Origin of the sequence: Embleya sp. NPDC059213 (assembly GCF_042754445.1) — a bacterium.
Classification (GTDB): Bacteria; Actinomycetota; Actinomycetes; order Streptomycetales; family Streptomycetaceae; genus Embleya.
This window is the reverse complement of record NZ_JBHZAV010000015.1, coordinates 1-57,671: the sequence shown is the minus strand read 5'-3', so window position 1 is coordinate 57,671 and position 57,671 is coordinate 1. Positions and strand designations below refer to the sequence as shown.

At 72.3% G+C, this 57,671-nt stretch carries 45 protein-coding genes (1 of these 45 running past the window's edge); 30 read left to right on the top strand and 15 right to left on the bottom strand.

Annotated elements, in window-relative coordinates:
* Both ACFXMF_RS08850 and ACFXMF_RS08845 read right to left on the bottom strand, forming a co-directional pair.
* Positions 1-1,310, bottom strand: partial view of a hypothetical protein gene (locus tag ACFXMF_RS08850; RefSeq protein WP_360312818.1) — the 5' portion only. Its footprint begins 310 nt before the window's first position; 1,310 of the gene's 1,620 nt are visible here — the first part of the coding sequence; it begins with the start codon at positions 1,308-1,310; its stop codon lies beyond the left edge, outside the window.
* A 155-nt stretch (positions 1,311-1,465) separates the two neighbouring features.
* On the bottom strand, positions 1,466-2,011 hold the full coding sequence (locus tag ACFXMF_RS08845; RefSeq protein ID WP_360312820.1) for a hypothetical protein: 546 nt from the start codon (positions 2,009-2,011) through the stop codon (positions 1,466-1,468).
* Between the two features lie 288 nt (positions 2,012-2,299).
* Here ACFXMF_RS08845 and ACFXMF_RS08840 point away from each other — a divergent pair, with 288 nt between their 5' ends.
* Positions 2,300-2,893 (top strand): TIGR00730 family Rossman fold protein, encoded by a 594-nt coding sequence (locus ACFXMF_RS08840; RefSeq protein WP_360312822.1) that lies wholly within the window; start codon positions 2,300-2,302, stop codon positions 2,891-2,893.
* Positions 2,894-2,956: 63 nt separating this feature from the next.
* Here ACFXMF_RS08840 and ACFXMF_RS08835 read toward each other — a convergent pair whose 3' ends face one another.
* Positions 2,957-4,558, bottom strand: coding sequence for a hypothetical protein (locus ACFXMF_RS08835; RefSeq protein ID WP_360312824.1), 1,602 nt, complete (start codon positions 4,556-4,558; stop codon positions 2,957-2,959).
* Between the two features lie 82 nt (positions 4,559-4,640).
* Complete coding sequence (locus tag ACFXMF_RS08830; RefSeq protein ID WP_379992477.1) at positions 4,641-6,023, bottom strand: MFS transporter; 1,383 nt, start codon at positions 6,021-6,023, stop codon at positions 4,641-4,643.
* A 120-nt stretch (positions 6,024-6,143) separates the two neighbouring features.
* On the opposite strand from ACFXMF_RS08830, the gene ACFXMF_RS08825 reads away from it, so the two are divergent.
* The 7 genes from ACFXMF_RS08825 (at position 6,144) to ACFXMF_RS08795 (ending at position 14,323) form a co-directional block, all read left to right on the top strand.
* The gene (locus tag ACFXMF_RS08825; RefSeq protein WP_379992478.1) at positions 6,144-6,668 is read left to right on the top strand and encodes a winged helix-turn-helix transcriptional regulator; all 525 of its coding nucleotides are present in this window, start codon (positions 6,144-6,146) and stop codon (positions 6,666-6,668) included.
* Between the two features lie 127 nt (positions 6,669-6,795).
* The gene (locus tag ACFXMF_RS08820) at positions 6,796-8,301 is read left to right on the top strand and encodes a hypothetical protein (RefSeq protein WP_379992479.1); all 1,506 of its coding nucleotides are present in this window, start codon (positions 6,796-6,798) and stop codon (positions 8,299-8,301) included.
* A 270-nt stretch (positions 8,302-8,571) separates the two neighbouring features.
* Positions 8,572-9,252, top strand: a complete 681-nt coding sequence (locus tag ACFXMF_RS08815; RefSeq protein WP_380017778.1) for a ribonuclease HII — start codon at positions 8,572-8,574, stop codon at positions 9,250-9,252.
* Between the two features lie 78 nt (positions 9,253-9,330).
* Positions 9,331-10,233 (top strand): DUF2510 domain-containing protein, encoded by a 903-nt coding sequence (locus ACFXMF_RS08810; protein ID WP_360312832.1) that lies wholly within the window; start codon positions 9,331-9,333, stop codon positions 10,231-10,233.
* A gap of 163 nt (positions 10,234-10,396) precedes the next feature.
* Positions 10,397-13,033 carry a TerD family protein gene (locus tag ACFXMF_RS08805; protein WP_360312834.1) on the top strand — a complete coding sequence of 879 codons (2,637 nt, stop codon included), beginning with the start codon at positions 10,397-10,399 and terminating at the stop codon, positions 13,031-13,033.
* Positions 13,034-13,264: 231 nt separating this feature from the next.
* On the top strand, positions 13,265-13,858 hold the full coding sequence (locus ACFXMF_RS08800; RefSeq protein WP_360312836.1) for a hypothetical protein: 594 nt from the start codon (positions 13,265-13,267) through the stop codon (positions 13,856-13,858).
* Between the two features lie 96 nt (positions 13,859-13,954).
* Positions 13,955-14,323: a hypothetical protein gene (locus tag ACFXMF_RS08795; protein WP_360312838.1), complete on the top strand. Its 369-nt coding sequence runs from the start codon at positions 13,955-13,957 to the stop codon at positions 14,321-14,323.
* A 13-nt stretch (positions 14,324-14,336) separates the two neighbouring features.
* Here ACFXMF_RS08795 and ACFXMF_RS08790 read toward each other — a convergent pair whose 3' ends face one another.
* Positions 14,337-14,999: a hypothetical protein gene (locus ACFXMF_RS08790; RefSeq protein ID WP_360312840.1), complete on the bottom strand. Its 663-nt coding sequence runs from the start codon at positions 14,997-14,999 to the stop codon at positions 14,337-14,339.
* 200 nt (positions 15,000-15,199) lie between these two features.
* Positions 15,200-17,347 (bottom strand): RecQ family ATP-dependent DNA helicase, encoded by a 2,148-nt coding sequence (locus ACFXMF_RS08785; RefSeq protein WP_360312842.1) that lies wholly within the window; start codon positions 17,345-17,347, stop codon positions 15,200-15,202.
* Between the two features lie 251 nt (positions 17,348-17,598).
* Here ACFXMF_RS08785 and ACFXMF_RS08780 point away from each other — a divergent pair, with 251 nt between their 5' ends.
* The 3 genes from ACFXMF_RS08780 (at position 17,599) to ACFXMF_RS08770 (ending at position 21,612) form a co-directional block, all read left to right on the top strand.
* Positions 17,599-18,693, top strand: a complete 1,095-nt coding sequence (locus tag ACFXMF_RS08780) for a DUF4192 domain-containing protein (RefSeq protein ID WP_360312844.1) — start codon at positions 17,599-17,601, stop codon at positions 18,691-18,693.
* A 154-nt stretch (positions 18,694-18,847) separates the two neighbouring features.
* Positions 18,848-20,788, top strand: a complete 1,941-nt coding sequence (locus ACFXMF_RS08775; protein ID WP_380017776.1) for a glycogen debranching N-terminal domain-containing protein — start codon at positions 18,848-18,850, stop codon at positions 20,786-20,788.
* Between the two features lie 116 nt (positions 20,789-20,904).
* The gene (locus ACFXMF_RS08770) at positions 20,905-21,612 is read left to right on the top strand and encodes an NUDIX domain-containing protein (RefSeq protein WP_360312847.1); all 708 of its coding nucleotides are present in this window, start codon (positions 20,905-20,907) and stop codon (positions 21,610-21,612) included.
* 57 nt (positions 21,613-21,669) lie between these two features.
* On the opposite strand, the gene ACFXMF_RS08765 is transcribed toward ACFXMF_RS08770, so the two are convergent.
* On the bottom strand, positions 21,670-22,122 hold the full coding sequence (locus tag ACFXMF_RS08765; protein ID WP_360312849.1) for a hypothetical protein: 453 nt from the start codon (positions 22,120-22,122) through the stop codon (positions 21,670-21,672).
* Between the two features lie 189 nt (positions 22,123-22,311).
* Between ACFXMF_RS08765 and ACFXMF_RS08760 the strand changes: the two genes are divergently transcribed.
* The 6 genes from ACFXMF_RS08760 (at position 22,312) to ACFXMF_RS08735 (ending at position 30,308) form a co-directional block, all read left to right on the top strand.
* Complete coding sequence (locus ACFXMF_RS08760; protein ID WP_380017777.1) at positions 22,312-23,787, top strand: ATP-binding cassette domain-containing protein; 1,476 nt, start codon at positions 22,312-22,314, stop codon at positions 23,785-23,787.
* Entirely contained in the window at positions 23,784-24,542 is a 759-nt protein-coding gene (locus tag ACFXMF_RS08755; RefSeq protein ID WP_379992854.1) for an ABC transporter permease, read from the top strand. Before ACFXMF_RS08760 ends, ACFXMF_RS08755 begins: the two co-directional genes overlap by 4 nt.
* 152 nt (positions 24,543-24,694) lie before the next feature.
* The gene (locus ACFXMF_RS08750) at positions 24,695-25,549 is read left to right on the top strand and encodes a FadR/GntR family transcriptional regulator (protein WP_360312855.1); all 855 of its coding nucleotides are present in this window, start codon (positions 24,695-24,697) and stop codon (positions 25,547-25,549) included.
* 226 nt (positions 25,550-25,775) lie between these two features.
* Entirely contained in the window at positions 25,776-27,413 is a 1,638-nt protein-coding gene (locus tag ACFXMF_RS08745; protein WP_379992615.1) for a SpoIIE family protein phosphatase, read from the top strand.
* Between the two features lie 255 nt (positions 27,414-27,668).
* Positions 27,669-29,276 (top strand): RNA polymerase sigma factor, encoded by a 1,608-nt coding sequence (locus tag ACFXMF_RS08740; protein WP_360312859.1) that lies wholly within the window; start codon positions 27,669-27,671, stop codon positions 29,274-29,276.
* A 237-nt stretch (positions 29,277-29,513) separates the two neighbouring features.
* Entirely contained in the window at positions 29,514-30,308 is a 795-nt protein-coding gene (locus ACFXMF_RS08735) for a serine protease (RefSeq protein WP_360312861.1), read from the top strand.
* A 133-nt stretch (positions 30,309-30,441) separates the two neighbouring features.
* Here ACFXMF_RS08735 and ACFXMF_RS08730 read toward each other — a convergent pair whose 3' ends face one another.
* Positions 30,442-30,672, bottom strand: coding sequence for a hypothetical protein (locus ACFXMF_RS08730; protein ID WP_020555816.1), 231 nt, complete (start codon positions 30,670-30,672; stop codon positions 30,442-30,444).
* A gap of 385 nt (positions 30,673-31,057) precedes the next feature.
* Between ACFXMF_RS08730 and ACFXMF_RS08725 the strand changes: the two genes are divergently transcribed.
* The 3 genes from ACFXMF_RS08725 (at position 31,058) to ACFXMF_RS08715 (ending at position 35,547) form a co-directional block, all read left to right on the top strand.
* A complete protein-coding gene (locus ACFXMF_RS08725) occupies positions 31,058-33,178 on the top strand; it encodes a DNA topoisomerase IV subunit B (protein ID WP_360312863.1) in 2,121 nt (706 codons plus the stop codon).
* Positions 33,179-33,556: 378 nt separating this feature from the next.
* Complete coding sequence (locus ACFXMF_RS08720) at positions 33,557-33,937, top strand: DUF485 domain-containing protein (protein ID WP_360312865.1); 381 nt, start codon at positions 33,557-33,559, stop codon at positions 33,935-33,937.
* Complete coding sequence (locus ACFXMF_RS08715) at positions 33,934-35,547, top strand: cation acetate symporter (RefSeq protein ID WP_379992685.1); 1,614 nt, start codon at positions 33,934-33,936, stop codon at positions 35,545-35,547. The genes ACFXMF_RS08720 and ACFXMF_RS08715 overlap by 4 nt, the downstream gene beginning before the upstream one ends.
* Here the strand turns inward: ACFXMF_RS08715 and ACFXMF_RS08710 are convergent.
* The gene (locus ACFXMF_RS08710) at positions 35,541-36,530 is read right to left on the bottom strand and encodes a sucrase ferredoxin (RefSeq protein ID WP_360312869.1); all 990 of its coding nucleotides are present in this window, start codon (positions 36,528-36,530) and stop codon (positions 35,541-35,543) included. The two genes, ACFXMF_RS08715 and ACFXMF_RS08710, sit on opposite strands and share 7 nt — an antisense overlap.
* A 114-nt stretch (positions 36,531-36,644) precedes the next feature.
* Between ACFXMF_RS08710 and ACFXMF_RS08705 the strand changes: the two genes are divergently transcribed.
* Entirely contained in the window at positions 36,645-37,118 is a 474-nt protein-coding gene (locus tag ACFXMF_RS08705; RefSeq protein WP_360312871.1) for an HD domain-containing protein, read from the top strand.
* 87 nt (positions 37,119-37,205) lie between these two features.
* On the opposite strand, the gene ACFXMF_RS08700 is transcribed toward ACFXMF_RS08705, so the two are convergent.
* Positions 37,206-39,674 (bottom strand): DNA topoisomerase (ATP-hydrolyzing), encoded by a 2,469-nt coding sequence (locus ACFXMF_RS08700; RefSeq protein ID WP_360312873.1) that lies wholly within the window; start codon positions 39,672-39,674, stop codon positions 37,206-37,208.
* Positions 39,675-39,925: 251 nt separating this feature from the next.
* Here ACFXMF_RS08700 and ACFXMF_RS08695 point away from each other — a divergent pair, with 251 nt between their 5' ends.
* From ACFXMF_RS08695 to ACFXMF_RS08680, 4 genes are all read left to right on the top strand, one after another.
* Complete coding sequence (locus ACFXMF_RS08695) at positions 39,926-40,171, top strand: DUF2630 family protein (protein ID WP_360312875.1); 246 nt, start codon at positions 39,926-39,928, stop codon at positions 40,169-40,171.
* Between the two features lie 131 nt (positions 40,172-40,302).
* Positions 40,303-41,622 carry a pitrilysin family protein gene (locus tag ACFXMF_RS08690; protein ID WP_360312877.1) on the top strand — a complete coding sequence of 440 codons (1,320 nt, stop codon included), beginning with the start codon at positions 40,303-40,305 and terminating at the stop codon, positions 41,620-41,622.
* Positions 41,619-42,983, top strand: coding sequence for a pitrilysin family protein (locus ACFXMF_RS08685; RefSeq protein ID WP_360312879.1), 1,365 nt, complete (start codon positions 41,619-41,621; stop codon positions 42,981-42,983). The genes ACFXMF_RS08690 and ACFXMF_RS08685 overlap by 4 nt, the downstream gene beginning before the upstream one ends.
* 78 nt (positions 42,984-43,061) lie before the next feature.
* Positions 43,062-45,524 carry an HAD-IC family P-type ATPase gene (locus ACFXMF_RS08680; protein WP_360312881.1) on the top strand — a complete coding sequence of 821 codons (2,463 nt, stop codon included), beginning with the start codon at positions 43,062-43,064 and terminating at the stop codon, positions 45,522-45,524.
* Positions 45,525-45,645: 121 nt separating this feature from the next.
* Here the strand turns inward: ACFXMF_RS08680 and ACFXMF_RS08675 are convergent, their stop codons facing one another.
* The gene (locus tag ACFXMF_RS08675) at positions 45,646-46,056 is read right to left on the bottom strand and encodes a hypothetical protein (RefSeq protein WP_360312883.1); all 411 of its coding nucleotides are present in this window, start codon (positions 46,054-46,056) and stop codon (positions 45,646-45,648) included.
* A 173-nt stretch (positions 46,057-46,229) separates the two neighbouring features.
* On the opposite strand from ACFXMF_RS08675, the gene ACFXMF_RS08670 reads away from it, so the two are divergent.
* The gene (locus tag ACFXMF_RS08670; RefSeq protein WP_360312885.1) at positions 46,230-46,925 is read left to right on the top strand and encodes a hypothetical protein; all 696 of its coding nucleotides are present in this window, start codon (positions 46,230-46,232) and stop codon (positions 46,923-46,925) included.
* Between the two features lie 46 nt (positions 46,926-46,971).
* Here ACFXMF_RS08670 and ACFXMF_RS08665 read toward each other — a convergent pair whose 3' ends face one another.
* The 3 genes from ACFXMF_RS08665 to ACFXMF_RS08655 form a co-directional block, all read right to left on the bottom strand.
* On the bottom strand, positions 46,972-48,711 hold the full coding sequence (locus ACFXMF_RS08665; RefSeq protein WP_360312887.1) for an AMP-binding protein: 1,740 nt from the start codon (positions 48,709-48,711) through the stop codon (positions 46,972-46,974).
* A gap of 198 nt (positions 48,712-48,909) precedes the next feature.
* Positions 48,910-49,920: a pseudouridine-5'-phosphate glycosidase gene (locus tag ACFXMF_RS08660; protein WP_360312889.1), complete on the bottom strand. Its 1,011-nt coding sequence runs from the start codon at positions 49,918-49,920 to the stop codon at positions 48,910-48,912.
* A gap of 30 nt (positions 49,921-49,950) precedes the next feature.
* The gene (locus tag ACFXMF_RS08655) at positions 49,951-50,289 is read right to left on the bottom strand and encodes a VOC family protein (RefSeq protein WP_360312891.1); all 339 of its coding nucleotides are present in this window, start codon (positions 50,287-50,289) and stop codon (positions 49,951-49,953) included.
* Positions 50,290-50,412: 123 nt separating this feature from the next.
* Between ACFXMF_RS08655 and ACFXMF_RS08650 the strand changes: the two genes are divergently transcribed.
* The 3 genes from ACFXMF_RS08650 to ACFXMF_RS08640 all read left to right on the top strand — a co-directional run bounded on the left by ACFXMF_RS08650 (position 50,413) and on the right by ACFXMF_RS08640 (position 55,480).
* Positions 50,413-53,145 carry a GNAT family N-acetyltransferase gene (locus ACFXMF_RS08650; protein WP_379990481.1) on the top strand — a complete coding sequence of 911 codons (2,733 nt, stop codon included), beginning with the start codon at positions 50,413-50,415 and terminating at the stop codon, positions 53,143-53,145.
* Positions 53,146-53,729: 584 nt separating this feature from the next.
* On the top strand, positions 53,730-54,317 hold the full coding sequence (locus ACFXMF_RS08645; RefSeq protein ID WP_161365428.1) for a DUF5998 family protein: 588 nt from the start codon (positions 53,730-53,732) through the stop codon (positions 54,315-54,317).
* Positions 54,314-55,480: a nucleotide pyrophosphatase/phosphodiesterase family protein gene (locus ACFXMF_RS08640; RefSeq protein ID WP_360312895.1), complete on the top strand. Its 1,167-nt coding sequence runs from the start codon at positions 54,314-54,316 to the stop codon at positions 55,478-55,480. The genes ACFXMF_RS08645 and ACFXMF_RS08640 overlap by 4 nt, the downstream gene beginning before the upstream one ends.
* Before the next feature lie 406 nt (positions 55,481-55,886).
* On the opposite strand, the gene ACFXMF_RS08635 is transcribed toward ACFXMF_RS08640, so the two are convergent.
* Positions 55,887-56,666 (bottom strand): VOC family protein, encoded by a 780-nt coding sequence (locus ACFXMF_RS08635; RefSeq protein ID WP_360312897.1) that lies wholly within the window; start codon positions 56,664-56,666, stop codon positions 55,887-55,889.
* A 109-nt stretch (positions 56,667-56,775) separates the two neighbouring features.
* On the opposite strand from ACFXMF_RS08635, the gene ACFXMF_RS08630 reads away from it, so the two are divergent.
* Positions 56,776-57,618 carry a sulfurtransferase gene (locus ACFXMF_RS08630; RefSeq protein WP_379990480.1) on the top strand — a complete coding sequence of 281 codons (843 nt, stop codon included), beginning with the start codon at positions 56,776-56,778 and terminating at the stop codon, positions 57,616-57,618.
* The last annotated feature ends 53 nt before the right edge of the window (positions 57,619-57,671 follow it).

Genomic DNA, 57,671 nt, shown 5'->3' with positions numbered 1-57,671 from the left:
TCCGCCTCGCGCTTGGCGGAGGGGTCCAGCGGCACGTCGGGCAGCGCGATGAAGCGCACCCCGGTCTCGCGCACCCAGGCGTGGTACTGCCCCTCGTCCAAGGTGGGGCCGTAGAGCACCGCGTTGTGCGCGCGGTCGAGCTGGCGCTCCCAGCCGCGGGCGAGCGGCATGTGCTCGGCGACGTAGACCGTCTCCCAGTGGCCGCGGGTGAACGGGATCTCGATCCGACCCACTGGCAGGTTGGCCCGCTCCAGGAAGTCGAGCATGCCGGTGTAGTAGGCCGAGTTCTTGCCGGTGCTGTCCTGGTTGTTGAACGCGACCGCCTTGCCGGCCGAGGAGAACTGCCAGGCCAGCAGCGGGATGGCGAGCAGCACCACCAGCCGCCGGCGGCCCAGCGAGAGCAGCACCACGGCCATCAGCGGGCCGGCACACAACTCGCCGAGCCGGGCCACGTTGCCGCCCACCGCGCTGGGGATCAGGAACAACACGGTGGAGGAGAGCGCGTACAACCACAGGAAGCGGCGCGCGCTGACCTCGGTGCGCGGGACCAGGGCCAGGCCCACGCCCGCGAAGCCCAGGATCGCGGCGAACCGCCACAGCGGGAAGGAGAAGTCGCCGCCGCCGGGGAAGGCCAGCGACATGACCAGGCCGATCACGGCCGGGGCGAGGCTGAACCGGGTCGCCCAGACCCGCTCGGCGGGCACCCAGGCGAGCGCGATCATCAGCAGGAACGCGGCGGCCAGCGGGCTGGCCAGGCCGCAGAACCCGGCCGCGACCGCGGCCCACGCGCGATGCCCGGAGCGGGCCGCCAGGATCGCCATCAGCCCGGCCGCCACGCCGAGCACGAAGGGGGTGCGGCCGATCAGGTATTCGATGCTGACTATCACCGCGAACCAGCAACTGCCGACCCGGCGGGCCAGGTTGCCGCGACCCAGGCGCAGGCGGGAGAACGCCCACGCGGCGGCGACACAGGAGATCGCGGTGAGCAGGCGGGTGCCGATCCCGCCGGCCAGGACCGGGGTGATCACGCTGTAGCCGGGCAGCAGGTGGCCGCCGTACCACTGGTTGTTCCACAACACCGCGCCGTGGTCGCGCACCAGCCAGGCACGGAAGATCTGCGCGGGCCAGTCGGCGCCGTTGATGCCCAGCACGGTCAGCAAACCGACCAGGGCGAGGGTGATCAGGTACGGATGCTCCGCGACGGCGACCAGGACCCCGCGCAGGTGCCGTCGCCAGGTACGGCGGGCGGTGCCGCCCGCATCCGACTTTGGCTCCCCGAGGGGTATGCGGCCGTCCAGAACATGTGTCATGACGGCCTAGTTTTTCAGATCGGGGCCGACGTGGTGCAGGTGGGCACAGTGATGCGACACCGGATTGTCCGATGTATGGCGTGCCATGGCGCAATGTCCACCGTGGAATCACCGGTGCGGCGCGAAAAAATCCTTCGTTCGGATGAAACGGCGGTTCAGACCACGGGGCCGGATGGGGGCTCGGTCGGGTCATCCTCAGGGGGTGGCTCGGGCGGGTTGGGCAGCCCCGCACGGGCGCGCAGGTCGCGCGGGTCGCGCGGACCCTCGATCCGGCGGATCACCGAGAGCGCGGCGGTGTGGAACGCCTCCAGGAACGCCTGTGCGGTGGACGCCGGCCATTCGGCGCGCTGGACCGCGTGCATGTTGTGATCGGTGTCGCACCAGCACGCCACCTCGACGGTGGCGGTGACGCTGACGAACGGTCCGTCGAGCTGCCAGACGTCCAGCCCCAGTTCCAGCCAGTCGCCGTCGGCCTCGTAGAGCAGCAGCGCGGTGCCCAGGATGTGCGGGGACGGCTCGGGCTCGGGCTCGGGACTCAGCGGGTCGGGCTCGTTCCAGAACCAGCGCGCGGGATCGTCGAGAGAGCGGCGCAGATCGAGCGCTTGAGCGGCGGCGACCAGGCGTTCGCGGCCATGGTCGTCGAGATCGGGAAACAGCCGCTCGAACGGGATGTCCGAGGCAGGGCGCTCGGTGGCGGGCACGCGGGCATTCTGCCGTGGCGGGGGGTCTTCCCGTCAACGTCGGGTTGGGTGACCACCGTCGACGTTGGCCGAATTTGCCCTCGTATGCCGGGACTGTACCGCCGCCATATTGCGGGATAGGCGATTCATCGACTCGATGTGGCGGCGGTGCGATGCCCCGCCGTCGGCCGCACCGCGCCGGCCGCCGGCCCGGGGTCCGCGCCGGGTTCCGGGGGTGGGTTGGCAGACTTCGTACCGGACCGGTTCGACACGAACCACTTCGGTGGTCGGCAAGGCAGGGAGCCTGACATGCGGGTAGCGGTGTTCGCGGGATCGGCGTCGGGTGTCTCGCCCCGGTTCCGGGAGGCGGCGACCGAGTTGGGCCGCACCCTCGCGGAGGCCGGCGTCGGGATCGTCTACGGCGGCGGGCACGTGGGCCTGATGGGCGCCGTGGCCGACGCGTGTCTGGCCGGGGGCGGCGAGGTGATCGGGGTGATGCCGCGCTCGCTGGTGGACCGCGAGATCGCCCACCTGGGCCTGACCGAACTGCTGGTCACCGAGACGATGCACGAGCGCAAGGCGGCGATGGCCGACCAGGCGGACGCCTTCGTCGCGCTTCCGGGCGGCGCAGGCACCCTGGAGGAACTGTTCGAGGTGTGGACCTGGCAGCACCTGGCGATCCACACCAAGCCGGTCGCGGTCCTGGAGGTGGACGGCTTCTGGCAGCCGCTCCTGGACGCGCTGGACACGATGACCGCGAACGGCTTCCTCAAGCCGGGGCTGCGCTCGACCCTGCTGGTGGCCGGGGACGGCGCGGACCTGCTGGCCCAGGCGAAGGCATGGCGGCCGCCGGCGCCCAAGTGGGTGGGCGGGCTGGACCCGGCGGCGGCGCCGAAGCCGTGATCGGCGCGGGCCGGTCCGGGTGGACCGGCCCGCGGGAACGGGGCGCCGCCGCCGGGGGTCGCCCTACTTGTCGCCCTTGAACAGCTTCGCGTCGCGCGCGGACACCGTGACCAGTCCCGGCCGGTCGACGGTGATCTCGCTCCACTCGTCCTCGTTCGCCTTGATCACGATCTCGGGCCGGTCGGGGGTCACCCAGAAGGTCGGGTGGATCTTGACCACGAAGGTGCCCGCCGCCTGCGCGTAGAAGGAGAACTTGCTGGGCGTCAGCTCGACCAGCTCGCCCGGCCCGGCCACGATCGGGGTGGGATTCTCCACTTCCCAGATCTGCCAGTGCCCGTCCTTGTCCGCGTAGACCGGCTTGAGCCACGGAATGCCCTTGCGGATCAGGTCCGCCTCGGGCATCGCCGACTTGTCGATCGGGATGTCCGGCAGGGCGACGAAGCGCACCCCCGTGTCGTCGATCCAGTCCCGGTACTCGGCGACGGTCAGGTCCTTCTGGTAGAGCACCGCGTTGTAGTTGCGGTCGAGTTGCCGCTCCCAGCCGCGGGCCAGCGGCATCTTCTCGGCGACGAACACCGATTCCCAGTGGCCGCGCGTGAACGGGATCTCCACCCGGCCCAGCGGGTGGGTGTTGTTCTTCGCCAGGAAGTCGAGCATGCCCGCGTAGTACTGCGGCTTCTCGCCCGGCGAGTCCTTGATGTCGTGGGTGATGGCCAGCGCGGCGGACTGGAACTGCCAGACCAACAACGGCAGGGCCAGCAGCACCACGAGTCGGCGTCGGCCGATCGAGAGCAGGACGACCGCCATCAGCGGACCGGCGGTGAGTTCGCCGAGCCGGGCCAGGTTGCCGCCGAGCGAGGTCGGCACGAAGAAGAAGATCACCGCGGTGGCCGCGTACAGCCACAGGAAGCGCCGGGCGCTCTGCTGTTCCTTGGGCAGTATCAGCAGGCCGACGGCGGCGAAGGCCAGGATCGGCAGGAACCGCCACCACGGGAACGGGAACATGCCCTCGTTGGGGAAGGCGAGCGCGGCGACCAGGCCGAGTGCGGCCGGGGCGAAGCACAGTCGGGTCGGCCAGACCCGCTCCCTGGGCACCCAGGCGAGCGCGACCAGCATCAGGAACGCACCGGAGAGCGGGCTGGAGAGCCCGCACAGCAGGGCGGCGAAGCCGGCCCACAGCGGGTGCCGGCGGCGGGCGGCCAGTATCGCCAGCATGCCCGCGGCGACACCGAGGGCGAACGGGGTGCGGCCGATCAGGTAGTCGACGCTGCACATCACCGCGAACCAACAGCTGCCCACCCGCCGGGCGAACTCGTTCCCGCCGACCCGGAGCTTGTCCCAGGCCCACGCGGAGGTCACGCACGAGATCGCGGTCAGCGTGGCGGTGCCGATCTTGGAGGCGATGACCGGCGCGAGGATGCTGTAGCCCGGCAGCAGGTGTCCGCCGTACCACTGGTTGTTCCACAGGTAGGTGCCGTGGTCGCGGATCAGCCAGGTGCGGAAGTACTGGGCCGGCCAGTCGGGGCCGTTCACGCCGGTGACGATGATCAGGCCGATCAGGCCGACGGTGATCAGGTACGGCCGCTCGACTATCGCGTTCGCGAGTGCCCGAAAACGACGGCGGCCCGCCGGCGCTGCGGGTCGGTCCGTCGCTGGGATTTGCACATCGCTCGTCACATGACCCGAGTTTTCCAGACGCGGGGCTCGGCGTCGCCGGCGGGTGTCCGACATGAATGGTTTTGTGGGTTTATTCGCTTTGACGAAGGCCGAGCGTGACGAGTGCGCCGAGTACGGCGAGGCCGGCGGCGACCAGGATCGCCAGGTCGATGCCACCCGCGTCGACCAGCGCGACCACCAGTGCCGCGCCGATCGAGGCGCCCATGTAACGCGCGGTGCTGTTGGCGCCGGAGCCCATGCTCGCCCGGTCGACCGGCACGCTCTCCACCGCGAGCCGGGCGAGCGCGGTGTTGACCAGGCCCACGCCGAAGCCGCCGACGAGCAGGCCGGGCACGGCGCGGGTCCACGAGTCGGCGGGGGTGAGCCCGTACAGACCCACGAAGCCTACGGCGGCGACGAGCAGGCCCGCGGCGAAGCGGTGCCGGGCGTCGGGCAGCACGCGCACCCGGCCGATCACGAAGGAGGTGATCGCCGCCGCGGCCGACCACAGTCCGAGCAGGAGGGCGGCGCCCAGCGCGCTCAGCCCCAGCGTGCCCTGGAAGACGGTGCCCAGATAGGCCGCGACGGCGATCACCGCGACGCCCACGATCAGCGCGCCGAAGGTGGCGGCGGCGAACGCGGGGCGGGCGAACATGCGCGGGTCGAGCATCGGCGCCCGGCCGCGTAGCGCGGTCGCGGCGTAGCCGGCGAGCAGGAGCACCGCGACGACCATCAGCGCGTCGACCACGGGCCGCTGCCACCCCTGCCGGCCCTCGATCAGTGCGGCGGTCAGTGCGATCAACCCGGGGCCCAGGGTCAGCGTGCCCCACACGTCCGGCCGGCGCGGGTGCTCGGCGCGCGACTCGGGCATCCGGCGGGCGACCGCGGCCACCGCGAGCGCGGCGCCGGCGGAGAACCAGTACGGCGCGGAGCGGTGCGCGAGCGCCAGTCCGGCGCCGAGCAGGGGGCCCACGACCATGCCCGCGCCGATCGAGGAGCCGTACGCGGCCATCGCCCGGCCGCGGGCGGGGCCCTGGTGGTTGTGCGCGAGCAGGCCCAGCCCGGCGGACATGATCGCGGCTCCGGCGACGCCCTGGAGCGCCCGGCCGACCACGTAGAGCGGCAGCGAGGGGGCCAGTGCGGTCAGCGCCGAGGACACCGCCAGGCCCAGCGCGCCCGCGGTGAAGACCCGGCGGCGGCCGAAGTCGTCGGCGAGGCTGCCGGTGATCAACAGGGCCGCGGACAGGCCCAGGCCGATGGCGCTGAGGATCCAGGCCGGGCCGCCGGGACCCGCGTGCAATTCGCGCACGGTGTCCGGGACGATCGCGATCGGCATCGTGTAGGTCGCCAGGAGCAACAGCGTGCCCAGGGCCACCACGGGGACGGTCGCGCCCGGGGGACCGGTGCCGGTTCCGGTGCCGGAATCGACCGGCCCGGGGGCGGTGCGTGGGGCGAGGGACGTGGTGACGGACATGGCTGTGCTCCCCGGTTCTCGAGTCCTGGCGAGTCGGTTCGGTGAATGAACCGATGCTGCCCGGAGAACCTAACACCTGAAGGTTCGGTGAATGAACCGACCCGGGGTTAAAGTGCTCGTATGGCTTTGGGCAAGGACTACGGGCAGCAGGACTGTGCGCTCGCCCGCACCCTCGAACTCGTCGGCGAGCGCTGGACGCTGCTGATCGTGCGGGACGCGTTCTACGGCGTCCGGCGCTACAGCGACTTCCTCGCCCACCTGGACATTCCGCGCGCCGTGTTGTCGGGCCGGCTACAGACCCTGGTCGAGGCGGACGTGCTCGAAAAGCGTCGCTACCAGGAGTCGCCGCCTCGGGAGGAGTACGTGCTCACCGAACGCGGCGTCGATCTGTGGCCGATCATCCGCAGCATGGCCCGGTGGGGCGAGAAGCACGTGCAGAACGGGGTGGCCTGCCGGCTCTACCGACACCACGGCTGCGGCGGGACGGTGGACCCGACCGGACTGTGCGCGGTCTGCGCGAGGGTCGTCGGCCCCGCCGAGACCGAGGTGGCCCCGGGGCCCGGCGCGAACATGCTGCGGCGCCAGGACGCGGTCACCCTGGCGATGCGCCGACCGCATCGACTGCTGGAGCCGCTGCTGCCCTGACCGGGCCCTGCTCGGCGGCCCCTCCGGCGACGGCCCGGCGGCCCGGATCGCGCGGGATCCCGCAGCGGCCGAGAGACAGGCCCTAGGGTCGACCTCGAACGGGTGAGTCACTGTGCGAGGGGGATCCATGGGCGCTGGGACGGGGCTGCGAGCACTTGTCGGAGTGCTGCTCCTGGGCGTGTTGTACGTCGTGCTCGCGCTGCCGCTCCTGTTCGTGGCGTTCGTGACCGGCGCGATCGTCGACCAGGGACGATTCTTCACCTCGGGCGCCGCCGTGTTGTGGGCAATGGGCGTGGTCGCGCTGGTCGCGTTGTTGCTCGAACTGACCGGACCGCGCCGGCTGCCCGCCGGGCTCGCCGTGGACGCCCGGGCGCAGCCGGTGTTGTGGGAACTGGTCCGGGATGTGGCCGCCGATCTGCGGGTGCCGGTGCCCGACGGGATCGTGCTCACCGGCGGGGTCGGCTGCGAGTTGCGGGTGGTCCGCCGCCCCGGGACCTGGCTGCACCACCATCTGGTGCTGGGCGCCGCGCTGCCGCACGTGCTGACCGGTCGGCGGTTGCGGGTGGCGATCGCGCACGCGCTCGGCCACGGCCGCCGCCGTCGACCGCCGCTCGCGGACCGGATCAGCTGTCATGGCGTGGACGCGGTGGTCGGGCTGGCCGAGGCGCTGGCCGACCACGGCGGCGCGGGTCGGGCGGCGGCGGGCTACGCGGCGTTCTACCGGCGGGTGACCGCCCCCGTGGTCGACTTCGAGGAGCGCGCCGCCGATCGGGCCGCGGCTCGTGCCTACGGCACCGACGCGGTGGCGGACGCGCTGGGCGAGCTGGCGCGGGTGCGGGCGGACTGGGCCCGGTTCCGGGACGACGTGCTGACCCCGGGCATCGAGGCGGGCTGCGTGCCGAGCGATCCGATCGCCGGCTTCCTGGCCTTCCGGGAGTCGCGGGCCGCGTGGGGCGACGACGAGGCCGGGCCGGAGCAGGCGATCGCGGTCCGGGTCGAGCGGCTCCTGGACCGGCCCCTGGACGGGCGGGACAGCCCCGGTGGCGCCGACCTGGCCGGCGGTTCGCTGCTGGTCGAACCGCCCCGGCTGCTTGCCCACGTGCATCCGTACCTGCTGGCCACCGACGACGACGGACACCTGGACCGGCGCGGGTTCACGGGGCTGGACGGCCTGGTGAAGCTGCCCGAGGAGGCGTTCCTGGAGCACCTGGTCGGCTTCACCCGGGCCCGCCGGGCCGCGGCGCTGGGGATCTCCGCGCGGCGGGCGGGCGTGGAGTATCCGGTGACCCTGGGCGGGGTGCTGGCGCTGCTGGTCGAGGGTCGGGGCGCGGAACTGGTCGCCCGGCACGGCCCGGACACCACCGGGGCGTTGGCCGCCCTGCTGGGTGGGGCGTGGGTGGAGTCCGGGCGCGGCCGGTTGCGGCCGACCTGGGCCGGCGGTGGGACGGTCACCGACCATCTCGGCGTCGAACCGGACCTGATCGCCTGGGCCGACGCCGCGTTGGCCGGCGCGCCCGGCGCCCGGGCGCTGCGCGAGCGGTTGACCGAGGCGGGCGTGTCCACCCACTTCGAGCCCAGGCCGCCGGTGTCGATCGCCGACGGGGGACGGGAGACGGTGGTCGGACACCGCTGATCGGTGACCTACGGTGGTGGGGTGAAGCAGCCGAACACCGAGCAGGCGGGCGGTCCCGGGATCGAGCCCGAGCGAGCCGCCGCAGCGCCGACCACCGTCCGCAGGGCCGCGGCGGGCCGGACGGTCGCCCTGCCGGATTCCGGTGGCGCGAGCGCGGCGAAGAAGGCCGTCGCCGGGAGGGCCGTCGCGAAGAAGGCGGTTGCGAAGAAGGTCGCCGGCCGCAAGGTCGCCGCCGAGAAGGTCGTCGCGCCGCGCAGGCCCGCCGCTCGGATCGCCCCGCCCAGCTACGACGTCGAGCGCGAACTCATCGCCGGCGGCGCCCGGGTGGTAGCCGGAGTCGACGAGGTCGGACGCGGCGCCTGGGCCGGCCCCGTGCTGGTGGCGGCGGCGATCACCGACCTGTCGGTGCCGCCCACCGGGCTCACCGACTCCAAGCTGCTCACCGCGGCCCGCCGCGAGGAGGTCGCCGCCGCAGTCGCCCCGTGGGTGCGCGCCTACGCGTTCGGGTCGGCCTCGCCCGAGGAGATCGACACCCTCGGGATGACCGCCGCACTGCGCCTGTCCGCCGAACGCGCGCTGGGCGCACTGCCGGTGCGCCCCGACGCGATCGTGCTGGACGGCAAGCACGACTTCCTCGGCACACCGTGGACCGTGCGCTGCGTGATCAAGGGCGACCAGTCCTGCATCGGCGTGGCGGCGGCCTCGGTGTTGGCCAAGGTGCACCGCGACGCGCTGATGGCCGAGATCGGCGCGGCGTTCCCGGCGTACGGCTTCGCCGGGAACGCCGGCTACCCGGCCCCGGTGCATCGCGCGGCGCTGGCCGAGTACGGGCCCACGCCGCACCATCGCATGTCCTGGGCGTACTGGGACGACCTGCCCGCGTGGCGCCACCTCAAGCGACCCCGCGTCGAGCCGGTCACCGACGGGCAACTCGGCTTCGACCTGGGCTGATCGACGTCGGTTTCCGAACGGTCACGTTTGCCCGGGGGCGCTCGTGCGCCGCCCGCGGCCGGTTGTAGCGTCACGCGGGTGACTGCCTCGATTCCTCCCGGCTGGTACGAAGACCCCTCCGCGCCCGGTTCCGAGCGCTGGTGGGACGGCGCCCAGTGGACCGCGTCGACCCGGGCCCGCGGGCAGGGCGAGATCCCGCCGCCGCCGATGGGCGCGCCGCCGGGTGCGGGGCAACTCGGCTACCCCCAGGGCGGGTATCCCGGCGGCTATCAGCCGGTCGGCCCGCCGGGCGGCGCCCCCCGACCCGGTCGCGGCAAGGCGATCGGCCTGGGCGTGCTCGCGCTGGCCGTGGTCGGCGGCATCGTCGCCACCCTGATCGTCGTCCTGGGCGGGGACGGCGGCGGCGGGAAGTCGGTGGCCACCGAGGGCACGCTCACCGACCCGACCACCGGTCTGACCGTGCCCAGGTTCAAGGGCTGGGTCGTCCCCGACCCCGACTCGCCCGCCGAACAGGCGGTGGAGCGCCCGTGCCCGAGCACGTCCTCGACCCGCTCCACCGGCGGCGGGGCCGAGACCGTGCTCCAGGCGGAGCGCAAGTGCTACCGCGCCGGCCTGTCGTTGGAGACCGAGAAGGCCGACTCCTTCGACGAGTTGGTCGCCGGGCTCAAGAAGGACATCGCCGGCACCAAGGGCAAGGTCAAGGTCGACAGCACCGAGTTGGACAAGGCGATCACGGTGGACGGCCGCCGGGGCCACGTGTTGCGGGTCAAGGTCAAGGGCAAGCCCGAGGATCTGCGCATGGACTCGGACACCGCCTGGGCGCAGGTGGTGGCGATCGACGAGAAGAACGCCGACGGCGAATACCCGTGCGTGCTGGTCAAGCTGGAGATCTCCGCGTCGGCGCCGGACAAGTCGACCCTGGACACCGTGCTCAAGGGCATCAAGGTGGGCACCCCGCACCCCTCGGAGAGCACGTCTTGACCCTGCGTCATATCCGACGGGACATTGCCGACGGTACGGTACGCCCGATCGGTCGCGCCGTACCCCGCACCGGTCGCGAGCGCGTACCGTGGACGCGCGCCGCAGGTCGGGCTTGCCGGGATGCGACTGAAGGAGGCCGCATCGGGCACATCATCATTGGGGGGTGACTGTGCGCATCGGTGATCGCCTCGAATGCCCCGGCTACTCGGTGGTGGCCGTGGAGACGACGGGATTGTCCCCACATCGACATCGCATCATCGAGATCGCGGTGGCCCAATGCGATCTCGACGGACGAGTGACCGAGTTCTTCACGACCCTGATCGACCCGCAGGGTCCCGCCGGCGACTTCCAGGCCCACGGGCTGTTCGACGACGACGTGGTGAACGCTCCGACGTTCGCCGAGGTCGCGCCGTGGCTGGCTCACCTGTTCCGGCAACGGGTGGTGGTCGCGCACAACGCGCGCTTCGACATCGGCTTCGTCGAGCGCGAGTTCCAGCGTCGCGGTCGACCCACCGTGCCGCCGCTGACCACGCTGTGCACGATGCGCGAGGCGCCGCACCACCTGCCCGAGGCGCCGCGCTTCACCCTGCTCGCGTGCTGCGAGGCGGCCGAGGTGCCGGTGGACGGGGGGCACGGCGCGGCGGCCAAGGCGATGGGCACCGCACGGCTTTTGGAGCACTACCTGCGCCAGGGCGCGGGCGAGGCCCGGCACTGGCAACAGGCCCGGACGGTGGCGGCCTCGCTGAACTGGCCGCGTCGCAACGCCGAGGTGTCGCGGACGTTCACCCGCGACGACGCGCACACGGCCCGGCGGGCGCGCGAGGAGGCCGAGCAGGTGCGCCGCCGGGACGCGGTGTCGTACCTGGAGAAGGCGCGGGCGTACGGCCCGCCCACCGGCGTGGGCGAGGGCCCGGACAGCTACCTGGCGGTGCTCGACGCGGCCCTGGAGGACCGGGTGATCACCCCGCAGGAGGCCATCGATCTGGCCGAACTCGCGGTGTCCCTGGGCATTTCCGAGACACAGCGCAAGGACCTGGACCGGCTGTACGTGACCGCGCTGGCCGCTTCCATGGTCACGGCCGGGCCGGTCGACCGCGAGGAGCGGGCCGACCTGACCCGGGTCGCCGCGCAACTGGGCATCCCGCGCACCGCGTTGGACGAGATCGTCGGCATGGCCCGCTCCACGGTCGAGCAGGGGCACGGCGGGCCGCGGATCCTGGCCCGGGGGCGTCCGCTGGAATCGGGCCTGCACGTGCTCTTCCACGGCTATCTCGCGGTCACCCGAGGCGAGTTGGAGCGCCGGATGGCCCGCGCGGACCTGTCCGTGGCGTCCGGGATCCACGATCGGGTGGACGTGCTCGTGGTGGCCGACCCGGACGAATCCGCCGATCGCACCTACTGGGCCCGCCAGCGCGGCATCCGGGTGCTGATCGAACCGGTCTTCCTGGCGCTGCTCGCCGACCTGGAACGCGGGCGCAGCAGCGCGGCCGACGCGGCCTCCCAGGTGGCCGCCGCCTCGCTCGCCCACGCCGTGCCCGGGGCACCGCGCACCACGAGCGGCTTCCTGCTGCCCCGGCCGGGCGCCGTGGTGCCGGCCGCCGCCGGATCCTTCGCCCCGAGCCCCTACCGGCCCTACGACACGCCCGTGGACGGCGTCTCGGAGGTGTTGCCGACCGAGGCGTTCGAGTCGACCGAGGCGTTCGCTCCGACCGAATCCTTCGGTCCGGCCGAATCCTTCGCGCCGACCGAGGCGTTCGAGGTCACCGAGGCGCAGACCGCGCCGGCCACCCCGGTGTCCGGGTCCGCGTCCGCCACCACGCCGGCGCCGGTACCGGGCACCGGCGTCACGCTGCCGAGCATCCCGCCGCCGCCGACCGCCTCCGATCTGCCGGTGGCATCGGGTTCCTCGGCCGCCGAGGTGCTCCAGGCCACCGTCCCGGACGTGCTTCCGCCGCCGCCGGAGGTGCCGGCGACGCACGACACCCAGCCGACCACGCCACCGCCCGTACCGGGCCCGGAGACGCCGCCGCAGCCGATGCCGGCGGTCCCCGCGGGGACGCCGACGGCCGGCGGGTCCCAGGCGTCGGCCGCGGTCGTGCCGCCCCGCCCGACGGACGCGCCACCGCCGGCCGTGCCGCCCCGACCCGCCGAAGCGCCGCGGACGGACGTGTCACCGGTCGAGGTGCCACCGGCCGACGCCCCGCCGGTCGTCGTGCCGCCCCGACCGGCGGACGCGCCGCCGCGGGCGCTCACCCGCGGCCAGGCCGTCACGATCGAGGACCTGGGCCCGTTCGCGGGCACGGTGCGGATCGAGGCGGCGTGGTGGGCCCCGGGCCAGGCGGACGGCGACACGGTGGCCCTGGTCCTGGACGACGACCGCCGAGTGGGTGACGACGGCGACCTGGTGTTCTTCAACCAACCGGTACACGCCAGCGGCGCCGTCCGGTTGGCCGGCAAGTTGCAGACCGGTACCACCAACGACGTGGAACCGGGCTCGGATTCGGTCGAGATCGACGTCACCACGCTGCCTCCGGGCCGCAGTCGGGTCCTGGTCGCGCTCGCCCTGGACGCCACGAGTGGCACCACCTTCGCCCAGGTACCGGTGACCGTCGGTATCGTCGACCCTGTGACCTGCCGCCGACTCGCCGAATTCCGGTTGAGCGGAGGCGATGAGACCGTCATGATCCTGGCCGAGGTCTATCGGCGCGGCGACTCCTGGCGCCTGCGTTCGGTCGGTCAGGGCTATGCGGAGGGCCTGGCAGCTTTGGTGATCGAGCACGGGGTGGTGGTGGACGATTGATCCGGCCGAGCTGACGGGGCATCGTAGGATGCGCCGTCGTATGCCCGGGCCACACCCCAGGGGCACCCTGGGTGGGCACGCCCCGCGCGGCTTTGATAGGACTGCCACCATGCCGCGCGTGTTCTCCGGGGAACGGGACTCCACCGATCCCTCCCCGCGTCTCCTCACCGCCGGGCATCCCGGTACCGCCACGAACGAACCGAGCCTTCCCCAGACATGACTGTGAATCCGGTGACTGCCGAAAACACCGCGGACTCGACGTCCGCACCCGAAACCCCGTCCGTACCGCGCCCGTCCGGCGCGGTGCCCAAGCCCGGACCCCGACCGGGCCCGAAGCCGGGCCCGCCCAAGCCCGCAGTACCGCGTCAGGCGACCTCGGCCGGGGGTACCGCCCCGGCGAAGCCGGGCAAGCCCGGCAAGCCCGCTCCGGCCGCGTCGGCCGCGCCGCGGGTCACCCTGATCCCGGCGACCGAGGAGAACGTCTTCGACGCCGCGGACGACGCGGTGGACGCGCTCCTGGAGGCGGGCACCGAGCCCGGCTCGATCCTGGTGCTGACCACGGGTGGACCGCACCCGTGGCAGCAGCACGAGGAGACGTTCGGCGCCGCGCAGTACTGGCGTCAGTACGACGAGGGCAAGGACGTCTTCTACGCGTCGCTGCCCGCCTCGCGCCCGTTGCGCCGGGCCGCGGTCGTGGTCGTGGTCAACGGATTCGCCGAGCGGGACTCCGCCGCGCAGATCCTGACCGCGGCACTGACCGCCGGGGCGTCGGTGACGGTCTGCGGCGACATCGAGCTGGTGCGCGCGCTCACCGGTGTCGCATAGCACGTCGTAGCACGCAGGGGGCCCGCTCGTATCCGGTCCGATCGAACTCGGGCCCCCTGCCCCGCGAACCCCGAAGGTCGGCTACGGTTCGTTGCCATGTCGGAATCGCCGTCGATCGCACAGCTCCTTGACCGGTTCCTCAGCGACCAGGAGGACCGGCTGAAAATACAGCAGTACCGGGCCTGCAGCACCGTCATAGACATGTTGTCGGGCTATCTCAACCGGTACGCCTACATCACCCTGATCGGGGCCGAACGCCAGGAATGGGACCGGGCCTTCTCGGCCGGTGACGACCGGGCGTTCTGCAACGTGTTCGGGGTGCGCAAGTTGATCGCCGGGATCAAGCCGTTCCACGCGCAACATCTGCGTACGCGGTTGCAGAGCCCGGAGCTCGTTCAGGACCACGCGTTGACGGTCACGACCGATCTGGTCGATTGGCTCGCAGAGCGCGGTCTCACCGCCTGATCCAAAGCGTTCGTCAGGACGCGGAAGGTCGTACCAGGGGAGTGGGCCCCGTCTCCGGCAGGTAACGCACCTGCGGCAGTTCAGTCGCGGGTCGGGCCGGGGCGATGCCCGCTGCCCTGATCGGCCTGCTGCCGCCGGGACCGCCGCCGCGGCCCGGGCGCAGCGCCGGGGTGCGCCCGGAGCGGCCGTCGGCGATCAACTGCCAGCCGTCCTGGGAGACGACGGCGACCGCGCCGCAGCGCAGCCCGTGCAGCACGCACGCGTCGTGCAGCCCCCACATCCAGCGGCCGTCGTCCGCTTCCCACTCGCGCGTGCCCGCCCGGTGGATCACCAGCACCGTGGTGTGGGTCGGGGTGGTGCGCCGCAGGTCGTCCGGGACGATCAGGCGCAGGTTCGCCAGGATCAGGTTGCGGCATCGCCAGCCGTCGGTGCGGCCCTCGCCGAAGCCGAAGGAGGCGCTGGCCACCGGGCGTTCGGAACGATCCAGCACGCCGACCACGGCCGTGCGGGCGACCGGTTGGTGCAGGTCGTACAGCCGTTTGATCAGCGCGCGCGGGTCGCGCAGCAACGGAATCCCATGGGTGCGCCAGGATTCCGGGTCCAGCCAGCGGGAGGGACTGGCCGTGGGCGCGCCGTGGCGAGTCGGCGCGGTGGAGGCGGTGGTGGCGATGTGCACGGTCCTCCTTCCGTCCGAAGCGGACAGCGGCGCACGCTCCGACTACGGGCGGCTCGCGGCGGAGCGGCGCCGGATGGGCCCGCACGGGAATGTGAAGAGAACGCCTTGTCGATTCTTGCCTGACGCCTGCAAACTCGGCAACACGTAAGTGTGAGCGTTCGGTACGTCCGCGTGACGACGCGGGGGCGACCCGGCGTCGGTCACCCCTCCATCGTGAGCACCAGGGGCAACACTTCGCGGGCACCGGCCCGGCGCAGCAGGCGGGCCACCACGGTGAGCGTCCACCCGGTGTCGGTGCGGTCGTCGACGAGCAGGATCGGCGCGTCCAGGGCGGCGACCCGCTCGACCAGTGGGTCGGGCAGCACGAAGGCGTCGGCGATCGAGCGCAGCCGCTGTGCGCTGTTGCTGCGCGGCGCCGGACCGCCCGCGCCGGGTGTGTACTCGACGCGGCCCAGCCAGGGGAGTCGGCCGATCGAGGCCAGCCGCTCGCCGAGGCTGTCGATCAGCGCGCCGCGCGTGTGCGAGGCGATCGTCACCACGCCGCCGGGGCGGTTGGGCCAGCCCCAGTTGGCCAGGACCTGGACGACGGCGTCGAAGGCGGCGTCCGGGATCGGCCCGTCGGGCCTGCCGGGGGCCAGGATCGGCCGCAGCCGGTTGCCCCATCCGATGTCCGAGGAGCGGCCCAGCGCCCGGCCGACGGCGGCCTGTTCGCCTTCGGGGATGCGGCCCTTGAGCTCGACGCCGGCCACCGCCATGCCGGTGGGCCACATCCGGCGCGGCTCCACCTCCACCCCCGGCCGGCCCAACGCCGCGCGCGCCGCCTCGCGCGAGGCGGGATCCACCCGCGCGTCGTGGCGCGGGCCCGCGCACGCGTCGCAGCGCCCGCACGGGGCGGCCTCCGGGTCGTCCAGGCAGCGACGCAGGAACTGCATGCGGCAGGTGCCGTCGGCCTGGTAGTCGCGCATCGACTGTTGCTCGTGCTCGCGAGCCGCGGCCACCCGCGCGTAGCGCTCGGCGTCGTACTCCCAGGGGCGGCCGGTCGCGGTCCAGCCGCCGCGCACCCGCTTGACCGCGCCGTCCACGTCGAGCACCTTGAGCATCAGCTCCAGGCGGTTGCGGCGCAGGTCCACGAGCGGCTCCAGGGCCTGGGTGGACAGCGGGCGCCCGGCGCCCGCCAGCGCGGCCAGGGTGCGCTCGACCTGTTCGCGGGCGGGGAAGCCCAACGAGCCGAAGTAGCGCCAGATCGCCTCGTCCTCGCGCCCGGGCAGCAGCAGCACGTCGGCCCGGTCGACGGCCCGCCCGGCCCGGCCGATCTGTTGGTAGTAGGCGATCGGCGACTGCGGGGCGCCCAGGTGCACGACGAAGCCCAAGTCGCCCTTGTCGAAGCCCATGCCCAGCGCCGACGTGGCCACGAGCGCCTTGACCCGGTTGGCCAGCAGGTCGGCCTCGGCGACCCGGCGCTCGGCGTCCTCGGTGCGGCCCGAGTAGGACGCGACGGCGTGCCCGCGCGAGCGCAGGAACGCGGTGACCTCCTCGGCCGCGGCGACGGTCAGCGTGTAGACGATGCCCGAGCCCGGCAGCTCGGGCAGGTGGGTGTCCAGCCAGGCCAGCCGGTCGACCGCGTCGGGCAGCCGCAGTACGCCCAGCGACAGGCTCTCCCGGTCCAGGGTGCCGCGCAGCACCAGCGCGTCGCCGGCCGGGTCGAGCTGCTCGGCCACGTCGGCGCTCACCCGCGCGTTCGCGGTCGCGGTGGTGGCCAGGACCGGGACGCCGGCCGGCAGTTCCTCCAGGAGGGTGCGCAGCCGGCGGTAGTCGGGCCGGAAGTCGTGCCCCCAGTCGGACACGCAGTGCGCCTCGTCGACCACCAGCAGGCCGGTGGTGGCGGCCAGCTTGGGCAGCACGTTGTCCCGGAAGTCGGGGTTGTTCAGCCGCTCGGGGCTGACCAGGAGCACGTCCACGGAGCCCTCGGCCACCTCGGCCTGGACCGCGTCCCAGTCGTCGACGTTGGCCGAGTTGATGGTGCGGGCCCGGATCCCGGCGCGGGCGGCGGCGTCGACCTGGTTGCGCATCAGGGCCAGCAGCGGCGAGACGATCACGGTGGGCCCCGCCCCGCGCTCGCGCAGCAGTGCGGTGGCCACGAAGTAGACCGCGGACTTGCCCCAGCCGGTGCGCTGTACCACCAGGACCCGGCGACGGTCGGCGACCAGCGCCTCGACCGCGCGCCACTGGTCCTCGCGCAGCCGCGCGTCGCCCCCGGCCAGGTCCCGCAGCACGGCGTCGGCGCGGGTGCGCAGGTCCGTCGTGGGGGCGCGGTGGGCGGCGGGAGTGGTGGCGCGGTCCTCGGTCATGCCTCCCTTTGTAGTCGCCGCCGGCGACATTGCGAAAAGGAGGTCCGGGTGGTTTGTGGACAAACGTGTCGGCTTCGCGGGGTGCGCCGACGCGTCCGGGGTGGGGGGTCGCCCGCCTCGGGTGGGCGCCCGGCCGATCGACGCGGAGGTGATCGAACGAGTTGTCGAGGTACGCGTCAACAAGAGCCGAGTTGTGCACAGGTCGCCCCCGGGTGCCGGGCTCGGATCGCGAGCGGGCGCACGCTCGCCCCATGAACGACACCGATGGTTTCGACCGCACCCCGTTCGTGGCGATGTCCCCGCAGTCCGTGCTGCGGGTGCGCTCGCCCGCCGATCTGGTGGAGGCCGTGCCGTACCTGATCGGCGTGCGGCCCACCGACAGCGTGGTGCTGTTGGGCATCCTGCCGGGCGAGCGCAGCCGGGTCGGCCCGGTGTTGCGGCACGACCTGCCGCCGCCGGCCGATTTCGAGCCCGCCGCCCGGCACTTCGCCCGACTGCTGGTGCGCGCCGGCGCGCGCGGCGTGGCCGTGGCGATGTATCCCGACGGCGCCGAGGCCGCTGCGGGAGGGCCGGCGGTGGAGGTCGGGTCGGCGGCCGTCGAGCGGCTGCGGCCGTTGCACGCGGCGATCGCCCACGCGTGTGCGGCGCACACGATCGAGGTGCGCGAGGCGGTCTGCGTGAGTACCGAGCGCTGGTGGTCCTACGGCTGCGCCGACGACCGGTGTTGCCCGACCGAGGGCACCCTGCTGCGTACCGAACGCAGCTCGACCGTCGCCGCGACGGCGGTCTGGGCGGGCCTGCCGGAGCCGATGTCGTTGGCCGAGTTGGTGCGCCGCTTCCGGCCGCCGGAGTACGCGATGCGCGAACTGATGTTGCGGGCGTATGAAAGTGTGCGGGCCCGGCCGGAAGAGTTCGCGGCGCGGCGCACGCTGACCGCGCTGGCCGGTCACCGGGCCAGGTTCCGGGCCGGCGACACCACGATCGAACCGGCCGAGGCGGCGCGCCTGGTGCTCGGGTTGGGCGACGCCCGGGTGCGCGACGACGTGATGGCCTGGCACGACGAACAACCGGGCGGCGCCGACGACGTGGCCCTGCTCGCGCTGTGGACCGCGCTGGCCCGCCGAGCCTTCGCCCCCGCCTCCGCGCCACCGCTCACCCTCGCCGCGTGGGCGGCCTGGACGATCGGCGACGGCGTGTTGGCGCGGGTCGCGGTGACCCGGGCGTTGCGGGCCGACACCGGATACACGATGGCGCGACTGCTGCACTCGGCGATCAACAGCCCGCTGAGCGCGGCCGAGGTGCGCCGACGGATCTTCCGCGATGCCGTGACCAACCGGGCTCCGTGACCGTTGGGGGGCCGGGGGCCACACGGCGACGCACGGTCGACGGCGGGGCGGACCGCCGGCGGGATCGCCGCCGGCTCCGACGCGGGGCGGCGATTCGCCCGTGTCGGGTCCACGAGCAGCGGCCCACGAGAAGCGGGAGACGAGAGCGGTGACCGTGAGCACGATCCCACATCCCCTCGCGCACGAGGCGCTCGTCTGCGTGGACGCGCCCGGCATGGTGATCGGTGGGCTGGACGGGCAACTGCGTGGGCACGGCGTCCAGGGCGTCTACCACGACGGGCGGCGCACCCTCTCGCGCATCGTGCTGACCATCGGCGGTACCGAGCCCGAGCCGCTGTCCGGACACGTGGTCGCGGCCGACGCCGTGCGCTACCTCGCGATGCGCCGATTCGCCGCAGACGGCACCCCCGACCCCGGCCTGGTGATCGAGCGCACCCGGCACGCCGCCGGTCGGGAGCGCCTCGTACTGCGCAACACCGGCCGCCGGGCGCTGCGGCTGCCGATCGAACTCGCCCTGGGCGCCGACCTGATCCCGCTCGACGCGTTACGGGCCGGACACCGGCCGACCGAGTTGCGGGCCCGGGTCGCCGCGGCGGGTCTGGGCTGGAGCGCACCGGACGGTACGAGCGTGCGGGTGAGCGCCGAGCCCGCACCGAACACCGCGCTGGCCGCCACCGCGACGCTGCGCTGGGACGTCGACCTGGAGCCGGCCCGCTCGTGGTCGGTCGAACTGCGCGTGGTCGCCGAGCCGGTTTCCGGCCGACCCGGCCCGCGCGCCTTCTCCGGTCGGCCGCCCTGGACGCAGCCCCGGGTGCGCTGCGACGACGTGCGGGTCGCCGGCTGCCTCGACCAGGGACTGCGCGACCTGCGCGCACTGTTGGTGGTCCCCGATCCCGACCTGCCGACCGCGCCGCTGCCCGCGGCCGGCGCGCCGTGGCAACTGGCCCCCACCGGGCGCGACGCGTTGTGGACCGCCCGGATGTTGCTGCCGCTGGGCACCCGATTCGCGAGCGGTGTACTGCGGTTGCTCGCCGCCCGTCAGGGCGTGCGGGTGCGGCCGCGCGGCGAGGACCCCGGGCGGATCCCGCACACGCTGGGCCGGGCCGGCGAACCGGCCCGCTACGACTGCGCGGGCTCGACCGCGCTGTTCGTCACGCTGTTCGGCGAAGCCTGGCGCTGGGGGCTGCCCGCCGCCGAGGCCGGCCCGTTGTTGCCCGCGCTCGGCCGGGCGCTGGGACACCTGTCCCGAACGCTCGGCGAGCGGCCCGGCGACTTCGTCCGGCTCGGCCCCGAAGGGCCGGCGCCGTGCGAACTCCAGGCGCAGACCTACCAGGCCGCGCGGCACGGCGCGGCGTTGCTGGAGGCGCACGGTCTGCCGGGCGCGGACGCCCTGCGGGAGCGCGCCGAGCAACTCGGCGTCGCCTTCCGCCGGGCGTTTCGCGCCGAGGACGCCGCGGGGGAGTACTACGCGGCGGCGCTCGACCCGGCCGGTCGGCCGATCACCGTGGCCTCGTCCGCGATGGCGCACCTGCCCGGCAGCGGCATCCTGGACGACACCGGAAATCGGGCGGTGGCCCGCCGGTTGACCGCGCCCGACCTGGACTGCGGCTGGGGGCTGCGCGGCACCTCGACCCGGCTGCCCGGCTACCACCCGCTCGCCGCCCGAGGCGGCGTGGTGCGCGCCCACGACACCTGCGTGGCCGCCGCCGGACTCGCCGAAGCGGGCCATCTCGACGCCGCACAGCAGTTGTTCGCCGGGTTGTTACACGCCGCACCGTGGTTCCAGTACCGATTGCCGGAGATGCACGCGGGCGAACAACGCGCGCAAGGCCACGCCCCGGTGGCCCATCCGCTGGCCTGCCGCCCGTTCGCCCGCGCCGCCGGGGCGATCCTGCCGGTCCTGGTCGCGCTCGCCGGCATTCGGCCCGACGTGCCGGCCGGACGGGTCACCGTGCGCCCGCCCGGCCCGCTGGACATCGGCGAACTCGAACTGCGCGACCTGTGCGTGGCCGGCGAGCCGTTCACGGTCCGGGTCAACCGGGCCGGCCAGGCGATCGTGGAGGAGGCGGCGAAGGGCATCCAGCTCGCGATCTGAACCCGGCGCCCGGTGACGCGACGCCACCACCCGCGTGCACGGGGTATGCCCACCGATCGCAATCCGTTTTATCGTCAGCCAGACAGCTAGTGCCCTCCGGGCACTAGGATCGCCCCATGCCACGCTCCGAGACCTCGCTCTTTCCGCCCTTCGGAGTCACCGTGGATCTTGTCGTCCTCACGGTGCGCGAGCACGCTCTGAGCGCCTTGACCATCCGCCGGGGCGAACCGCCGTTCCAGGGCGCCTGGGCGTTGCCCGGCGGCTTCGTGCGCGAGGGGGAGGGCCTGGAGGCCGCCGCGGCGCGCGAACTCGCCGAGGAGACCGGCCTGGACCGGCTGCCGGTGCACCTGGAACAACTCGCCACCTTCGGCGACCCCGGCCGCGACCCCCGGATGCGGGTGGTCAGCGTGGCCTATCTGGTCCTGGCCCCGGACCTGCCCGCGCCGCGCCCCGGCGGCGACGCGGCCGGCGCGCGCTGGTCCTCGGTCGGCGAACTGCTCGGCGACAACAGCCGACTCGCCTTCGACCACGGACGCATCCTGGAGGACGGCGTCGAGCGCGCCCGCTCGAAGATCGAATACTCCTCGCTCGCCGCCGCGTTCTGCCCCGAGGAGTTCACCGTCGGCGAGCTGCGCCGGGTCTACGAGGCGGTGTGGGGCGTGGCCCTGGACCCGCGCAACTTCCACCGCAAGGTCACCGGCACGCCCGACTTCCTGGTGCCCACCGGCGGCACCACCACCCGACAGGGCGGCCGGCCGGCCCAGCTCTTTCGGCGCGGCTCGGCGGAGAAGCTCAACCCGCCGATGTTGCGCCCCGAACCCTGACCGACCCGGCTCGGGTGAAGCCGGCCCGCTTGCCGTGTCCCGCGTGCCCGCGACCCGTCAGCCCTGGCCACCCAGATCGAGCCCGCCCGCGTCGTAGGCGAGTTGCGCGTCCCGGCTGCGGTGGTGACCCATCAGCGTGAGCAGTTCCAGCACGCGTGGTCGCAGCGCCGGCCACCCGGCGATGCCCTGCGGTCCGTGCGCGATGCCCGCCAGGACGTCGTCCAGCAGCAGGCCGAGCCGGGCGTGTTCACCCCGCAGCCGACACACCGCGGGTTCGAACCTGGGATCCGCCCGGCGCACCTCGTCGTAGAGACCGTCGGGTCCCTCGGTGGCCACGACATGTTCGTACAGATCCGCCCGCAACTGCCGCAACCCCGCGCACAACGCGGCCAGCCGGCGCGGCCCCGGCGGCCCGGCGACCAGACCGTCACGGACGATCAACAACGCGTCGTCGAGGTCGCCCCGCCTGCGGCGCACGGCCTCCAGGACACCCGGATCGGGAAGAGACATGGCGACCTCCAGAGGCGGTACGCGGCGGTATTTCGATGATCCTCCAGGAACCGGCGGCCTGTCCAGGTTCGGCGGCCTTTTCCACAGCTCGCCGATACGACGTCAAATGCCGGGAAAATTATCTTTTCGCCGGTATGTTGCCAAAGATCCATAGATCTCCCGTATCCGGAGTGGCGAGGAGCGACGGCGATGATCCAGACACGCGGGCTGACCAAGAGATACGGCGGCATCGTGGCCGTCGACGACCTGTCCTTCGATGTGCTCCCCGGCAAGGTCACGGCTCTGCTCGGGCCCAACGGCGCGGGCAAGTCGACCGCCCTGCGGCTGATGCTCGACCTGGAGCGCGGCGGGGGCGAGACGCTGTACGACGGCCGACGCTACCGGCGGCTGCGCCGACCCGGTGCCGAGGTCGGTGCCTGTGTCGGCGCCACCGGCGCACATCCGGGGCGACGGGTGCGGGCGCACCTGCGGATGCTCGCGGCGGCCGGCGGAATCCCGAACCGCCGGGTGAACGAGGTGCTCGACCTGGTCGGGTTGACCCCGGTGGCGGGCGCCCGGGTCCGGGTGCTGTCCGCGGGCGCGTCGGGCCGACTCGGGCTGGCCGGCGCGCTGCTCGGTGATCCGGGCACGTTGGTGCTGGACGAACCCGCGACCGGCCTGGATCCGCAGGGCGTGCGCTGGCTGCGCGACTTCCTGCGCGCCTTCGCGGCCGACGGCCGTACGGTGCTGGTCGCCGGACACATCCTGGCCGAGACCGCGAATTGCGCGGATCGGGTCCTGGTGATCAGTCGGGGTCGCCTGGTCGCGGACGAATCGGCGCTCGACTTCCTGCGCCGCGGGGTGCGGGCCGGGGTATCGGTGCGCACTCCGCAGGTGGCCCGGCTGTCCGCGCTGTTGCGGGCCGAGGGCGTGCACGCCGCCCGCTCCGGCGGCACCACGCTCGTCGTGACCGGCGCCGACCGGGCCAGGGTCGGCGAGATCGCCTTCCGCGGCGGGATTCTGCTGCACGAGTTGGCCGAACGCGAGCCCGGAGTCGGCGACGCGTTCACCGATGTGATCACCGTGCGCCGCGAGCGCCCCCAGGTCGCGATGGACGAGGACGCCCTCGACGAGGGGTCGGCCGGGCTCGGGTCGACCAACCGGCCCACCGAGGAACTCGTCGGGTTCGGAGCCGAGTTCACGACCGAATTCGCCACCGGGTTCACGACCGAATCCTCGACCGGGCCCGACCCCGCGACGGCGCCGGCCACGGCGCCGGCCGGCGCGACGTCGGCGACCGTGCTCGGGACCGGGCACGATCGCGCCCCCGGGACCGACCCGCACGCCGAGTCCGAGCAACCCGCGGCCCGGCCGCGAGCGCAGACCCCGCAGCCGGTCGAACCGGGATCCGCGCCGGCGACCCGCGACACCGCCTCGATCGCCGCGCCCGAGCCGCACCGGATCGTCGAGACGCACGCCGATCCGGCCGCCGGCCGCGAGACGCCCCGCGCCGCGCACCCGGCTGCCGAGGCCGGCGCCGACACCACCGCCGCGCGGAACCCGAACCCGAACCCGAACCCGAACCCGAACGCGACGCCCGCCGCGCTGCCGCCGAGGCGCCGATTCGCCCGCACCTGGCGCTCCACCGAACGCACCCGGCAGACCGACGAGGTGAGAAGCGCATGAGCGCGATCGCATACGAATTCGTGCGGGCCCGCAGCCTGCGCACGACCTGGTGGGGCCTGCTGGGCCTGCTCGCGCTCGCCGCCGGCGCCGGCTGGGTGGCGGCCCGCCAGGCCGGCGCGGCCCCGATCGATTCCGCCGAGGTGGCCCACCTGGTCACCGCCGGCCCCGGCCGCACCCCCGCGCTGATCCCCGCGATCATGCTGCTGACCGCCCTCGCCTGTGCGCGCGAGCAACGCCGGGACGCGCTGCCCGCCCTGCTGCTCGCGTTGCCCCGGCGCGGGCGGGTCTACCTGGCCAAGCTGGTCGGCACCGCGTTCGCGGCCGTCCTGGTCGCCGTCCTGGCGGTGGCCGCGAGCGTGGGCACGGCCCGTGTCGTCTTCGGCCCGACCTTCCCCGACACCGCGGCGATCGAGGCCCCGGCGACCCGGATCCTGGCCGGCTTCGTCGCCTACGTGCTGCTCGCCGCCGTACTCGGCCTGGCGATCGGCACCCTGTCCCGAGGCGCGCCGCTGATCGCGATCGCCGCCGCGGCGCTGCCCGCCGGCGCCGAACGCCTGATCGCGGCGGCGATTTCGGCCGGTGTCCCGCCGGCGCACCGAGACCTGGTGCGTTACCTTCCGTTCCGCGCCGCCGATCGCATGCTCGTCGTCGGCGACGGCAAACTCGCGCCGGTGGTGGCCGGCTCCGTGTTGGCCGCGATCACGCTCGTGCTCACCGTGCTCGCCATGATCACCTTCGTCCGCCGCCGGGCCTGAGCCGGTTTTCGATCGACGTCACACTTTCGGACGATCGACCCGCAAGGTAGATCACCCTTTCGTGTGTTTTTCAGCCGAGAGCGGGTTTGCTGCTCAAGCCGGACCCGTTCGAGGCCGAGATGGAGAGCGTGAGTATCGCTGCCCATCAGACAATGACCCACGCCCCGGCGAGCGGATCGGCCGACGCGTTCCGCGCCGGCGAGCCGGGCGCCGCCGGCACCGACCCGATGTCCCGCCGGCCGTACGTGTGGGACGGACCCGACCTCGAACCGGCACGCGCCGTGCGCAAACCGGGCGTCGGCCGCGGCCGCGGCCTGCACGGCCAACTCGTCCAGCAGCTCGGCCAGATGATCGTCGCGGGCGAGGTGGGCGCCGAACGTCCGCTGGTGCCCGAGGAGATCGGCCAGCGCTTCGAGGTCTCCCGGACCGTGGTGCGCGAATCGCTCCGGGTCCTGGAGGCCAAGGGCCTGGTCAGCGCCCGGCCCAACGTCGGCACCCGGGTGCGCCCGGTGAGCGACTGGAACCTGCTCGACCCCGACGTGATCGAGTGGCGCGCGTGCGGCCCGCAGCGCGACTCGCAGCGTCGCGAACTCTTCGAACTGCGCTGGGGCATCGAGCCGTTGGCCGCACACATGGCCGCGTGCCGCAACCACCCGGAGATCGTCCGCCGGCTCGGCGACGTCGTGGAGATCATGCAGCGCGCCGTCGCCCAGCCCGACCCGCTGACCTTCAGCCGCGCCGACGCGGAGTTCCACGGTCTGCTGCTCCAGGTCGCGGGCAACCGCATGCTCGACCACCTCGCGAGCATCCTGGCCGCCGCGCTCCAGGTGTCGGGAGGCCACGTGGCCGGCTGCGAGCACCTCTCCGAGGCGTCCGTCGCGCTGCACGCGCGCCTGGTCGACGCGGTCGCCGCCGGCGACGGCGAGAGTGCCGAGGCCGCCATGCGTTCGCTGCTCGCCGTACACCCCGAGGTGGACCGCCAGTTCCCCGCCCCACGCGAGGGCTGACCCGCAGCCGAGGGACCGTGCCACGCGAGAGCGAGGACACGAACGCGTCGCCCCTTCGTCGACCCGCCGCCCGGGTCGACGAAGGGGCGCGGGTATGTCCGAGCCCGCCCGCTTATCCGACGTACGGAGAGTTCAAGCCAATCACTCCCGGTGAGAAGGTTCGCGTGCGTACTCTCGATACCTGACTCGCCGGCCCGGAGTTGCCAACAGGTGGGGTTGTGAGGCAATGAACGACGACAAGGTCGGATGCGAGCGGCTCGCCGGGATCGACGCGGCACTGCTGGCAACCTTGACCAGCCAGGGATCGACGGCATTCGCGTTCTACGATCGGCGCCTGCATTGTCGGCGGGTCAGCGGCGCACTCGCCCGACTGGCCGGCCGCTCGGCCGAGGACCTGCTCGACCGACGACCCGACGAGGTCTATCCGCCCCCTCGCGCCCGCCGGATCGAGGCCACCCTCTCCCGGGTGCTGGCCTGCGGCGAGCCGTACGTGGAGACCCACACCAGTCGCGGCTCCGACCGCGACGAGCCCGCCGACCGGGTCGGCACGGCGCGCTCCGACGAGCGCGAACGCGCTTACGAGTCCCAGTGGTTGCCGGTGCGTGAGGCGGGGGACGAGGCGGGCCCGGTGATCGGCGTACTGCTGGTGGTGCGCGACATCACCGAGCAGCGGCGCTGCGTGGAACTGCTGCGGTCCAGCCAATGGCGTACCGCCCGGCTCCAGGCGATGACCGCGCGGATCGCCGGCACGCTCAGCGTGCCCGAGGTGGAGGAGGCGGTCGAGGAACTGGGCGTCGGCATCGCCGCCGCGTGCTCGCAGGCGTATCTGCTGGACGAGACCGCGCCGGTATACCCGTGGCCGAACGTGCCCGCGCAGCGCACCGTCACCCGCCGGCGCGGCCTGCCCGCGCACTGGTCGGCGGACCTGGTTGCCGCGGTGACCGACGGCATCGCGCGGTACACCTCGAACGACGGCCCGGGCGCCTCCCGGGTGCTCCTGCCGCTGGTCGGCTCCGGGGCGCCGCTGGGCGTGCTGCGCTACACCTTCGACGACGGACGGGTGTTCGACCCGGACGACCGGATCTTCCTGGAGGCGTTCGCGGGGCAGTGTGCGCTGGCCATCGAGCGTTCACGGCTGTACGAGCGCGAGCACCGCACCGCCGTCGCGCTGCAGCGCAGCCTGCTGCCCGAGCGGCTGCCGGCGGTGCACGGCGTCGAGTTCGGCTTCCGCTACCTGCCCGGTGCACCCGACTTCGAGGTCGGCGGCGACTGGTACGACGTGTTCCAACTGCCGGACGGGCGAGTGGCGATCGTGGTCGGCGACGTGATCGGCAAGGGCCTGACCGCGGCGGCCGGCATGGGCCGGGTGCGCTCGGCCCTGCGCGCGCTCGCCTTCACCGACCCCGAGCCCGCCGCCGTACTCACCGGCCTGGACCGGCTGTTCACCGCGACCGAGGACGACGAGTCGCTGACCACGCTGGTCTACGCCGTGGTGGATCCCGCGACCGGCCTGCTCGACCTGGCCGACGCGGGCCACCTGCCGGTGGTGCTCGTCTCGGCCGACGGCAAGGCCAAACTCGTCGAGATCGGCGAGGAGTCCACCCCCCTGGGAGTTGCGGAACGGCGGACGCAACACACCATTCGACTCGATCCGGGGGACATCCTGATCGGCTTCTCGGACGGCCTCGTGGAGACCCGCGGTCGCGGCCTCGACGAGGGCCTGGACGACCTCGTGGAGATCGCCCGCGGACCCAACGAGGGCCTGGAGGCGCTGTTGACCGACATCCTCGAAGGACTGCTCGGAGACCGGGACCGAGACGACGACGTGACCATCCTGGGGGTACGGATCACCGGTGACGCGTGACCGGATCCCTCACACAGGGTGTGGCGCGTGCCGCAAGAGGGAACCGTGTGAGCTGCACCACCGAACGGGTGCGTAACACTTCTCCGCCTGGCCCGATGAGTACGAAGGTGGCAGCCGTTCGGGAATAGCAAAACAGGCCGCTGCGCTGATCGGAGCGCAACGGTTTGCCGGAACCACGCTGTCCGCCCGAGTGTCGTTCGCTTGGCGGCGCCTGCCTGTCCACCAGGTCGTGACGCCGTCCAGATCGTCGAGAGGTTGTTTGTGTCGGCCAGCACATCCCGTTCGCTCCCGCCCGAGATCGCCGAATTCCTCAACGTGAAGTCGTTGATCGAGCGGGGTGAGGCCCAGGGGTACATCGCCAGCGACGAGGTGCGTCAGGCGTTCGAGGCCGACCAGATTCCGGCCACTCAATGGAAGAACGTCCTGCGCAGCCTCAACCAGGTCCTCGACCAGGAGGGTGTGACCATCATGGTCAGTGCCGCGGACTCGGCGGCGCCCAAGCGCACCCGGAAGAGTGTGGCGGCCAAGAGCGCCGCCAAGCGGACCGCGACCAAGACCGTCGTCTCCAACCGCACCGCCGCCACCGTGACCGCCGTGCCCGCCGCGACCGAGCCGGCGACGCCCGAGGCCGACGGCGCGCCGACCACCGCCGCGACCGAGACCGCCCCGGGCGCGCCCACCGCGCCCGGCGCGCCCGCGACGAGCGCCGCGCCGCGCAAGAGCGCCGCGAAGAAGACCACCGCCGCGGGCACCGCCAAGAAGGCCGCGCCGAAGAAGGTCGCCGCCAAGAAGACCGCCGGCAAGGCGGGCGAACCCGACGCCGAGGCCGAGGAGTTGCCCGAGGACCCCGAGGCGGTCGTCGAGGACGCGGTGCCCGACGAGCCGGAGAGCAAGGGCTTCACCCTCTCCGACGACGAGGACGACGCCCCCGCGCAGCAGGTCGCCGCCGCCGGCGCCACCGCCGACCCGGTCAAGGACTACCTCAAGCAGATCGGCAAGGTTCCGCTGCTCAACGCCGAGCAGGAGGTCAACCTCGCCAAGCGGATCGAGGCCGGCCTGTTCGCCGAGGACAAGCTCGGCTCCGGCGACAAGCTGCCACCCAGGCTCCGGATGGAGCTGGAGATCATCGCCGAGGACGGCCGCCGGGCGAAGAACCACCTGCTGGAGGCCAACCTGCGCCTGGTGGTCTCGCTGGCCAAGCGCTACACCGGCCGCGGCATGCTCTTCCTGGACCTGATCCAGGAGGGCAACCTGGGCCTGATCCGGGCGGTCGAGAAGTTCGACTACACCAAGGGCTACAAGTTCTCCACCTATGCGACCTGGTGGATCCGGCAGGCGATCACCCGGGCCATGGCCGACCAGGCGCGGACCATCCGCATCCCGGTCCACATGGTCGAGGTGATCAACAAGCTGGCCCGCGTGCAGCGCCAGATGCTCCAGGACCTGGGCCGCGAGCCCACCCCGGAGGAACTGGCCAAGGAACTCGACATGACCCCCGAGAAGGTCATCGAGGTGCAGAAGTACGGCCGCGAGCCGATCTCCCTGCACACCCCCCTCGGCGAGGACGGCGACAGCGAGTTCGGCGACCTGATCGAGGACTCCGAGGCGGTCGTGCCGGCCGACGCGGTCAGCTTCACCCTGCTCCAGGAGCAGTTGCACTCGGTGCTCGACACACTCTCCGAGCGTGAGGCGGGGGTGGTGTCGATGCGTTTCGGGCTCACCGACGGTCAGCCCAAGACGCTCGACGAGATCGGCAAGGTCTACGGGGTCACCCGGGAGCGCATCCGCCAGATCGAGTCGAAGACCATGTCGAAGCTGCGCCACCCGTCCCGCTCCCAGGTGCTGCGCGACTACCTGGACTGAGCCTGCGGGCGCGGCCCGGCCGTGCCCGCAACGAACATCGGCCCCGGATACACCATCCGGGGCCTTCGTGTGTGCGCCTGCCGAGGAAATCACCCGTTCGCCCAAAGCGAGGATTCCGGATCGCCACGCTGGGGCACCGGCTTCTACCTGACGGTAGCCGGCGAGAGGTTCCCCATGATGGTGCGAACGCCCGAGCGGAACAGACGCAGCAAATTCCGGCGGTACACACGAGGATCGATGGTCGCGCTTGTCACGGTCGTGACGGCGGCACTCCTGATCGGCGCCACCCCCTCGGGGCCGCCGCGCGTGGTGGTCGGTGGGAGCCCCGCGGACACCGCGACGTATCCGTGGGCGGTGGCCCTGTCCAGTCGAGCCGAGTACGGATCCGCGCGATCGGGGCAGTTCTGCGGCGGCACGCTGATCGCACCCACCAAGGTGCTGACCGCCGCGCACTGCATGTACGACGCCAACGGCAACCGGGACGACCGGCCGGACCTGAAGGTGATCCAGGGACGGACCGACCTGCGCGGCACCCAGGGTCGGGAGGTGGCGGTCGGCCGGGTCCAGGTGAATCCCGACTTCGACCCGAGCCGGATCTCCGGCGACTGGGCGGTGCTCACCCTCGCCGAGCCGCTCGGTACGGGCCTGGCCTCGATGGTGGAACAGGACGCGGACATTTACGCGAGCGGCACCGCGTCGACGGTGTTCGGCTGGGGCGACACCACGGGGCGCGGCGACTACTCCTCGACACTGCGCCAGGTCACCGTGCCGCTGGTGTCCGACGCGACCTGCGCGACCGCGTACCCGGGTGGGCGGTACGGGACGTACGAACCGGCCTCGATGGTGTGCGCCGGCGAGCGGCAGGGGGGCAAGGACGCGTGCAGTGCGGACAGCGGTGGCCCGCTTCTGGTCGCCGGTCGGGTCGCCGGGATCGTCTCGTGGGGAGACGGATGTGCCCTGCCGGGTAAACCGGGCGTCTACACCCGGGTCGCCGCGTTCGCCCGGGACATCCGGGATGCCGCCGGATTGTGAGGGATATCACGGGCCGTGAGGGCGGTGACCGCCCCCCTGGGTGACGACGACAGACGCCGATGGCGGCCACCTCGCGGTGGCCGCCATCGGCGCGATGTCTGCTCGTCGGGATCTCAGAGGGTCGGCTGTCTGGTCAGTTGTCGTCGTCCGGTGCGGTAACGGGGACCGCCGTGAGGCGGTCGGTCTCGTCCTGTATCTCCACGGCCACCTTCCGAAGCTCTGGTTCGAACTTACGGGCGTGGTGCGCACAGAACAGCAGTTCGCCGCCGCTGGAAAGGACTACCCGAAGGTATGCCTGGGCGCCGCACCGATCACAACGGTCGGCGGCCGTCAACGGACTGGCGGGTGTCAGAACCGAATTCACGTCGCCTCTTCTCTACTCGACGAAGCCTTCATCGATGTCCAACATCAAATCAGCCTCGAACGTTCCCGGGGTGATCGTGTCATGTTCAACAGCTTCTCGGCACACCCCTTCTGCAACTCATTCCTTGTGCATAGGACGTGCCCTGTGCGCGTACGGTTCATGCCGGCCACCCGATCGGGTGGTCGAAGATGTGTTCGGATGCCGGCTAGGATGCGGCGGCGAGCCGTCGCCGGGGTGTCTTCCGGCCCCGGTAGCCTTGCTCTCCGGCGCGACGAGGGTGATCAACGGGCCCGATTTCGGGGGCTCGGACATCGCCGACGCGCCGCACGGATCGACGCGTTCGCGGCGATTCGACTACGCGACTACATGCGAGGAGTTGCACCGCGTGACCGCCCAGACGACCGCGCAGTCCACCGCGCTCCTGGCGGGCGAGCCCGATCACTCGAACTACACCGCGCGACATCTCCTCGTTCTCGAGGGTCTTGACGCGGTCCGCAAGCGGCCCGGCATGTACATCGGCTCCACCGACAGTCGGGGCCTGATGCACTGTCTGTGGGAGATCATCGACAACTCGGTGGACGAGGCCCTCGGGGGTTTCGGCGACCGGATCGAGGTGATCCTGCACGCTGACGGCTCGGTGGAGGTTCGGGACAACGGTCGCGGTATCCCCGTCGACGTGGAGCCCAAGACCGGCCTGTCCGGTGTCGAGGTCGTCATGACCAAGCTGCACGCAGGCGGCAAGTTCGGCGGCGGATCCTACGCCGCCTCCGGCGGCCTGCACGGCGTCGGCGCCTCCGTGGTCAACGCCCTGTCCGCCCGACTCGACGTCGAGGTGGACCGCGGCGGGCACACCCACGCCATCTCGTTCCGCCGCGGCGTGCCCGGCGAGTTCGCCACTCTCGGTGCGGACGCTCCGTTCAGCGCCGGTAACGGGCTGCGCAAGATCAAGAAGGTCGCCAAGGCGAAGGTCGGCACCCGGATCCGCTACTGGGCGGACCGGCAGATCTTCCTCAAGGACGCCGCGCTCGACCTGGAATCGTTGTATTCGCGAGCCCGCCAGACCGCCTTCCTGGTGCCCGGACTGACGATCGTTGTTCGCGACGAGCGTAATGGTGCGAATCCGGGCGAAGTGGACGAACAGGTCTTTCACTACTCCGGTGGGATCAGCGAGTTCTGCGAATACCTCGCTCCCGACCGCGCGCTCTGCGACGTATTGCGCTTCACCGGGTCCGGCACCTTCAAGGAAACCGTGCCGGTGCTCGACGAGCAGGGGCACATGGTGCCCACCGAGGTCCAGCGCGAGCTGGGCGTGGACGTGGCGCTGCGCTGGGGCACGGGCTACGACTCGACCCTGCGTTCCTTCGTCAACATCATCGCCACGCCCAAGGGTGGCACCCACGTCGCCGGTTTCGACCAGGCGCTCCGGCGCACGGTCAACGACGTGCTGCGCTCGACCAAGCTGCTGCGCGTGGCCGAGGACGACATCACCAAGGACGACGCGACCGAGGGCCTGACCGCCGTGGTCACCGTGCGGCTGGCCGAGCCGCAGTTCGAGGGGCAGACCAAGGAGGTGCTGGGCACCTCGGCCGCCGCGCGGATCGTGCAGAACGTGGTGTCCAAGGAACTCAAGGCGTTCCTGACCTCCACCGGACGCGACCACAAGGCGCAGTCGCGCGCCGTCCTGGAGAAGGTCGTCTCGGCGGCCCGCACCCGGATCGCCGCGCGACAACACAAGGAGGCCCAGCGCCGCAAGACGGCCCTGGAGACCTCGGCGCTGCCGGCCAAGCTGGCCGACTGCCGCAGCGACGACGTCGAACGCAGCGAGCTGTTCATCGTCGAGGGCGACTCGGCGCTGGGCACCGCCAAGCTCGCGCGCAACTCGGAGTTCCAGGCCCTGCTGCCGATTCGGGGCAAGATCCTGAACGTGCAGAAGGCGTCCGTCTCGGACATGCTCAAGAACGCCGAATGCGCCGCGATCATCCAGGTGATAGGAGCGGGCTCCGGGCGTACGTTCGACATCGACCAGGCCCGCTACGGCAAGATCATTTTCATGGCGGACGCCGACGTCGACGGCTCGCACATCCGCTGCCTGCTGCTCACCCTCTTCCAGCGCTACATGCGCCCGATGGTCGAGTCCGGCCGGGTCTTCGCCGCGGTGCCGCCGCTGCACCGGATCGAGCTGTCCCGGCCCAAGAAGGGGCAGGACAAGTACGTCTACACGTACTCGGACTCCGAGCTGAAGCGCACGCTGCTGGAATACCAGCGCAAGGGCATCGCCTGGAAGGACCCGGTCCAGCGGTACAAGGGTCTGGGCGAGATGGACGCCGATCAGCTCGCGGAGACCACGGTCGACCCCCGGCACCGCACGTTGCGCCGGATCAACCTGGGCGACCTGGAGGCGGCCGAGCGGGTGTTCGACCTGCTGATGGGCAACGAGGTGGCGCCGCGCAAGGAGTTCATCACCAACTCCGCGTCGTTGCTCGACCGCTCGCGGATCGACGTCTGAGCACACCGCCGCACCGGCCGGGGCCGGGCCCGAAGGGACTGTTCGTCCCTTCGGGCCCGGCCTTTTTCATGATCGCCGGCCGGGTCGAACGGCCCGTATATCTGCGATAGAAGGACGAATGTCACTCATTGGCGTATGACCGTCACACCTCCCGTATCGGGAGGGCTCGAACCCTCGTTGGCCAAGCGATTCCACGAGCATGGCGGAGCCAGGAGTGCGGCCGTGCCGGCGGTTCATCCGAACAGGTGAATCGTGCACAACCTGGCCGTGCGGCCCGCGCCCGCTGCCCATGCTGAACACCAGTCCCATCGAACGCCTGTCTCGGGTGCTCGGATCGGACGGAACCGCGCGGTTCGGCCATCGACGAGGAGAACTACGGTGACGACCAGTTCGTACCGACCCACACCCACCCGGGGTGTGCCGTTCGGCGACCCGGAGCCGGATCCGCGCGCGGACATCTATCTACGCGTGCAGGCGAGCCCGGAATTCCAGGAGATCCGGCGTCGCTATCGCGACTTCGTCTTCCCGATGTCGCTCGCGTTCCTCGCGTGGTACCTGCTCTACGTGTTCGCGTCCACGTTCGCGCGCGGTTTCATGGCGCACCGGATCCTGGGCGCGTTCAACGTCGCACTCGCCTTCGGCCTGCTCCAGTTCGCGAGTACGTTCCTGATCACCTGGTCGTACGCCCGCAACGCGCGCGGCAAGCGCGACCGGGCCGCGCTCAACCTGCGGTGGGAGACCCAGGAGATGTTCCGGTGAACGCGGTCCACCTCGCGGCCGCGGGCGGCCACCGCGGGCTGACCGGCCTGCTGTTCGTGGCCTTCGTGGTGATCACCCTCGGCATCACCGTGTGGGCCAGTCGGAACAACCGCACGACCAACGACTTCTACGCCGGCGGCCGCGAGTTCTCCGCGTCCCAGAACGGGCTGGCCATCGCCGGCGACTACATGTCGGCGGCATCCTTCCTGGGCATCGCCGGACTGATCGCGCTGTTCGGCTACGACGGCTTCCTGTACTCGATCGGCTTCCTGGTCGCGTGGCTGGTCGTGCTCATGCTCGTGGCCGAACTCGTGCGCAACTGCGGGCGGTTCACGATGGCCGACGTGGTCGCGTTCCGGATGAGCCGCAAGCCGGTGCGGACCGCGGCGGGGGCCGCGACCATCGTGGTCTCGATCTTCTACCTGATCGCCCAGATGGTCGGCGCGGGCACCCTGGTCGCGCTGCTGCTCGGCGACCCGGGCGGGTCGGCGCAGACCTGGACGATCGTCGGCGTGGGCGCGCTGATGGTGGTCTACGTGACCTTCGGCGGGATGAAGGGCACCACCTGGATCCAGATCGTCAAGGCGGTGCTGCTGCTCGGCGGCGCGATCCTGATGACGATCCTGGTCCTGCTGCGTTTCCACTTCGATCTCGACGAGTTGCTGGACACCGCCGCGCACACCAGCGGCCACGGACAGCAGTTCCTGGAACCGGGGCTGAAGTACGGGAAGAACCTGACCAGTCGACTGGACTTCATCAGCCTGGCGATCGCGCTGGTGCTCGGCACCGCGGGGTTGCCGCACATCCTGGTGCGGTTCTACACCGTGCCCACCGCGCGCGCCGCGCGGCACTCGGTGATGTGGGCGATCGCCCTGATCGGCACGTTCTACCTGCTCACCATCGTGCTCGGATTCGGCGCCGCGGCGGTGCTCGGCTCGGACCGGATCCGCAAGTCGAACGCGGCGGGCAACACCGCGCTGCCGCTGCTCGCCGAGGAACTCGGCGGCGGACCGGACACGTTCGGTGGTGTGGTGTTGCTCGCGGTGATCGCGGCGGTGGCGTTCGCGACCATCCTGGCGGTGGTGGCCGGCCTGACGCTGGCCTCCTCGGCGTCCTTCGCGCACGACCTGTACACGAACGTGATCCGCAAGGAAGCGACCGACGAGAAGAGCGAACTGCGGGCCGCCCGGCTCTCGGCGATCGTGATCGGCGGGATCGCGATCGGGCTGAGCCTGTCCGCGCAGAAGCTCAACGTCGCGTTCCTGGTCGCGCTCGCCTTCGCGGTGGCCGCCTCGGCCAATCTGCCCACGCTGCTGTACACGCTGTTCTGGCGGCGGTTCAACACCAACGGCACGGTCTGGGCGATCTACGGCGGGCTCGGCTCGGCGCTGCTGCTCGTGTTGTTCTCGCCGGTGGTCTCCGGGGGCAGGACGCCGCTGGTGACCGGGATCGACTTCCACTGGTTCCCGCTGGAGAACCCGGGCATCGTGTCGATCCCGATCGGCTTCCTGTGCGGCTGGATCGGCACGCTGCGCTCGGACGAGGAGGCGGACGCCGGCAAGTACGCCGAGATGGAAGTGCGTTCGTTGACCGGGGCGGGCGCCTACTGACGGTGCGTCAATAGACGGGCGCGCATGCTCGTCGGGAGGCCCTCGTCCTTGCCGCAACTCTCCGGCCGGGCGGGGGCCTCCCGACGTGCGTCCACCGCGACGGTCCAGGTGCGGCCGTCGAGGTGATCGACGCGCACGGTCCATCCGCCGTCGTCCTCCGCGCGCTCGTCGTAGACCGACAACGCGTCGGCCCGGCGCTCGCCGCAGTCCGCGCGGACCGCGAGCTCGGCGGCCTGACCGGCCCGGGAGTAGGTGGCCCGACCCCGGCAGTGATCCGGCACCATCTCGCCGCGCCGGGCGGCGGCGACCACGGCGCGGGCCGCGGTGGGGTCCAGGCGCCCGTACAGGTAGCCCTGGGGCAGCACGACGGCGGTCGGGGCGAACCGGTGCCCGCCCAGGTGCGTGACCTCCCAGGTGGCCTCGGGGAAGCTCGTGGCGAGCGCGGCGGCCAGCGGTCGGCCCGCGACCGCGCAGCACCGGTCCCGCTTGCCGTTCGTGCAGATCAGCAGGAGCGGCTCGGCGGCCGACTCGCCCACCGAGGGTTCGACCGGTCCGGCCAGCGCGGCCAGGTCGAGGGCGAGCAGATCGGCCGCGGCACGCACCCGCAACCGGCGCAGCCAGGTGCCACCGGGCTCGGTCCAGGCCAGGAAGGCGGTCCGGGGGCCGTCGGGGGCCCCGGCCTCGTCGTCGGCGCGGCGTCCCGGGGTGTTCGGGGTGCGCTCGCCCTCGTCGCTTCCGGCGCCCGGCTCCTCCGAGCGGCGGCTCGCCTCGTCCGGCCGACGGATCAGCGCGGCGCGGAAACCGGCCCGGCCGGCCCGCTCGTCCAACTCTTCGCCCACCCCGTCGTCGAGCCCGCGGCTGTCGGTCAGCGCCCTGGCGGCCCACGGCCCGGGGTGTTCCACGAGCAGCCAGCCGCGCGTGGTCGGAGCGGTGCCGGCCATCGGCTCGGCGAGTTCGTGCGAGAGAAAGACGCAGGTTTCCACGACTGTGCACCGTATAACTTTCGCCGGCCGGCCGGCCCGATCGGTCCCGCCCCGAGCGCCCCGATCCGGTGATCCCGGTACGGTTGTTGCACACGGTAACGATGGGAGGCGGCCATGCCCCAGGGACGGACCGACGGGAGTGCGGCGATAGCCGGCTTCACGTTGGACGACGCGGTGGCGCTCGCCAGGGCCGCGCACGACGGTCAATTGGACAAGGGTGGTCATCCGTACATCACGCACCCGCTGCGGGTGATGCGGCAGGTCGAGGGCGCGTATACGCAGATGGCGGCGGTCCTGCACGACGTGATCGAAGACACACCGGTGGGTGCGGACGACCTGCGTGCCGCCGGCGTGCCGGAGCGGGTGGTGGCGGCGGTGATCGCGCTGTCCAAGCTGCCCGGCGAACCGCTGGAGGTCAGCATCGCGCGCGCGGCGGCGGACCCGATCGCGCTCGTGGTCAAGCGGGCGGACATCGCGGACAACCGCTCCGAGGCCCGGCTGGGCCAGCTCGACGCGGCGACGCAGGTGCGGCTGCGCAGCAAGTACGCGCGCTCGATCGAGCTGCTGGAGGAGTTCGCGGCGCGCTGAGGCCCGGGCGGGTGTGCCCGGCGAGCGAACGAACGAGGGAGGCCCCCGCAGCGAGGGACGCTGCGGGGGCCTCGTCGATGGGTCGACTCAGACGGTGCCCGGCGGGCCGCCGACCGTGTCGACGTGCTTGGCCAGCGGCGTGCCGGAGCCGTCCCGGCGCGGGTCCGGGGCGGGCAGTTCGACCGGCCGGCCCTTGGCGTCCGAGGCTCGGGCCGGCGCCGGACCCGCCCAGGCCAGGCGCAGGGTGGTCTCGCCCTTGAGGAAGCGCTGGCAGCGCACGCCCCCGGTGGCCCGACCCTTGCGCGGGTATTCGGAGAACGGGGTGACCTTGCAGGTGCCGTGCTCCGAGCCGAACAGCGCGTCGCCGCTGTAGGCGGCGACGGTGACCACCGTCGCGTCCGCGCCCGGATCCACCGCGGTGAACGAGAGCACGGACTGCTCGGCGCCGAGCTTGATGCCGGCCATGCCACCGGCCGGGCGGCCCTGCGGCCGCACCATCGACGCCTGGAAACGCAACAACTGGGCGTCGTCGGTGATGAAGACCAGGTCTTCCTCGCCGGTGCGCAACTCGACCGCGCCGACGATCACGTCGCCCTCGCGCAGCGTGATCACCTCCAGGTCGTCCTTGTTCGCCGGATAGTCCGGCACGACCCGCTTGACCACCCCCTGCGCCGTGCCGAGCGCGAGCCCGGGGGAGTCGGCGGCCAGGGTGGTCAGGCACACCAGTCGTTCCTGCGCCTCCAACGAGACGAACTCGGAAAGCGGTGCGCCGCCGGCCAGGTTCGGCGCGGTCGCGGTCTCCGGCAACGAGGGCAGGTCGACCACGTTGATCCGGAGCAGCCGACCGGTGCTGGTGACCGCGCCGACCTCGCCGCGCACGGTGGCGGCGACCGAGGACACCACCAGGTCATGGTTGGCTCGGCCCCCCTCGGGCGGCAGCGGACCGCCGGTCGAGGTGCGGGCGAGCAGGCCGGTCGAGGACAGCAGCACCGTGCACGGGGCGTCGGTGACCTGGAGCGGGACCGCCGCGGCGGGCACGTCGGCCGACTCCAGCAGGACGGTGCGGCGCGGCGTGCCGTACTTCTTGGACACCGCGGCCAGTTCCTCGGAGACCACCTTCCGGAGCAGCTTGTCGTCCTCCAGGATCGTGGTCAGCTCGGCGATCTCGGCGCGCAGCCGCTCCTGCTCGGCCTCCAGTTCGATCCGGTCGAACCGGGTGAGCCGGCGCAGCGGGGTGTCCAGGATGTAGGACGCCTGGATGTCGGACAGCGAGAACGTCTCCATCAGACGTTCCTTGGCCTGCGCCGAGTTGTCGCTGGAGCGGATCAGCTCGATCACGCGGTCGATGTCGATCAGCGCGACGAGCAGGCCGTCCACCAGGTGCAGCCGCTCCTGGCGCTTGCGGCGACGGAACTCGCTGCGCCGGCGGACCACCTCGAAGCGGTGGTCCACGTAGACTTGGAGCAGTTCCTTCAGGCCCAGCGTGAGCGGCTGGCCGTCGACGAGCGCGACGTTGTTGATGCCGAAGGTCTCCTCCATCGGCGTCAGCTTGTAGAGCTGCTGGAGGATCGCCTCGGGGTTGAAGCCGTTCTTGATCTCGATGACCAGGCGCAGGCCGTGCGAGCGGTCGGTGAGGTCCTTGAGGTCCGCGATGCCCTGGACCTTCTTGGACTGCACCAGCTCCTTGATCTTGGCGATCACCCGCTCGGGGCCGACGTTGTAGGGCAGTTCGGTGACCACGATGCCCTTGCGGCGCGCGGTGACCGACTCGACCGACGCGGTCGCGCGGATCTTGAAGGTGCCGCGGCCCTTCTCGTACGCGTCCCGGACGCCGCCCAGGCCGACGACCCGACCGCCGGTGGGCAGGTCGGGGCCGGGCACGTGGCGCATCAGGTCTTCGAGCGTGGCGCCGGGGTGTCGGATCAGGTGGCGCGCGGCGGCGACCACCTCGACCAGGTTGTGCGGCGGCATGTTGGTCGCCATGCCGACCGCGATCCCGGACGCCCCGTTGACGAGCAGGTTCGGGAACGCGGCGGGCAGGACGCCCGGTTCCTGTTCCTGGCCGTCGTAGTTGGGGCCGAAATCGACGACGTCCTCGTCGATCGAGTCGACCATGAGCATCGCGGCCGAGGACAACCGGGATTCGGTGTATCGCATCGCGGCGGGCGGGTCGTCGCCGCCGAGGGAGCCGAAGTTCCCGTGGCCGTCGATCAGCGGCAGGCGCATCGAGAACGGCTGCGCCATCCGCACCAGGGTGTCGTAGATGGGGCCGTCACCGTGCGGGTGCAGCTTGCCCATCACCTCGCCCACGACGCGGGCGCACTTGACGTATCCCCGGTCCGGGCGCAGGCCCATCTCGGCGGCTTGGTACAGGATGCGGCGATGCACGGGCTTGAGTCCGTCGCGGGCGTCCGGCAGTGCCCGTGAGTAGATCACCGAGTAGGCGTACTCCAGGAAGGAGCCCTGCATCTCGTCGACGACATCGATGTCGAGGATGCGTTCCTCGAAGTCGTCCGGTGGCTGCGGACCGGAAGTTTTCGTACTACGGCGGGCCATGCGCGGCGTTGCTCCTTTGCTTCTTCGGGCCGGCGCCGGGCCGTGTCTCCCGTGTCCGCCCGAGGGCGGCGCGGCCGGGGACGGCCCGCACGGCGTGCCCATTGTGACCCGCCGGTGCGACATGTGAGTGCATCGACCCGGGTGACAGCGTGCTTGAGGGCCGTGCGAGGAGGGAAGGACAGCCCTTTGGCCCACGGTTGTGCCGCAGTCCCCGGCCGCCGTCCGAGCAGGGAAAAGGAAGGGTTTTCGCGATGGACGACAAGCAGATTCGCGAACGCATCACCGACATGGTCGAGCAGGAGCGTGCCCTGCGGGAGCAACTTGCGCAAGGTGGCATCTCGGGCGGCGAGGAGCATCGTCGGTTGGCCGACGTGGAGGCCGAACTCGACCGGTGTTGGGACCTGTTGAGGCAGCGTCAGGCGTTGCGCGACGCGGGTGCGGACCCGGCGAGCGCGGCCGCGCGGCCGGCGCGCGAGGTCGAGGGTTACCAGCAGTAGGGCGCGCCGCGGGCGCGCTTCGCCCACCGCGAACACCCCCGCGCGCGGGAGTCGATCGGGCACCGCGCGTCGTTAGGGTGAGGGTGGCCGCCGTCGCGGCGGTCACCCTCCAGGAGAGGACGGATGGGCTTATGGCAGGACCGGCGACTGCATCGTTGGGGTTCACCGCGACCACGCACACCCTCGGCAACGGGCTCCGCGTGGTGCTCTCGGAGGACCACGTCGACCCCGTGGCCGCCGTCTGCCTCTGGTACGACGTGGGCTCACGGCACGAACGGCCCGGGCGGACCGGGCTCGCGCACCTCTTCGAGCACCTGATGTTCCAGGGTTCGGCCAACGTGCACGGCAACGAGCACTTCGAGTTCGTGCAGTCGGCGGGTGGTTCGCTCAACGGCACCACCAGTTTCGAGCGCACCAACTACTTCGAGACGATGCCCGCGCACCAGCTCGAACTCGCGCTGTGGCTGGAGGCGGACCGGATGGGCGGGCTGCTCCAGGCGCTGACCGAGGAGAGCCTGGAGAACCAGCGCGACGTGGTCAAGAACGAGCGCCGCCAGCGTTACGACAACGTGCCCTACGGCACCGCGTGGGAGCGCCTGGTGGCGATGGCCTACCCCGAGGGCCATCCGTACCACCACATGCCGATCGGCTCGATGGCCGACCTGGACGCCACCTCGCTCGCCGACTGTCAGGCGTTCTTCCGCACGTACTACGCGCCCAACAACGCGGTGCTGGCCATCGTCGGCGACGTGGATCCCGAGCAGACCCTGGCCTGGGTGGAGAAGTACTTCGGCACGATCCCCGCGCACGACGGCAAGCCGGTGCCCGCGGACGGCGCGCTGCCGCCGGTCCTGGGTGCCGAGCTGCGCGAGAGCGTGCGCGAGAAGGTGCCCTCGCCGGCGCTGATGGCCGCCTACCGGATGCCGGCCGACGGCACGCGGGCGGCGGACGCCGCGGAGATCGCGCTGACCATCCTGGGCGAGGGGGAGAGCTCGCGGCTGAACACCCGCCTGGTGCGGCACGACGAACTCGCGCTCTACGCGGGGGTGGGCCTGATGCGCCAGGCCGGCACCGCGTCGGTGGGCATGCTGGACGTGAAGGCGTCCGGTTCGGGCGCGGTGGCGGCGATCGACACGGCGTTGGCCGAGGAGTTCGCCCGGTTCGCCGCCGAGGGGCCGACGCCGGCCGAACTCGAGCGTGCGCAGGCCCAGTTGGAGCGCGCCTACCTGGACACGATGGCGACGGTGGGCAGCCGGGCCGACGAACTGTGCCGCTACGCGACGCTGTTCGGGGACGCGAACCTGGCGTTCACCGCGCTGGAGCGGCTGCTGGACATCACCGCCGAGGAGGTGCGGGCGGTCGCCGCCGAACGCCTGGTACCGGAGAATCGCGCGGTGCTGGTGTACGAACCGACGGACGACGCGGACGAGAACGAGGAGCAGGTCGCGTGACCCAGACCGGCGAGATGGTGTTCCACCCGCGCCCCGGCGCGGGCCCGGCCCGTGAGTGGACCTTCCCCGAGCCCCGGCGGTCGGTGCTCGGCAACGGCCTCACGGTGTTGCGCGTGGACCGGCCCGGCCAGAAGGTGGTGGCCGTCGAGTTGGTGCTCGACTCGCCGCTGGCCGCCGAGCCGGCCGAATGCGAGGGCGTGGCGACGATCATGGCGCGCGCGTTCACCGAGGGCACCGACAGGATGGGCGCGGAGGAGTTCGCGGCCGAGTTGGAGCGCTGCGGCGCGACGATCGACAGCGACGCCGATCACCCGGGCGTGCGGGTCGCGCTCGATGTGCCGGCCTCGCGCCTGGAACGCGCCCTCGGGTTGCTCGCGGACGCGGTGCGGGCACCGGCCTTCCCGGCGGAGGAGGTGGACCGGCTGGTGCGCCAGCGGCTGGACGAGATTGTGCACGAGTTGGCCAGCCCGCCGCGCCGCGCCGCGCTCGCGCTCAGCAGCACGCTGTTCGACGCCTCGATGCGGTTGTCCCGGCCGCGGGCCGGTTCCGCGACGAGCGTCGCGCGGGTGGACCGCGCGGCCGTGTGGGACTTCTTCACCGCGCACGTGCGCCCGCAGACGGCCACCCTGGTCGTGGTCGGCGACTTCGCCGGCGTGGACGTCACCGACGTGCTGGAGCGCACGATCGGCACCTGGAGCGCACAGGCCGCCGAGCCCTCGCGGCCCGTGCCCGTGCTCGCCGACGACCACGCCCGGGTGCTGATCGTGCACCGACCGGACAGCGTGCAGACCCAGTTGCTGGTCGGGCGGATCGGGCCGGGCCGCGAGCACGCCTCGTGGCCGGCCCTGACCATCGGCACGTACTGCCTGGGCGGCACGCTCACCTCGCGGCTGGACCGGGTGTTGCGGGAGGAGAAGGGCTACACCTACGGCGTGCGCGCGGCGAACCAGTCGCTGCAGGTGGGCTCGCTGCTGGCGATCCAGGGTTCGGTGGAGACCGACGTCACGGGGCCGGCCGTCGCGGACATGGTCACCGTGCTGCGCACGCTGGCCGCCGAGGGCCTGGTGGACGGCGAGCGGGACGCGGCGGTGCAGAGCATCGTGGGGGTGGCACCGCTCAAGTACGTGACACCGCGCGCGGTGTGCGACTCGCTGGCCGACATGGCCGCCGAGCGGCAGCCGGACGACTACCTGCCGCAGCTCTACCTGCGGCTGGCCGAGGTCGCCACCAAGGACGCCGCCGAGGCGGTGTCCGCCGGATTCGATCCCGAGCACCTCGTGGTGGTCCTGGTGGGCGACGCGGACAAGATTCGCGAACCGCTCGAAGCGCTCGAACTCGGACCGGTCACGGTCGTCGAATAGTCGCGAACCGGCGGTGGGCGGACGGCAACGGCCGGCCCACCGCCAACCGCGGTTTCCCCGGACACTTACGGTAGACCCATGACTCAGCCGTTGCCGGGCGCCGGGCCCGGAGAGACGACAGCCATCCCGCCGGTCGACAGACCCGACAAAAGCGAACCCGACGTGCCCCTGGGCGTCGGACTGACCGCCGCGGATGTCGCGGAGCGGGTCGCACGAGGAGACGTCAACGACGTTCCCGTGCGTTCCAGCCGCTCGACGGCCGAGATCGTCAAGGCGAACGTCTTCACCCGGTTCAACGCCGTCATCGGCGTGTTGTGGCTGATCATCCTGTCCGTCGGGTCGGTCAAGGACGGCCTGTTCGGCTTCGTGATCATCGCCAACACCGGGATCGGCATCATCCAGGAGATGCGCGCCAAGCGCACCCTGGACCGGCTCGCGGTGATCGGCGAGTCCAAGCCGGTGGTGCGCCGGGACGGGCAGGCCGTGGCGCTGTCCCCCTCGGACCTGGTGCTGGACGACGTGATCGAACTGGGCGCGGGCGACAAGGCCGCCGTGGACGGCGTGGTCGTCGAGGCGGACAACCTGGAGATCGACGAGTCGCTGCTCACCGGCGAGGCCGACCCGGTGATCAAGCGTCCGGGCGATCCGGTGATGTCCGGCAGCTTCGTGGTGGCCGGCAACGGCGCGTTCACCGCGACCCGGGTCGGGCGCGAGGCGTATGCCGCGCAGCTCATGGAGGAGGCCAGCAAGTTCACCCTGGTCGCCTCCGAACTGCGCAACGGCATCAGCACGATCCTCAAGTACGTCACCTGGATCCTCTTCCCGGCCTCGGTCGCGCTGATCGTCAGCCAGTACCGGCTGGAGGACACCACCTGGCGCGAGGCGGTCACCCGGATGATCGCGGGCATCGTGCCGATGGTCCCCGAGGGCCTGGTGCTGCTCACCTCGCTGGCCTTCGCGGTCGGCGTGGTGCGGCTGGGTCGCAAGCAGTGCCTGGTCCAGGAACTGCCCGCGATCGAGGGCCTGGCCCGGGTCGACGTGGTCTGCCTGGACAAGACCGGCACGCTCACCGAGGGCGGCATGAACGTCGCCGAGGTCCGCGAACTGGCCGAGGGCCTGCCGGTGCGCGCCGCGCTCGGCGCGCTCGGCACCACCGAACCCCGGCCGAACGCGAGTCTGGCCGCGATCATCGACGAGTGCCCGGCGCAGGCCGGCTGGACGTCGGTGGAGAGCGTGCCGTTCTCCTCCGCCCGCAAGTACAGCGGCGCGACCTTCGAGGCGTCCGGCGCCCGGGCCACCTGGCTGATCGGCGCCCCCGAGGTGCTGGTGACCACGCACGCGCACGGCGACCTGCTCGCCGACGCCGAACGGCTGGGCGCCCAGGGCCTGCGGGTGTTGTTGCTGGTGCGCACCGACGCCTCGCTCGCCGACACCGTCGACGCGCTCGTCGGCGGCCCGGACGGCGCCGACGTCACGCCCGCCGCGCTGGTGGTGCTGGAGCAGCGACTTCGGCACGACGCGGGAGCGACGCTGGAGTACTTCGCCGACCAGGGCGTGGCGGCCAAGGTGATCTCCGGCGACAACGCGATCTCGGTCGGCGCGGTGGCCGCCAAGCTCGGCATCAAGGGCGCCGACCACCCGGTGGACGCCCGTACGCTGCCCACCGACCAGGACGAGCTCGCGGACGTGTTGGAGGCCAACACCGTCTTCGGCCGGGTCACCCCGCAGCAGAAGCGGGACATGGTCGCCGCCCTCCAGTCGCGCGGCCACAACGTCGCGATGACCGGCGACGGCGTCAACGACGTGCTCGCGCTCAAGGACGCCGACATCGGCGTGTCGATGGGTTCGGGCAGCGAGGCCACCAAGGGCGTCGCGCAGATCGTGCTCCTGGACAACAGCTTCGCCACGCTGCCCTCGGTGGTCGGCGAGGGTCGCCGGGTGATCGGCAACATCGAGCGGGTCTCCAACCTGTTCCTGACCAAGACCGCCTACTCGGTGCTCCTGGCCATCCTGGTCGTGATCGCCAACGTGCCCTACCCGTTCCTGCCCCGGCACCTGACACTGCTGGCCTGGTTCACCATCGGCACGCCGGCGTTCTTCCTGGCGCTGGCACCGAACAAGGAACGGGCCCGGCCCGGCTTCGTCAAGCGGGTGCTGCGCTACTCGGGTCCCTCCGGCGTGATCGCCGGCACGGCGACCTTCACCGCGTACCTGCTGGCCCGTTCGCACTACGGCGCGACGGACGCCACGCGTACGGCCGAGACGTCGATCGCGACGCTCACGCTGTTCCTGGTCGGCCTGTGGGTGCTGGCGATCATCGCCCGCCCGTACACCTGGTGGCGGGTGGCGCTGGTGCTGGTGATGGGCGCCGGGTTCGCCACGGTGCTCACGGTGCCGTGGCTCCAGGACTTCTTCGAGCTCAAGCTGGTCGGTACCCGGATGCCGTGGACCGCGGTCGGCCTCGCGGTCGCCGCGGGGCTCCTGCTGGAGGTCGTCGCCTACTGGAACAAGCGACGCCTGGCGAGCGAGGTCGCGGGCTAGTTCGAGGCCGGCCCGCCCCGGCGGGTGTCGGTGCGGTGGCGGGTGGGTCGGGTCGGCGATGGTCGCGCCCGGCCCACCCGTTGCGTTCGCGGTGCCCGCCGAGCCGCGAGACGCGCCGAACCTAGCGGCCGCCCTGCCGCCGCTCCGCGAGGGCCAGGCTCACGCCGACCAGCGCGGAGCCACCGGCCAGGGCCGCGATGAAGGCCCGCCGGCCGCGGGGCAGTCGCCGGCGGTGCCCGTAGGTGATGAGCGTGTCGCCGAGGTCGGCCGCCGAGGCGGCCAGTGCCCAGGCCCGGATCGGCTCACCGCGCACCGCCGCGAACATCGCGCCCGCGCCCAGCGCGAGGTCGCGTCCGCCGAGCGCGCGGGCGAACACGAGGGCCCCGGTGCGGTCCGCGTCGTCGCCGATCCACGGCCGGGCCACCCGCGGCGGATCGAGCAGCGCGACCACGCCCAGCGCGACGCGGGCACCACCCCAGCCGAAGGTCGCCTTGCGGATGAGGCCCTCGGAATCACGCAGCGTGCTGGTCACAACCGCCACGGTATCGCCACCCGCCACTCCAGCGGCCGGCGATTTCGTGCATTAGCCTCGCTCTGCCGCACACACGCATCGGCAACACCGCGGGATCGGCGCCATCGTGACGAACGGTCACGCATCCAGGGGGGTGGCGGCGGCCGATCGCGCCACGGGGATGGAGAATCACGTTGTATCTGCGCAAGCCTGCCCTTTCGGGACTGTTGATCGCCGCTTCCGTCATCGCGCTCTCCAGCGGATGCGGCCTGGTCGACAAGGCCAAGGGCGACGACGACAAGAAGAAGGACTCCGCCACGACCGCGCCTCAGGCGGGCGGCGGATCGACCGGCGGTGCGAGCGGCGGCGCGACCGGCGCGCCGGCCACGACGCCCGGCGGGGGCAAGGGCAACACACCCGCGACGGCCCCGGCCACGGGCAAGCCCGGTGGCACGGTCGACCTCGACCCCAAGGCGTTCTGCAATCTGCTCACGCCCGCCGAACTCAAGGGCGTGCTGGGCACCGAGGTCACCCGCACCAAGAACGACGACACGCTGCGCACCTGCCGCTACTACGGACCCGGTGACGCGGGGCTGGTGACCATCCAGTACTTCATGCGCAGCAGCAAGCTCGCCGACACCCCGGAGAGTGTCGTGGCCAACAACACCGTGGCCAAGTACGGCAAGCCGATCACCGACCTCGGCCCGATCCCCACCCTGTACGTGCCGGGCACCGGCAGCTACCCGGCGCCCAGTGTGCCCGAGGTCTACTTCGCCAAGGCGCACGGCGACCTGATCGTCGACATGCACGTGAGCCTGGCACCCGCCGCGAAGGACCTGCCGCGTGCACAGCACATCGCGATCGCCAAGCTGATCGCCGACAAGATCTGATCCGCCGTCCGGGGCCGAGTCGATCCCGCTCGGCCCCGGCTCGCGGTCAGTTGCCCTTGAGCTCCGGGAAGTCCTCCTCGAACCACTCCAGCTCGCCCCGTCCGGCCTGATCGCCGTCGTGCAACTCGCGCTCTCGACCCCGTAGTTCCACTCGGCGGATCTTGCCCGAGATGGTCTTGGGCAACTCCGCGAACTCGATCCGGCGGACCCGCTTGTACGGCGAGAGCACGGCACGGGCGTGCCGCAGGACGGACAGCGCGGTCTCGCGGGTCGGCTCGTGCCCGGGCGCGAGCACCACGTACGCCTTCGGCACGGCCAGCCGGACCGGGTCCGGCGAGGGCACCACCGCGGCCTCGGCCACCGCTTCGTGCTCGATCAGCACGCTCTCCAGCTCGAACGGCGAGATGCGGTAGTCGGACGCCTTGAACACGTCGTCGGAGCGGCCCACATAGGTGATGTAGCCGTCCGCGTCCCGAGTGCCGACATCGCCCGTGTGGTAGAAGCCGTGACGCATCGACTCGGCCGTGCGCTCCGGGTCGTCGAGATAGCCGGTCATCAGGCCCAGCGGGCGGGCGGCGAGTTCGAGGCAGATCTCACCCTCGGCATCGGTCCCGGTGACCACCTCGCCGGAGATCGGGTCGACCAGGGCCACCGTGTAGCCGGGCAGCGGTCGGCCCATCGAGCCCGGCCGGACCTCCTGCCCGGGCGCGTTGCCGATCTGCGCGGTGGTCTCGGTCTGCCCGAAGCCGTCCCGGATGGTCAACCCCCAGGCGGTCCGCACCTGTTCGATGACCTCCGGGTTGAGCGGCTCGCCCGCGCCGATCACCTCGCGCAGCGCGGTGCGCCACGCGCCCAGGTCCTCCTGGACCAGCATCCGCCACACGGTCGGCGGCGCACAGAACGAGGTCGCCCCACAGCGCACCATGGTGTCCAGCAACGGACGCGCGGCGAACCGCTCCTGACGCACGATCAAGATCGTGGCCCCGGCGTTCCACGGGGCGAAGAAGTTGCTCCAGGCGTGCTTGGCCCAGCCGGGCGAGGAGATGTTCAGGTGCGTGTCGCCCGGACGCAGACCCAGCCAGTACATCGTGGACAGATGCCCGATCGGATAACTCGTCTGGGTGTGGCCCACCAGCTTGGGCTGCGCGGTGGTGCCGGAGGTGAAGTACAACAGCAGCGGGTCGGTCGCGGTGGTCGGGCCGTCCGGTACGAACACCGCGTCCGCTTCGTGGCCGTCGGACCCGTCGTGCGCGGCGGCGAACGAGAGCCAGCCCGGCGTCGGTTCGCCCACCGCGATCCGGGTCCAGGCACCCGGCACCTCGGCGAAGCCCGGGGTCACCGCCGACTCGGCGATCACGTGCGCGACATCGCCTCGGGTGACCCGGTCGGTCAGATCGGCCGGTGCGAGCATCGTGGTGGCCGGGATGATCACCGCGCCCAGTTTCATCGCGGCCAGCATCGCCTCCCACAACTCGACCCGATTGCCGAGCACGAGCAGCACCCGGTCGCCGCGCCGGACCCCCCGGGCGCGCAACCAACCGGCGACCCGGTCGGAGCGTCGGGCCAGTTCGTCGAAGGAGACCTTGGTGTCGGTGCCGTCCTCGGCCACGATCCACAACGCGGTGGTGTCGTTGCCGCGGGCGATCACGTCGAACCAGTCGAGCGCCCAGTTGAACTCGGTGGGATCGGGGCGCGGGAAGTCCCGGCACGCGGTGGGCTGGTCCTCGCGGTGTTCGAGCAGGAAGTCGCGCGCTGCGCGAAAAGCCTCGGTCGCACCCGTCGTCATCGCCGAATTCCTCCGTCTGTCGTGCGGTCGCCGTACCGCAGCATCGCGTCGTCGGTACCGGAACGCACCCTCGCACCACCCGTTCGGGGGGTCAACGATCGCGCCCGGAAGCCGGAGAAATCGGTGCGCGACGCACCCGCGGGTGGGATCCGCCGCCCGGGCCGCCGCGCCGCCGGCGGTCACGGCCCGGGAAGGGGGTCAGGCGATGGTCAGGGCCTGGGCGATGCGGGCGGCCAGAGCCGCGTTGTCGAGGATCAGGGCGATGTTGGCGGTCAGACTGGCGCCGGCGGTCTCGCGGTGGAAGTAGTCCAGCAGGAACGGGGTGACCTCCTTGCCGCGGATGCCCTTGTCGGTCAGCGCGGCCAACGCCCGATTCAGCACCCGGTCGTGCAGCTGCGGGTCCAACTGGTCGGCCCGCGGCACCGGGTTCGCCACCACCAGGGCGTTTCGTCCCAGTCCGAGCGCCTCGTGTGCCCGCACCACGTCGGCCACCTCGTCCGCGGTGTCCACCCGCCACTCCAGCCGATGGCCGGAGTCGACCAGGTAGAACCCCGGGAACGCGTGGGTGCCGAAACCGGTCACCGGGACGTTGAGCGACTCCAGCCGTTCCAGCGTCGCGCCCACGTCCAGGATCGACTTGACCCCCGAGCACACCACGACGAGCCCGCACCGGGTCAACGCCACCAGGTCGGCGGACTCGTCCCAACTCTCCCGCGCCTGGCGGTGCACCCCACCCAGGCCGCCGGTGGCGAACACCCGGATGCCCGCCTGGTGGGCCAGATGCGCGGTCGCCCCCACGGTGGTCGCGGCGTGCCCGCCGCGCGCGGCGACCAGGGCCAGATCGCGCATGCCGGCCTTGAGTACATCCGTGCACGTGGCGACGAATTCGAGCGTCTCGGCGTCCAGGCCGATCGAAGGGCGGCCGTGCACGATCGCGATCGTCGCCGGGACCGCGCCCGCGGCCCGGACCCGGCCCTCGATCTCGCGCGCGATCCGCAGGTTGTCCGGGCGGGGCAACCCGTGCGCGATGATCGTGCTCTCCAGGGCGACCACCGGTCGGCCCGCGGCGAGTGCGTCCGCGACCTCCGGAAGGATTCGCAAGCCGTTCACCGGTAGGACGCTACCGGGCGCGAGCGGCAGCGGCACCGCATACGCACCGGGACGCGGCGGTTCGGCCTCGCCTCGGCGCTCGGACACTCCGATGATCATGGCAACCCGCCGTCCCGTCCCGACCGGCGATCAGCGCCGCGGCTGATACAGCACGGCGGCCCAGCCGTCCGGACCGGTCACCCGCACCCGCACCTCGTGCGGCCCCTCGACCGACTCACCCACGGTGAATCCGCCCTCGCGCAGCGGCACCAGGGCCGCGTCGAGGTCGGCGACCTTGACCATGACCGACGCCGAGTCGCCCTCGCGGTCGGTGCCGGCCAGCGCCAGTCGGCCGCCGTTCACGTCGAACTGCGCCCAGCGCTCACCGTCGACGAACGTCGGTTCCGCACCGAGTACCGCGGTCATGAACCGCACCGCCGCGGCCATGTCGGCGACGGGAAAAGCGGCGGACAGGCCCTGAGCGGACATGGGTTACCTCCTGAGGCGAGACCGGGCACGGTATCTGATGGTCTATCAGGTGCGGCGGACACCAACCGAGTCGGGGCGCCCGGAAGGCACCGGCGGCGCGCCGCAGGGGTTAGCCTCGCAAACGTGGAGCCCACCGACACCGCAGATCCGCCGGCGAAGCCCCCCGAGCACTGGGAGGCCGACGTCGTCCTGCGCGACGGCGCGACCGCCCATGTGCGCCCGGTCGGCCCGGATGACGCCGGCCGCCTCGTGGACTTCTACGCGCGCGTCTCGGCCGAGTCGAAGTACCTGCGCTTCTTCACGCCCTACCCCCGACTGTCCGACCGCGACGTCCGACACTTCACCACCCACGACTGGGTGGACCGGGTGGGTCTGGGACTGTTCGTCGGCGACGAGATGGTCGCCATCGTGCGCTACGACCGGATCGGTCCGGACGGGCGCGCGGTGCGCACCGGCCCGCAGGGCCGCTCCTCCACCGCCGAGGTGGCCTTCCTGGTCCAGGACGACCAACAGGGCCGCGGCGTCGCGTCGGTCCTGCTCGAACACATCGCCGCGGTCGCCCGCGAGCGCGGCATCCGCCGTTTCGTGGCCGACGTACTGCCCTCCAACCGCCGGATGGTCACGGTGTTCACCGAGGCCGGCTACACCCAACAGTCCGCGTTCGAGGACGGTGTGGTCCGGCTCACCCTGGAACTCGCGCCCACCGAGACCTCGCTGGGCGTGATGCTCGGGCGCGAGCACCGGGCCGAGGCGCGTTCGATCGCCCGCCTGCTCACCCCGCGCTCGGTCGCGGTGATCGGCGCCAGCCGACACGAGGGCACGGTCGGCAACACCCTGCTGGCCAACCTGCGCGCCGGCGAGTTCACCGGCGACCTGTACGCGGTCAACCCGAAGGCGGGCAGCGAGCCGATCGACGGCGTGCCGACCTACGCCTCGGTCCTGGACATCCCCGGGGACGTGGACCTGGCCCTGGTGGCGGTCCCGGCGGACGCGGTGCGCCAGGTGGTCGAACAGTGCGGGCGCAAGGGCGTACACGGCCTGGTCGTGGTCTCCTCCGGCTTCGCCGAGACCGGCCCCGAGGGCCGGGACCGCCAGCGGCGTCTGGTCCGCGCCGCCCGCCGGCGCGGCATGCGGGTGATCGGACCGAACTGCCTGGGCGTGCTCAACACCGACCCGGACCTGCTGGTCAACGCGAGCCTGTCGCCCCGGATGCCGCGCCGCGGCCGGGTGGGCATGTTCGCCCAGTCGGGCGCGCTGGGCATCGCCATCCTGGAGTCCACCGTGAGCCGGGGCATCGGCCTGTCCACGTTCGTGTCGGCGGGCAACCGCGCCGACGTCTCCGGCAACGACCTGTTGCAGTACTGGGAGGACGACCCGGCCACCGACGTCGTCCTGCTGCACCTGGAATCGATCGGCAACCCGCGCAAGTTCACCCGGCTCGCCCGACGCGTCTCCCGGGCCAAGCCGGTGGTCGCGGTCAAGTCCGGACGGCACACCCAGGGCGTCCCACTCGGGCACGTCACCCGCACCCTGACCCTGCCCGACTCGGCGGTCGACGCACTCTTTCGGCAGGCGGGCGTGATCCGCGTGCCCACCGTCGCCGAACTCTTCGACGTGGGCCAACTGCTCGCCTACCAACCACTACCCGCCGGCGACCGGATCGCGATCATCGGCAACTCCGACTCGCTGGGCCTGCTCACCCAGGACGCGTGCGCCAGCGCGGGCCTGAACCCGCGGCGCCCGGTCGACCTGACCACCTCCGCGACCGCCGACGACTTCCGCGACGCGCTCGCCGAAGCACTGGCCGACCCCGAGACGGACGCGGTGATCACGGTGTTCATCCCGCCGCTGACCACCTCCGGCGACGAGGTGGCGAGCACGATCGCGGAAATGGCCGGACAGGCGGCGGAGATCGGCAAACCGCTGCTGACCACCTACCTCGCCCACGAGGGCCTGCCCACCCAACTGCGCCGCCTGGACGCGGACGGGGTGCCCGCGCTCGGCTCGGTGCCCTCCTACCCGGCCCCGGAGAACGCGGTCCGCGCCCTCGCCGAGGTGGTGCGCTACGCCGCGTGGCGCCGCCGGCCCACCGGCTCGGTGCCCGAACACCCCGACGTACGCACCGACCAGGCCCGCGCGCTGGTCCGGGCCCGACTCGGCGCGGCGGACGCGGTGGGCCTGTCCCCGGCGGACGCCGCCGACCTGCTGGACTGCTACGGCATCCGGCTGCTGCCCGCGGTGCGGGTGGACAGCGAGGACGCGGCGATCCGCGCGGCGACCGAACTGGGCTACCCGGTCGCGCTCAAGACGATCGCCGAACATCTGCGGCACCGGGTGGACGTGGACGGGGTGCGCCTGGACATCGGCGCGGAGGCCGGACTGCGCCGGGTGTTCCGGGAGATGACCGCCCGCCTGGGCGGCCCGGACCAGGCCCGACTGGTGGTGCAGTCGATGGCGCCGCACGGGATCGCGACCGACCTCGGGCTGACCTACGACGAATCGTTCGGCGCGGTGCTCACCTTCGGGCTGGCCGGGCCGGCCACCGAACTCCTGGGCGACGTGGCACACCGACTGGTGCCCGCCACCGACCAGGACGTGGCGGATCTGGTCCGCGAAGTCCGGGCGGCACCGATGTTGTTCGGCTACCGCGGCGCCCGGCCGGTGGACGTGTCGGCGCTGGAGGACGTCCTGCTGCGGCTGTCCCGGCTGGCCGACGACCTGCCGCAGGTGACGTCGGTCGCGCTGAACCCGGTGGTGGTGGCGGCCGAGGGCGCACACGTGCTGGGCGCGCAGATCCGCCTGTCCCGTCCGCCCGCCCGCACCGACCTGGGCCCCAGGTCACTGTCCCGACCGTAGCGGCGATCGCTCCGGGGGCGGACCCGCTCGCGCGGATCGACGCGAGAGCCGCACCCGTGGACATGCGGAACCGCCGCCGTACTCACATGCCACCCCGAGCTGTGGCACCTACGTACGACGGCGGCTCCAGGCCGGATCCGCTCCGCGGCATGCCCCTCCGCGCCTACCCTCCACATGGCTGCGCATTTCATGCCGTTCGACGCTCTCCGGACCGCGCCGCCCCGTGCCGGTCGTTTCCCCGAGTGTCCCCGGCGGTGAGGCGGTGTCACTCGTTCCCCCGCCCGGGGGCCCGAGTGCCGTGAGAGATCCACCGGCGCCACCGTGTCGACGGCGCGTCCCTGTTGCCCCGGTCGGGCCTCTCGAGAGATCAGTCAACCCCGCCGAGCCGCCCACCGGGAGGGCGCACGGAAGGCGCACGGTGGCGATCCGTAGAAGTGGTACCAACAGTGCGCATCCACCTCACCCGTTCGGGCCTGTCATTACGTCGACAAACCGTCACCATTGGGCAACGGCGTGTGCGCAACCCGACCTTCACCCGGGGCGGATGGCGCACGTGCGCCCTCGGAGGTGCCAGGATGGGGGGTATGGCTAAGACCACCACCTCGACCCAGGGGCTGCGCACGGCCATCGAGCGCAGCGGTTACTACCCGAGCCTCGTTGCCGACGCGGTCGAGTCCACGATCGGCACCGAGCCGGTCGACGCTTTCCTGGTGCACCAGGAGACCACGTTCGATTCCAATGAGGTCCGCCGCCACATCACCGTTCTGGTGCTCACGCCAGGCCGTTTTCTGGTCAGCCACACCGACGAACACGCGCCGGACGACACCTCGCCCACCCCTTACGCGACGACGTCCACCGAGACGGTGCGGATCGACCGACTGGAGTCGGTCGTGGTCAGTCGTGTCGTGGGCAACCCCGCCGAGTACGTTCCCGGGGCCCCGCCGCGCGAAGCCGTGCTCACCATCGGGTGGGGCGCGGTCGGCCGGATCGACCTCGAACCGGCCGGTTGTGCCGACCCGAACTGTGAGGTCGACCACGGCTACACCGGTTCGCTGACCGCCGACGACCTCTCGCTGCGGGTCAGCGAAGCCGCCGACGGTCCCGAAGCGGTCGAGCGCACCCTCACGTTCGCCCGCGCGCTGTCCGAGGCAGTGGCCGGCATCAACCAGTGAGCGCTTCCGTCTGGTTCGACGAACAACCCCCGGTCCCGTTGCCTCGCTACGGGACCGGGGCGTTGTCCGACCTGTTGCCCTCGATAGCCGCCTCCCTCGGCATGCCGGGGGAGGCGAACATCCTCGGCCTCGCGCCCGCCCGCGCGGCGTGCGTGTTCCTGATCGACGGCCTGGGCTGGGACCTGCTGCGGGCGCACCCGGTCGAGGCGCCGTATCTGCACTCGCTCCTGGGCACCTCGTTCGCGGGCAGCGGCCGGCCGCTGACGGCCGGCTTCCCGGCGACCACCGCGACCAGCCTCGCCTCCTTCGGCACCGGACTGACCCCCGGCGTGCACGGGTTGGTCGGCTACTCCGTGGCGGTGCCCGGCGAGAACCGGCTGATGAACCAACTGCGTTGGGTCGACGACATCCGGCCGCGGGACTGGCAGCCGTACCCGAGCGTGCTGGAGCGGGCCGCCGCCGCCGGCATCCGGGTCGCGCAGGTCAACGACGTCATCTTCGAACACACCCCGCTGACCAAGGCGGTGCTCGACGGCGGCCGTTACGTCGGCGCCGAATTCGGCGACCCCAGAGTCCGCGGGGTGCACCGTCAACTCGCCCACCCCGGCCCGGTGCTGGTGTACACCTACGCCAGCGAGCTCGATCGGTGCGGCCACGGCATGGGCGTCGACTCGCCCGAGTGGCGGGCCGAACTGCGCCGGATCGACGGTGTCGTCCGGGCGATGGCCCAGGGGCTGCCCGCCGACTCGGTCCTGTACGTGACCGCCGACCACGGCATGGTCGACGTGGCCCCCGAGCAGCGCGTCGACGTGGACACCGACCCCGGCCTGTCCGCCGGCGTCGCCCTCCTGGGCGGCGAGTCCCGGGCCCGGCACATCTATACGCGGCCGGGTGCCACCAGGGACGTGCACGCGATCTGGGACGACATGCTCGGCGACCAGATGTGGGTGCTCACCCGCGACGAGGCGATCGAGTCCGGCTGGTTCGGGCCGGTCGTCGAGGACCGGGTGCGCGCGCGGATCGGCGACATCGTCGCGGCGGCCTTCGGCGACATCGCGGTGGTGGCCTCCCGCCGCGAACCGGGCGAGTCGCGACTCACCGGCGTACACGGCTCGATGACCTCGGCCGAACAGTCGATCCCGCTTCTGGAGGTTCGCGCCTAGGGCGCGGCTTCAGGGCCCGCTCATGCCGAAGGGGACGGTCTCCGCACGGAAACCGTCCCCTTCGGCATGAACCGGAGCCGGCTCAGGCCTGGTTGCGCTTCTTGGACACCACGAGCGCAACGCCCGCGGCGGCGGCGAGCAGCAGGACGATCTTGAACAGCTTGCCCATGAAAATGGACCCCCTCGATGGTCGAACGAAGATGCGTCTCCCGACCGGGGAAGGCCGCGGGCGACGCGATCCGTGTGTACGTAGGCGCACGGGTACCCGCCGATCCCGGACCCCGTTTCCGGACGGGAGCCCGTCGAGCTCGACTCTACGTCACCTGTTTGGCTCAAGGGTGGAGTGGTTTCCGGTCGGAGTGGCGGGCCCGTTCGGGGCTTCGGTCGCGGATTCGGACCAGGCGGGCTATTGCGGATCATTCGGATTCGACGCCACCGCGATCACGTTGAACACCGCGCCCTGCGGATCCTGCACCGCGGCGACCCGACCGTACGGCGACTCCTCCGGACCGCGCAGCACCTTGCCGCCCAGCTCGTCCACCCGGTCCACCGTCTCGTCCGCGTCGCGCACCGCGAAGTACGTGGCCCAGTGCGGTGGCGGGCCGTTGCGTCCGCCCGCCACGCCGCCGCGCAACTCGCCGTCGACGTGGAACGTCGCGTAGTCGAAGTCGGCGTCGGACATGTCCTCGTAGGTGAAGCCGAACACCGCCGCGTAGAACTCCTTGGCCTGCGGGCCGTCCGGTGTGTACAGCTCGTTCCACACCACCGCGCCGGGCTCGTTGATCACCCCCGCGCCGTTGTGGTCGCCCGCCTGCCAGACGCCGAACACGCCACCCGTGCGGTCGGCGGCCACCGCCATCCGGCCGAACGTGCGCACGTCCATCGGCGGCACCAGCACGGTGCCGCCGGCCACGCGGACCCGCTCGATCACCGCGTCCGTGTCGTCCGCGGCGAGGTAGGTGGTCCAGGCGACGGGCCCCTCCTGTTCGGGCGGGCGACCCAGCAGGCCGGCGACCGGTCGCCCGCCGAGCGTGCAGGTCGTGTAGTGACCCACGTCGGCCGGCCCGATCTCCCCGGCCCAGCCGAACAAACCGCGATAAAAGGCCAATCCGGCCGCGACATCGGGCACGCCCAGATCCACCCAGCACGGTACGCCGGTGGGATACCGCGAGGTCCACTCGCTCATCACTGCCTCCCGGGGCAGACGCCGACAATTGGGGACGATCCGAATCGATGCTGCCACCGGGGTCGGACATGTGCTCGTCGGTGGGCGTCGCACGAGGCAGGATGCCGGTATGAGTTCCCTGATCGAGGCGGCCGACCTGGCCGCCGCCCTCGACGGTTCGTCGCCACCGCTGGTGCTCGACGTCACCTGGCAGCTCGGCGGTCCGCCCGGCATCGACTCCTATCGGGTCGCCCACGTGCCGGGGGCCCGCTTCGTCGACCTCGCCACCGAGTTGTCCGGCCCGCACACGCCCACCGGTGCCGGGGGCCGCCATCCGATGCCGGAACCGGGCGCGTTCGGCGCGGCCATGCGCCGACTGGGCATCGCCGCGGCGACCGACGTGGTCGTCTACGACGCGGGCCAGAGCGTCGCCGCGGCGCGGGCGTGGTGGCTGCTGCGCTACTTCGGCCACGATCGGGTGCGGGTGCTCGACGGCGGCTTCGCGGCCTGGACGGCGGAGCACCTGCCGGTCACCGACGTGGTGCCGGAGCCCGCCGAGCCCGGCACGTTCGTCCCGCGTCCGGGCGAGATGTCGCGGCTGGACGCGCAGGAGACCGCGGCGTTCGTGGCCGCCGGCGGCGTGTTGCTCGACGCCCGCGCCGGTGAGCGCTTCCGCGGCGAGAGCGAGCCGATCGACGCGAAGGCGGGTCACATCCCCGGCGCGGTCAGCGCGCCCGCGACCGAGTACACGCACGCCGACGGCCGCTTTCGCGAACCCGCCGAGCTCAAGGAGTACTTCGCGGCCCGGGGCGCGGTGCCCGGGGCGCGGGTCGCCGCGTACTGCGGCTCCGGCGCGACCGCCGCGCACGAGGTGCTCGCGCTGTCCCTGGCCGGCATCCCGGCCGGCCTGTACGCGGGATCCTGGAGCGACTGGATCACCGACCCCCGGCGCCCGGTGGCCACCGGCGAGTAGCGGGCCCGGTGGGCCGCCGCACGAGCACGGAAAACGCGGGAGCCGAGGGCTGT

Bases quoted from the DNA above. Each gene is read 5' to 3' on its own strand.
- ACFXMF_RS08840 (WP_360312822.1), top strand. From the start codon at position 2,300: ATGCGGGTAGCGGTGTTCGCGGGATCGGCGTCGGGTGTCTCGCCCCGG.
- ACFXMF_RS08830 (WP_379992477.1), bottom strand. From the start codon at position 6,023: ATGTCCGTCACCACGTCCCTCGCCCCACGCACCGCCCCCGGGCCGGTC.
- ACFXMF_RS08825 (WP_379992478.1), top strand. From the start codon at position 6,144: ATGGCTTTGGGCAAGGACTACGGGCAGCAGGACTGTGCGCTCGCCCGC.
- ACFXMF_RS08820 (WP_379992479.1), top strand. From the start codon at position 6,796: ATGGGCGCTGGGACGGGGCTGCGAGCACTTGTCGGAGTGCTGCTCCTG.
- ACFXMF_RS08795 (WP_360312838.1), top strand. From the start codon at position 13,955: ATGTCGGAATCGCCGTCGATCGCACAGCTCCTTGACCGGTTCCTCAGC.
- ACFXMF_RS08785 (WP_360312842.1), bottom strand. From the start codon at position 17,347: ATGACCGAGGACCGCGCCACCACTCCCGCCGCCCACCGCGCCCCCACG.
- ACFXMF_RS08780 (WP_360312844.1), top strand. From the start codon at position 17,599: ATGAACGACACCGATGGTTTCGACCGCACCCCGTTCGTGGCGATGTCC.
- ACFXMF_RS08770 (WP_360312847.1), top strand. From the start codon at position 20,905: ATGCCACGCTCCGAGACCTCGCTCTTTCCGCCCTTCGGAGTCACCGTG.
- ACFXMF_RS08765 (WP_360312849.1), bottom strand. From the start codon at position 22,122: ATGTCTCTTCCCGATCCGGGTGTCCTGGAGGCCGTGCGCCGCAGGCGG.
- ACFXMF_RS08760 (WP_380017777.1), top strand. From the start codon at position 22,312: ATGATCCAGACACGCGGGCTGACCAAGAGATACGGCGGCATCGTGGCC.
- ACFXMF_RS08755 (WP_379992854.1), top strand. From the start codon at position 23,784: ATGAGCGCGATCGCATACGAATTCGTGCGGGCCCGCAGCCTGCGCACG.
- ACFXMF_RS08750 (WP_360312855.1), top strand. From the start codon at position 24,695: ATGACCCACGCCCCGGCGAGCGGATCGGCCGACGCGTTCCGCGCCGGC.
- ACFXMF_RS08745 (WP_379992615.1), top strand. From the start codon at position 25,776: ATGAACGACGACAAGGTCGGATGCGAGCGGCTCGCCGGGATCGACGCG.
- ACFXMF_RS08735 (WP_360312861.1), top strand. From the start codon at position 29,514: ATGGTCGCGCTTGTCACGGTCGTGACGGCGGCACTCCTGATCGGCGCC.
- ACFXMF_RS08705 (WP_360312871.1), top strand. From the start codon at position 36,645: ATGCCCCAGGGACGGACCGACGGGAGTGCGGCGATAGCCGGCTTCACG.
- ACFXMF_RS08700 (WP_360312873.1), bottom strand. From the start codon at position 39,674: ATGGCCCGCCGTAGTACGAAAACTTCCGGTCCGCAGCCACCGGACGAC.
- ACFXMF_RS08695 (WP_360312875.1), top strand. From the start codon at position 39,926: ATGGACGACAAGCAGATTCGCGAACGCATCACCGACATGGTCGAGCAG.
- ACFXMF_RS08690 (WP_360312877.1), top strand. From the start codon at position 40,303: ATGGCAGGACCGGCGACTGCATCGTTGGGGTTCACCGCGACCACGCAC.
- ACFXMF_RS08680 (WP_360312881.1), top strand. From the start codon at position 43,062: ATGACTCAGCCGTTGCCGGGCGCCGGGCCCGGAGAGACGACAGCCATC.
- ACFXMF_RS08665 (WP_360312887.1), bottom strand. From the start codon at position 48,711: ATGACGACGGGTGCGACCGAGGCTTTTCGCGCAGCGCGCGACTTCCTG.
- ACFXMF_RS08660 (WP_360312889.1), bottom strand. From the start codon at position 49,920: ATGATCATCGGAGTGTCCGAGCGCCGAGGCGAGGCCGAACCGCCGCGT.
- ACFXMF_RS08655 (WP_360312891.1), bottom strand. From the start codon at position 50,289: ATGTCCGCTCAGGGCCTGTCCGCCGCTTTTCCCGTCGCCGACATGGCC.
- ACFXMF_RS08645 (WP_161365428.1), top strand. From the start codon at position 53,730: ATGGCTAAGACCACCACCTCGACCCAGGGGCTGCGCACGGCCATCGAG.
- ACFXMF_RS08635 (WP_360312897.1), bottom strand. From the start codon at position 56,666: ATGAGCGAGTGGACCTCGCGGTATCCCACCGGCGTACCGTGCTGGGTG.
- ACFXMF_RS08630 (WP_379990480.1), top strand. From the start codon at position 56,776: ATGAGTTCCCTGATCGAGGCGGCCGACCTGGCCGCCGCCCTCGACGGT.